The organism is Thiomonas sp. X19, assembly GCF_900089495.1.
In the GTDB taxonomy this organism is placed as follows: domain Bacteria; phylum Pseudomonadota; class Gammaproteobacteria; order Burkholderiales; family Burkholderiaceae_C; genus Thiomonas_A.
The window spans coordinates 992,187-1,048,183 of the sequence record NZ_LT605203.1 but is presented as its reverse complement, the minus strand read 5'-3'; the positions used below and the strand labels follow the sequence as shown (position 1 = coordinate 1,048,183).

General features: G+C 64.3%; 55 protein-coding genes, 2 tRNA genes, 1 other RNA gene, 1 pseudogene and 2 riboswitches (2 of these 61 cut by a window edge). Of the genes and pseudogenes, 18 read left to right on the top strand and 41 right to left on the bottom strand.

The window, feature by feature from the left end; translation table 11 throughout:
- The 8 genes in view from ftsW to mraZ are tightly spaced (at most 12 nt apart) and all read right to left on the bottom strand, a layout consistent with a single transcriptional unit that may run on beyond the window.
- Positions 1-386 carry the beginning of a putative lipid II flippase FtsW gene (ftsW, locus tag THIX_RS04895; protein ID WP_112485304.1) on the bottom strand. 853 nt of this gene lie to the left of the window's left edge, so the window shows 386 of its 1,239 coding nt (coding positions 1-386); its start codon is at positions 384-386; the stop codon falls past the left edge of the window.
- Positions 383-1,915, bottom strand: coding sequence for a UDP-N-acetylmuramoyl-L-alanine--D-glutamate ligase (gene murD / locus THIX_RS04890; RefSeq protein ID WP_112485303.1), 1,533 nt, complete (start codon positions 1,913-1,915; stop codon positions 383-385). Before murD ends, ftsW begins: the two co-directional genes overlap by 4 nt.
- Before the next feature lie 7 nt (positions 1,916-1,922).
- Complete coding sequence (gene mraY, locus THIX_RS04885; protein WP_112485302.1) at positions 1,923-3,101, bottom strand: phospho-N-acetylmuramoyl-pentapeptide-transferase; 1,179 nt, start codon at positions 3,099-3,101, stop codon at positions 1,923-1,925.
- Positions 3,091-6,021, bottom strand: a complete 2,931-nt coding sequence (murF, locus tag THIX_RS04880) for a bifunctional UDP-N-acetylmuramoyl-L-alanyl-D-glutamate--2,6-diaminopimelate ligase MurE/UDP-N-acetylmuramoyl-tripeptide--D-alanyl-D-alanine ligase MurF (RefSeq protein ID WP_112485301.1) — start codon at positions 6,019-6,021, stop codon at positions 3,091-3,093. The genes mraY and murF overlap by 11 nt, the downstream gene beginning before the upstream one ends.
- Entirely contained in the window at positions 6,018-7,883 is a 1,866-nt protein-coding gene (locus THIX_RS04875) for a penicillin-binding protein 2 (protein WP_112488180.1), read from the bottom strand. The genes murF and THIX_RS04875 overlap by 4 nt, the downstream gene beginning before the upstream one ends.
- A gap of 5 nt (positions 7,884-7,888) precedes the next feature.
- Positions 7,889-8,188 carry a cell division protein FtsL gene (gene ftsL, locus THIX_RS04870; protein WP_112485300.1) on the bottom strand — a complete coding sequence of 100 codons (300 nt, stop codon included), beginning with the start codon at positions 8,186-8,188 and terminating at the stop codon, positions 7,889-7,891.
- Complete coding sequence (gene rsmH / locus THIX_RS04865) at positions 8,185-9,186, bottom strand: 16S rRNA (cytosine(1402)-N(4))-methyltransferase RsmH (RefSeq protein WP_112485299.1); 1,002 nt, start codon at positions 9,184-9,186, stop codon at positions 8,185-8,187. Before rsmH ends, ftsL begins: the two co-directional genes overlap by 4 nt.
- 12 nt (positions 9,187-9,198) lie before the next feature.
- Positions 9,199-9,627, bottom strand: coding sequence for a division/cell wall cluster transcriptional repressor MraZ (gene mraZ, locus THIX_RS04860; protein ID WP_112485298.1), 429 nt, complete (start codon positions 9,625-9,627; stop codon positions 9,199-9,201).
- Between the two features lie 563 nt (positions 9,628-10,190).
- A riboswitch (Fluoride riboswitch) is annotated at positions 10,191-10,262 on the top strand.
- A 38-nt stretch (positions 10,263-10,300) separates the two neighbouring features.
- On the opposite strand from mraZ, the gene THIX_RS04855 reads away from it, so the two are divergent.
- From THIX_RS04855 to THIX_RS04815, 9 genes are all read left to right on the top strand, one after another.
- Positions 10,301-11,245: a respiratory chain complex I subunit 1 family protein gene (locus tag THIX_RS04855; RefSeq protein WP_112485297.1), complete on the top strand. Its 945-nt coding sequence runs from the start codon at positions 10,301-10,303 to the stop codon at positions 11,243-11,245.
- Between the two features lie 10 nt (positions 11,246-11,255).
- The gene (locus THIX_RS04850; protein WP_112485296.1) at positions 11,256-11,936 is read left to right on the top strand and encodes a hydrogenase; all 681 of its coding nucleotides are present in this window, start codon (positions 11,256-11,258) and stop codon (positions 11,934-11,936) included.
- 36 nt (positions 11,937-11,972) lie between these two features.
- Positions 11,973-13,430, top strand: coding sequence for a proton-conducting transporter membrane subunit (locus THIX_RS04845; protein WP_112488179.1), 1,458 nt, complete (start codon positions 11,973-11,975; stop codon positions 13,428-13,430).
- A 1-nt stretch (position 13,431) separates the two neighbouring features.
- On the top strand, positions 13,432-15,099 hold the full coding sequence (locus THIX_RS04840) for an NADH-quinone oxidoreductase subunit C (RefSeq protein ID WP_112485295.1): 1,668 nt from the start codon (positions 13,432-13,434) through the stop codon (positions 15,097-15,099).
- Positions 15,100-15,109: 10 nt separating this feature from the next.
- Complete coding sequence (gene nuoB / locus THIX_RS04835; RefSeq protein WP_112488178.1) at positions 15,110-15,985, top strand: NADH-quinone oxidoreductase subunit NuoB; 876 nt, start codon at positions 15,110-15,112, stop codon at positions 15,983-15,985.
- Complete coding sequence (locus tag THIX_RS04830) at positions 15,972-17,978, top strand: proton-conducting transporter membrane subunit (RefSeq protein ID WP_112485294.1); 2,007 nt, start codon at positions 15,972-15,974, stop codon at positions 17,976-17,978. The genes nuoB and THIX_RS04830 overlap by 14 nt, the downstream gene beginning before the upstream one ends.
- A 138-nt stretch (positions 17,979-18,116) precedes the next feature.
- Positions 18,117-18,503, top strand: a complete 387-nt coding sequence (locus tag THIX_RS04825) for a CrcB family protein (protein WP_112485293.1) — start codon at positions 18,117-18,119, stop codon at positions 18,501-18,503.
- A 16-nt stretch (positions 18,504-18,519) separates the two neighbouring features.
- A complete protein-coding gene (crcB, locus tag THIX_RS04820; protein ID WP_112485292.1) occupies positions 18,520-18,897 on the top strand; it encodes a fluoride efflux transporter CrcB in 378 nt (125 codons plus the stop codon).
- A gap of 3 nt (positions 18,898-18,900) precedes the next feature.
- Positions 18,901-19,212, top strand: coding sequence for a DUF190 domain-containing protein (locus THIX_RS04815; protein WP_112485291.1), 312 nt, complete (start codon positions 18,901-18,903; stop codon positions 19,210-19,212).
- On the opposite strand, the gene THIX_RS23685 is transcribed toward THIX_RS04815, so the two are convergent.
- From THIX_RS23685 to rnpB, 6 genes and pseudogenes are all read right to left on the bottom strand, one after another.
- Complete coding sequence (locus THIX_RS23685; RefSeq protein ID WP_162497974.1) at positions 19,209-19,376, bottom strand: hypothetical protein; 168 nt, start codon at positions 19,374-19,376, stop codon at positions 19,209-19,211. The genes THIX_RS04815 and THIX_RS23685 overlap by 4 nt on opposite strands.
- A 79-nt stretch (positions 19,377-19,455) precedes the next feature.
- Positions 19,456-19,788 (bottom strand): annotated as a pseudogene (locus THIX_RS23980) (DNA mismatch repair protein MutS); the annotation flags it as partial.
- A gap of 368 nt (positions 19,789-20,156) precedes the next feature.
- Positions 20,157-20,561, bottom strand: coding sequence for a hypothetical protein (locus tag THIX_RS22875; RefSeq protein WP_158540801.1), 405 nt, complete (start codon positions 20,559-20,561; stop codon positions 20,157-20,159).
- A gap of 70 nt (positions 20,562-20,631) precedes the next feature.
- Positions 20,632-21,006 carry an HIT family protein gene (locus THIX_RS04805; protein WP_112488177.1) on the bottom strand — a complete coding sequence of 125 codons (375 nt, stop codon included), beginning with the start codon at positions 21,004-21,006 and terminating at the stop codon, positions 20,632-20,634.
- A gap of 46 nt (positions 21,007-21,052) precedes the next feature.
- A riboswitch (Fluoride riboswitch) is annotated at positions 21,053-21,117 on the bottom strand.
- Positions 21,118-21,188: 71 nt separating this feature from the next.
- The gene (locus tag THIX_RS04800) at positions 21,189-21,872 is read right to left on the bottom strand and encodes a histidine phosphatase family protein (RefSeq protein ID WP_233224403.1); all 684 of its coding nucleotides are present in this window, start codon (positions 21,870-21,872) and stop codon (positions 21,189-21,191) included.
- A 108-nt stretch (positions 21,873-21,980) separates the two neighbouring features.
- Positions 21,981-22,329, bottom strand: an RNA gene (rnpB, locus tag THIX_RS04795) — RNase P RNA component class A.
- A gap of 100 nt (positions 22,330-22,429) precedes the next feature.
- On the opposite strand from rnpB, the gene THIX_RS04790 reads away from it, so the two are divergent.
- Positions 22,430-23,212 (top strand): MBL fold metallo-hydrolase, encoded by a 783-nt coding sequence (locus tag THIX_RS04790; RefSeq protein ID WP_112485290.1) that lies wholly within the window; start codon positions 22,430-22,432, stop codon positions 23,210-23,212.
- A gap of 10 nt (positions 23,213-23,222) precedes the next feature.
- Here THIX_RS04790 and pyrC read toward each other — a convergent pair whose 3' ends face one another.
- From pyrC to THIX_RS04760, 6 genes are all read right to left on the bottom strand, one after another.
- Positions 23,223-24,293 carry a dihydroorotase gene (gene pyrC, locus THIX_RS04785; protein ID WP_112488176.1) on the bottom strand — a complete coding sequence of 357 codons (1,071 nt, stop codon included), beginning with the start codon at positions 24,291-24,293 and terminating at the stop codon, positions 23,223-23,225.
- Between the two features lie 82 nt (positions 24,294-24,375).
- Complete coding sequence (locus THIX_RS04780; RefSeq protein ID WP_112488175.1) at positions 24,376-25,110, bottom strand: amino acid ABC transporter ATP-binding protein; 735 nt, start codon at positions 25,108-25,110, stop codon at positions 24,376-24,378.
- 31 nt (positions 25,111-25,141) lie between these two features.
- The gene (locus THIX_RS04775; RefSeq protein WP_112485289.1) at positions 25,142-25,828 is read right to left on the bottom strand and encodes an amino acid ABC transporter permease; all 687 of its coding nucleotides are present in this window, start codon (positions 25,826-25,828) and stop codon (positions 25,142-25,144) included.
- A gap of 1 nt (position 25,829) precedes the next feature.
- Positions 25,830-26,558 (bottom strand): amino acid ABC transporter permease, encoded by a 729-nt coding sequence (locus tag THIX_RS04770; protein WP_112485288.1) that lies wholly within the window; start codon positions 26,556-26,558, stop codon positions 25,830-25,832.
- Positions 26,559-26,675: 117 nt separating this feature from the next.
- Positions 26,676-27,566 (bottom strand): transporter substrate-binding domain-containing protein, encoded by an 891-nt coding sequence (locus THIX_RS04765; protein ID WP_371412990.1) that lies wholly within the window; start codon positions 27,564-27,566, stop codon positions 26,676-26,678.
- A gap of 140 nt (positions 27,567-27,706) precedes the next feature.
- The gene (locus THIX_RS04760; protein WP_112485286.1) at positions 27,707-29,551 is read right to left on the bottom strand and encodes an ABC transporter ATP-binding protein/permease; all 1,845 of its coding nucleotides are present in this window, start codon (positions 29,549-29,551) and stop codon (positions 27,707-27,709) included.
- 105 nt (positions 29,552-29,656) lie between these two features.
- Between THIX_RS04760 and THIX_RS04755 the strand changes: the two genes are divergently transcribed.
- On the top strand, positions 29,657-30,052 hold the full coding sequence (locus THIX_RS04755) for an acyl-CoA thioesterase (RefSeq protein WP_112485285.1): 396 nt from the start codon (positions 29,657-29,659) through the stop codon (positions 30,050-30,052).
- A gap of 142 nt (positions 30,053-30,194) precedes the next feature.
- Here the strand turns inward: THIX_RS04755 and THIX_RS04750 are convergent, their stop codons facing one another.
- The 6 genes from THIX_RS04750 to THIX_RS04725 form a co-directional block, all read right to left on the bottom strand.
- Positions 30,195-30,845, bottom strand: a complete 651-nt coding sequence (locus THIX_RS04750; protein WP_112485284.1) for a 50S ribosomal protein L25/general stress protein Ctc — start codon at positions 30,843-30,845, stop codon at positions 30,195-30,197.
- 148 nt (positions 30,846-30,993) lie between these two features.
- Positions 30,994-31,965, bottom strand: coding sequence for a ribose-phosphate pyrophosphokinase (locus tag THIX_RS04745; protein WP_112485283.1), 972 nt, complete (start codon positions 31,963-31,965; stop codon positions 30,994-30,996).
- 117 nt (positions 31,966-32,082) lie between these two features.
- A tRNA-Gln gene (locus THIX_RS04740) sits at positions 32,083-32,156 on the bottom strand.
- 149 nt (positions 32,157-32,305) lie between these two features.
- Positions 32,306-33,337 carry a 4-(cytidine 5'-diphospho)-2-C-methyl-D-erythritol kinase gene (gene ispE, locus THIX_RS04735; RefSeq protein WP_233224402.1) on the bottom strand — a complete coding sequence of 344 codons (1,032 nt, stop codon included), beginning with the start codon at positions 33,335-33,337 and terminating at the stop codon, positions 32,306-32,308.
- On the bottom strand, positions 33,334-34,011 hold the full coding sequence (locus THIX_RS04730) for a lipoprotein insertase outer membrane protein LolB (RefSeq protein ID WP_112485282.1): 678 nt from the start codon (positions 34,009-34,011) through the stop codon (positions 33,334-33,336). The genes ispE and THIX_RS04730 overlap by 4 nt, the downstream gene beginning before the upstream one ends.
- A gap of 14 nt (positions 34,012-34,025) precedes the next feature.
- Positions 34,026-35,771 carry a tetratricopeptide repeat protein gene (locus tag THIX_RS04725; protein ID WP_112485281.1) on the bottom strand — a complete coding sequence of 582 codons (1,746 nt, stop codon included), beginning with the start codon at positions 35,769-35,771 and terminating at the stop codon, positions 34,026-34,028.
- Between the two features lie 140 nt (positions 35,772-35,911).
- Between THIX_RS04725 and mutM the strand changes: the two genes are divergently transcribed.
- The 3 genes from mutM (at position 35,912) to mutY (ending at position 40,175) form a co-directional block, all read left to right on the top strand.
- Positions 35,912-36,730, top strand: coding sequence for a bifunctional DNA-formamidopyrimidine glycosylase/DNA-(apurinic or apyrimidinic site) lyase (mutM, locus tag THIX_RS04720; RefSeq protein ID WP_112485280.1), 819 nt, complete (start codon positions 35,912-35,914; stop codon positions 36,728-36,730).
- A 167-nt stretch (positions 36,731-36,897) separates the two neighbouring features.
- Positions 36,898-38,982 (top strand): dynamin family protein, encoded by a 2,085-nt coding sequence (locus THIX_RS04715; RefSeq protein WP_158540800.1) that lies wholly within the window; start codon positions 36,898-36,900, stop codon positions 38,980-38,982.
- A gap of 59 nt (positions 38,983-39,041) precedes the next feature.
- The gene (gene mutY / locus THIX_RS04710) at positions 39,042-40,175 is read left to right on the top strand and encodes an A/G-specific adenine glycosylase (protein ID WP_233224401.1); all 1,134 of its coding nucleotides are present in this window, start codon (positions 39,042-39,044) and stop codon (positions 40,173-40,175) included.
- Between the two features lie 62 nt (positions 40,176-40,237).
- Here mutY and THIX_RS04705 read toward each other — a convergent pair whose 3' ends face one another.
- From THIX_RS04705 to THIX_RS04690, 4 genes are all read right to left on the bottom strand, one after another.
- Positions 40,238-40,867 (bottom strand): LON peptidase substrate-binding domain-containing protein, encoded by a 630-nt coding sequence (locus tag THIX_RS04705; RefSeq protein ID WP_158540799.1) that lies wholly within the window; start codon positions 40,865-40,867, stop codon positions 40,238-40,240.
- Between the two features lie 8 nt (positions 40,868-40,875).
- Positions 40,876-41,850: an RNase adapter RapZ gene (rapZ, locus tag THIX_RS04700; protein WP_112485277.1), complete on the bottom strand. Its 975-nt coding sequence runs from the start codon at positions 41,848-41,850 to the stop codon at positions 40,876-40,878.
- Positions 41,847-43,520 (bottom strand): DNA repair protein RecN, encoded by a 1,674-nt coding sequence (gene recN, locus THIX_RS04695; RefSeq protein WP_112485276.1) that lies wholly within the window; start codon positions 43,518-43,520, stop codon positions 41,847-41,849. Before recN ends, rapZ begins: the two co-directional genes overlap by 4 nt.
- An 84-nt stretch (positions 43,521-43,604) precedes the next feature.
- Positions 43,605-44,504, bottom strand: a complete 900-nt coding sequence (locus THIX_RS04690; protein ID WP_112485275.1) for an NAD kinase — start codon at positions 44,502-44,504, stop codon at positions 43,605-43,607.
- A gap of 157 nt (positions 44,505-44,661) precedes the next feature.
- On the opposite strand from THIX_RS04690, the gene hrcA reads away from it, so the two are divergent.
- Positions 44,662-45,681, top strand: a complete 1,020-nt coding sequence (gene hrcA, locus THIX_RS04685) for a heat-inducible transcriptional repressor HrcA (RefSeq protein WP_112488172.1) — start codon at positions 44,662-44,664, stop codon at positions 45,679-45,681.
- A gap of 28 nt (positions 45,682-45,709) precedes the next feature.
- Here hrcA and THIX_RS04680 read toward each other — a convergent pair whose 3' ends face one another.
- On the bottom strand, positions 45,710-46,240 hold the full coding sequence (locus tag THIX_RS04680; RefSeq protein WP_112488171.1) for a GspH/FimT family pseudopilin: 531 nt from the start codon (positions 46,238-46,240) through the stop codon (positions 45,710-45,712).
- 12 nt (positions 46,241-46,252) lie between these two features.
- A complete protein-coding gene (locus THIX_RS04675) occupies positions 46,253-46,690 on the bottom strand; it encodes a universal stress protein (protein WP_158540798.1) in 438 nt (145 codons plus the stop codon).
- A 123-nt stretch (positions 46,691-46,813) separates the two neighbouring features.
- On the opposite strand from THIX_RS04675, the gene THIX_RS04670 reads away from it, so the two are divergent.
- Both THIX_RS04670 and THIX_RS04665 read left to right on the top strand, forming a co-directional pair.
- Positions 46,814-46,890 (top strand) — tRNA-Ile (locus THIX_RS04670).
- A 79-nt stretch (positions 46,891-46,969) separates the two neighbouring features.
- The gene (locus THIX_RS04665) at positions 46,970-48,403 is read left to right on the top strand and encodes a DEAD/DEAH box helicase (protein ID WP_112485273.1); all 1,434 of its coding nucleotides are present in this window, start codon (positions 46,970-46,972) and stop codon (positions 48,401-48,403) included.
- Between the two features lie 78 nt (positions 48,404-48,481).
- Here the strand turns inward: THIX_RS04665 and gluQRS are convergent, their stop codons facing one another.
- The 5 genes from gluQRS to THIX_RS04640 form a co-directional block, all read right to left on the bottom strand.
- A complete protein-coding gene (gene gluQRS / locus THIX_RS04660) occupies positions 48,482-49,390 on the bottom strand; it encodes a tRNA glutamyl-Q(34) synthetase GluQRS (RefSeq protein WP_112485272.1) in 909 nt (302 codons plus the stop codon).
- 130 nt (positions 49,391-49,520) lie between these two features.
- Positions 49,521-50,420: a heme o synthase gene (cyoE, locus tag THIX_RS04655; protein ID WP_112485271.1), complete on the bottom strand. Its 900-nt coding sequence runs from the start codon at positions 50,418-50,420 to the stop codon at positions 49,521-49,523.
- Entirely contained in the window at positions 50,417-51,472 is a 1,056-nt protein-coding gene (locus THIX_RS04650; protein ID WP_256359999.1) for a heme A synthase, read from the bottom strand. Before THIX_RS04650 ends, cyoE begins: the two co-directional genes overlap by 4 nt.
- Before the next feature lie 128 nt (positions 51,473-51,600).
- The gene (locus tag THIX_RS04645; RefSeq protein WP_112488170.1) at positions 51,601-52,185 is read right to left on the bottom strand and encodes a hypothetical protein; all 585 of its coding nucleotides are present in this window, start codon (positions 52,183-52,185) and stop codon (positions 51,601-51,603) included.
- Between the two features lie 62 nt (positions 52,186-52,247).
- Positions 52,248-53,033, bottom strand: coding sequence for an SURF1 family protein (locus tag THIX_RS04640; protein ID WP_233224400.1), 786 nt, complete (start codon positions 53,031-53,033; stop codon positions 52,248-52,250).
- A gap of 23 nt (positions 53,034-53,056) precedes the next feature.
- Here THIX_RS04640 and THIX_RS04635 point away from each other — a divergent pair, with 23 nt between their 5' ends.
- Positions 53,057-53,269, top strand: coding sequence for a twin transmembrane helix small protein (locus THIX_RS04635; protein ID WP_112488168.1), 213 nt, complete (start codon positions 53,057-53,059; stop codon positions 53,267-53,269).
- Positions 53,270-53,337: 68 nt separating this feature from the next.
- Here the strand turns inward: THIX_RS04635 and THIX_RS04630 are convergent, their stop codons facing one another.
- The 4 genes from THIX_RS04630 to ctaD form a co-directional block, all read right to left on the bottom strand.
- Positions 53,338-54,198, bottom strand: coding sequence for a cytochrome c oxidase subunit 3 (locus THIX_RS04630; protein ID WP_112485269.1), 861 nt, complete (start codon positions 54,196-54,198; stop codon positions 53,338-53,340).
- Between the two features lie 16 nt (positions 54,199-54,214).
- Positions 54,215-54,409 carry a DUF2970 domain-containing protein gene (locus THIX_RS04625; RefSeq protein WP_112488167.1) on the bottom strand — a complete coding sequence of 65 codons (195 nt, stop codon included), beginning with the start codon at positions 54,407-54,409 and terminating at the stop codon, positions 54,215-54,217.
- 67 nt (positions 54,410-54,476) lie between these two features.
- Positions 54,477-54,581 carry a cytochrome oxidase small assembly protein gene (locus THIX_RS23975; RefSeq protein ID WP_233224399.1) on the bottom strand — a complete coding sequence of 35 codons (105 nt, stop codon included), beginning with the start codon at positions 54,579-54,581 and terminating at the stop codon, positions 54,477-54,479.
- Between the two features lie 23 nt (positions 54,582-54,604).
- Positions 54,605-55,997, bottom strand: partial view of a cytochrome c oxidase subunit I gene (gene ctaD, locus THIX_RS04620; protein ID WP_112485268.1) — the 3' portion only. The gene runs 236 nt beyond the window's last position; 1,393 of the gene's 1,629 nt are visible here — the last part of the coding sequence; the start codon falls outside the window, past its right edge; the stop codon is at positions 54,605-54,607.

Sequence of the window (55,997 nt, the reverse complement as noted above, 5' to 3'; positions counted from 1 at the left end):
CCGAGAAACGGCACGAGCACGGCCGCCAGCATGGCCAGAGAGGCCAGGAAAATCAGCGGCGCCCAGCGTTCCCAGAACTTCATCGGGAACTGAAACACGACCCAGCCGCCGATGAGGCCGAGCGACACCGCCGCCAGATCGCGCCAGAAGAAATGGAACTGGGTCCAGCGGGCGAAACGCGGGTCTTCGGGAATGGCGATGGTGGCCGAATACACCATGACCAGGCCAAAAGCCAGCAGCAGCACGATGACCCACAGCAGGTTCTGGTCGAAGTCCAGCATGCGCGAGGCGGACGGGCCGACATAGCCGATGCGCACCGGCATGGGTGCGGGCTTGGGCAGGGCTTGGCCACGCTTGCGGTCGAACGCTGGCAAGGCGAGCTTCATGGCGCGGCCTCCAGCATCACGCCACGCGCGTGCGCCAACTCGGCCACGCAGGCGGTGAACACCTCGGCGCGGTGGGCGTAGTTGCGGAACATGTCGAGGCTGGCGCAGGCGGGTGAGAGCAGCGCCACATCGCCCGCGCCGGCCAGTTCTGCGACACGCTGCGTCGCCAGTTCCAGACTCGCCATCTGCTCGGTGGGGCAGACGCCTTCGAGCGCCTGGGCGATGCGGCCGGCGTCACGCCCGATCAGCACGGCGGCACGCACGCGGCCCCGCGCCGCCGCCGCCAGCGGGGCGAAGTCTTGACCCTTGCCATCGCCGCCGGCGATCAGCACCACCGGGCGGTCCAGCCCGGTGAGCGCAGCAACGGTGGCGCCGACATTGGTGCCCTTGCTGTCTTCGATCCACTCCACGCCCTCGATCACCCCCAGCGACTGCATGCGATGCGGCTCGCCGCGGTAGCTGCGCAGCGCGTGCAGCATGGGCGCGAGCGCGGTGCCGGTACTGCAGGCCAGCGCCAGCGCCGCCAGGGCGTTGGCCCAGTTGTGCCGCCCCTGGATGCGCAAGGCGTCGGCAGGCATGAGCATTTGCAGGCTCACAGGCAAGTCGATGGCAGGCGGCCGCGCCTTGCCGCGGCGCTTGGACATCCTCGCCTGCGTCTCTTCCGTCTCCACGTCTTGGGCACGCGCCAGCCAGGCCACGCCATGCTCGACGGCGATGCCCCAGTCACCCGCGCGCGCCGGCGCATCGAGCCCGAAGGTCTGCAGCTTGCGGCCTTCGCGGCCCATGCCGAGAACCCGCGGGTCGTCGCGGTTGAGCAGCATCAGCCCCGGAGGCTGGGTCAGCGTCCAGGGCAGCGGGCCGAAGATGCGCGCCTTGTCGGCGGCGTAGGCGCGCATGTCGCCATGCCAGTCGAGATGGTCTTGCGTGACATTGAGCACGGTGGCGGCGGCGGCGGCGAAGTCGTCCGCACCATGCAACTGGAAGCTGGAGAGTTCCAGCACCCAGGCTGCGGGCAGGCGGCCGGCGTCAAGCCGCTCGGCCAGCATATCCAGCATGGCCGGGCCGATATTGCCGGCCGCCACCGCATCCACCCCCGCGCCATGCAGCAGATGCGCAGTGAGCGCGGTGACCGTGGTCTTGCCATTGGTGCCGGTGATGGCCAGCAGCGACGGCGCATAACCTTGCGCCTGCTGCAACTCGCGCAGCGCGGCGCTGAACAGCCCGAGTTCGGTGACGGCATCGACCCCGTTGGCACGGGCGGCGGCGAGCAGCGGGCCGAAAGCAGCGTCGCTCGGGGCGATGCCAGGGCTGACGCAGAGCAGCTCGACCCCGTCCAGCAAGCCGGCGTCGATGCCACCCGCATGCACCATGGCCTGCGGCAACTCGGCGCACAGCGCCTCCAATTGCGGCGGCTGGCGGCGGCTGTCGGCCACGCGCACGACGGCTCCCTGGCGCGCGCACCAGCGCGCCATCGCCAGGCCGGAAATGCCCAGGCCGAGGACGAGGACGGTGCGCTCGCGCAGGTTCACCTGGCCCTCACCGCAGCTTCAGGCTGGCGAGGCCAGCGAGACACAACATCATGGTGACGATCCAGAAGCGGATCACCACCTGCGATTCCTTCACCCCGAGTTGCTCGAAGTGGTGGTGCAGCGGCGCCATCTTGAAAATGCGCCGGCCTTGCCCGTATTTCTTTTTGGTGTACTTGAAATACGTCACCTGGATCATCACCGACACGGTTTCGGCGACGAACACCCCGCCCATGATGAACAGCACGATCTCTTGCCGCACGATCACGGCAATGGTGCCCAAAGCGGCGCCCAGCGCCAGCGCACCAACGTCACCCATGAACACCTGCGCCGGGTAGGCGTTGTACCAGAGGAAGGCCAGCCCGGCGCCGACCATGGCGCCGATGAAAATGAGCAACTCGCCCGTGCCCGGGATGTAGGGGAACAGCAGGTATTTGGAGAACACCGCGTTGCCCGTGACGTAGGCGAACACGCCCAGCGAGCCGCCCACCATGACCGTGGGCATGATGGCCAGGCCGTCGGCGCCGTCGGTGAGATTCACCGCGTTGCTGGAGCCGACGATGACGAAGTAGGTCAGCAGGATGAAGCCCAGCATGCCCAGCGGATAACTCACCGATTTGAAGAAGGGCACGATGAGGTCGGCCGCGGGCGGCAGCGGCATGGACAGGCCGCTCTTGAGCCATTCGACGAACAGGTGCAGCACCTGGGCATTGCCCCTGCCCGACACCGCGAACGCCAGATAGAACGCCGCCAGCAGGCCGATCAGCGACTGCCAGAAATACTTGTCGCGCGAGCGCATGCCGTTGGGGTCGCGGTAGACCACCTTGCGGTAATCGTCGGCCCAGCCGATGGCGCCGAAACCCAGCATGACGATGAGCACGAGCCAGACGAAGCGGTTGGACAAGTCCATCCACAGCAGCGTGGAGGCGGTGATGGCGATGAGGATGAGCACCCCGCCCATGGTGGGGGTGCCGGTCTTGATCAGATGGGTCTGCGGCCCGTCCTGCCGCACCGCCTGGCCCACCTTCATCGCGGTGAGCTTGCGGATCACCGCAGGCCCGGCGGCCAGGCCGATGAACAGCGCCGTGAGCGTGCTCATCACGGCACGGAAGGTGATGTAGTTGAACACCCGGAAAAACCGCAGCTCGGGCGAAACGCTCATCAACCACATGGCCAGGCTATGCAGCATGACTGGCCTCCTTCGCGCCGGCGCTCGGCAGCGTGCCCAAGCCCTGCAGCGCGCGCACCACCCGCTCCATGCGCATGAAGCGCGAGCCCTTCACCAACACCGCGTCGAAACCCTGCAGCGCGGCGACATCGACCGCCAAGGCCTCGACATTTGCCGCGTGGCGCACCGCGACACCACCCTGCCCCGCGGCATCGGCCACATGACGCGCGAGACCGCCAACGGCCCAGACGGCGTCGATGCGGCGTGCGGCGGCATGGCTGCCGGCCTCGGCGTGAAACGCCGGACCTTGCGTGCCGACCTCACCCATATCGCCCAGCACCAGCAGGCGGCGCCCGGGCAGTGCGGCGAGGGCGTCGATCGCGGCGCGCACCGAATCCGGGTTGGCGTTGTAGCTGTCGTCGATCAAGCTGATGACATGTCCGCCGGGCAGCTCGAGCCGGCTGCGCTGCATGCGCCCAGCCACCGGGCGGAACGTCTCCAGCCCGGCCACCACCGCGTCGAGCGGGGCGCCGCAAGCCAGCGCCGCGGCCGCTGCGGCCAGGGCGTTGTGCGCGTTGTGCGCGCCCATCACCTGCAACTGCACGCGGGCTTCGCCTGCAGGTGAGCGCAGGTGCAAGCGCATGCCCGGCTCGGCGTTCGCGGCTGCCTGATAGGCCATCTCGGCCCAGCCACTGACCTCGGCGGCGGGCGGCGCCTCGGTCACCTCGTGCAGCGCGAAGCGCATGAGGCGGCGCCCTGCGGCCAGCGACTGCCATAGCGGCGCATAGCCGTCGCTGGCGGGGTAGACGGCGACGCCGCTCGGCGCGAGCGCGGCGAGCACGCTGCCGTTCTCGCGTGCCACGGCTTCCACCGTGTGCATGAATTCCTGGTGCTCGCGCTGCGCGTTGTTGACCAGCGCGACGGTCGGCTCGGCGATGGCCGCCAGCCGCGCCACTTCGCCCGGGTGGTTCATGCCCAGCTCCACCACCCCGGCCAGGTGCTGCGGCTGCAGGCGCAGCAAGGTGAGCGGCAGGCCGACCTCGTTGTTGAAGTTGCCTTGCGTCGCCAAGCGCCCGTCCTCGCCCAGCCAGGCGGCGAGGATGGCGGCGATCATTTGCGTCACCGTGGTCTTGCCGTTGCTGCCGGTGACGGCGGCGAGCGCCATGGCGCCTTGCTGGCGGCGCCAGGCTTGGCTAAGCCGGCCCAGTGCCTGCAGGCTGCCGGCCACTTCCACGCCGGGCAAGCCGCATGGCGCCACGCCGCGTTCGGCCAGCACGGCAGCAGCGCCGGCTGCCGCCGCCTGGGGCAGGAAGTCGTGGGCGTCGAAGCGTTCGCCGCGCAGCGCGACGAATAGGTCGCCAGGGCGCAGGCTGCGGGTGTCGGTGCAAACGCGGGTGATCGGCGTGAGCGCATCGCCATGCAATCGGCCACCGACCCAGGCCTGCAGTTCGCGCAGGGCGAACAACCCGCCGCCGCGCTGCGCCAGGGCGAGGCGGGCATGGAACACATCCGAGAACGGCGCCTTGCGTCCGTCTTGTTCCTGCGTCGTCTCATGCCCCTTGCCGGCCAGCAGCACGACATCCGCAGCAGCGGCATGGGCCACGGTTTCGGCGATGGCCTGGGCGCGGTCGGCCACGACCAGGCCCTGCACCGGCGCGACCAAGCCTTGCAGCAGGTCGTCGAGGATGGCTTGCGGCGCTTCGCTGCGCGGGTTGTCGCTGGTCAGCACGACACGGTCGGCCAAGCCTTCGGCAGCGGCGGCCATCGGCGCGCGTTTGCTGCGGTCGCGGTCACCACCGGCACCCAGCAGGCACCACAGTTTGCCGCCACGCGCCTGCGCTGCGGGGCGCAAGGCCTGCAGCGCCTGGGCGATGGCATCGGGGGTGTGGGCGTAGTCCACCACCACCAGCGGCGCGTCGCGTCCACCCATCAACTGCATGCGCCCGGGTGGCGGGGCGATGGCGCCAAGCGCCTGCACGATGACCTCGAAGCCCAGACCGCAGCTTTGCAGCAGGCCGCACACGACCAGCACATTGGCGGCGTTGAAGCGCCCGACCAACGGCAGCGCAACCTGCGCCCGCTGCGCGGCGTGGCACAACTCGACGGCCATGCCAGTGGGCGTGTCGGCAAGCTCGGCCCGCCAGTCGGCAGGCTGGTCCAGCGCGGTGGTGATGACGCGCATGCCACGCTGCGCCGTGTGTTGCGCCAGGGCTGCGCCCATGGCGTCGTCGATGTTGAGCACCGCGGCTTGCAGCGCGTGGGCGTCGAACAAGCGGCGCTTGGCGACGGCATAGGCGGCCATATCGCCGTGGTAGTCGAGATGGTCTTGCGTCAGATTGGTGAAGCCGGCGGTGTGAACCTGCAGGCCAGCGAGGCGCCCTTCCTCGATGCCGATGGACGAGGCTTCGAGGGCGACATGGCGCACCCCCTGCGCCAGCATCGCCGCCAGTTCGCGCTGCAGGCGCACCGGGTCGGGTGTGGTCAGGCCGGTGGCTTGCAGCGCGCCGGGCAGGCCCACGCCCAGGGTGCCGACCACGCCGCAAGGCTTGCCGGCGGCGGCCAGCGCCTGCGCCGCCCAGAGTGCGCAGGAAGTCTTGCCATTGGTGCCGGTGATGGCCAGCACGGTCATGTGGCGCGAGGGCTGGCCGTACCAGGCGGCGGCAAGTTCGCCGGCCAGCGCTTTCAGGCCGCGCACGCGCAGCGTGGCGGGCGGCAGATCGAAGCCATCGGCACCGTCGTCCTCCACCAGGGCGGCCACGGCGCCACGGGCGAAGGCCTCGGGCAGATGGCGCCGTCCATCGCTGGCGGCGCCGGGCCAGGCGATGAACAGATCGCCGGCTTGCACCTGGCGCGAGTCGCAAGTCCAGGCTGCCCCGGCTGGAACCGCGGCGGCACGCACGGCATGCAGCACGGCGCCGACGGAGCCGGGCGCGGCGCTCACGCACCCTCCTTGTGGAGTGCGCTTGCGGGCTTGGAGGGCTGGGCGGCGGCGGTGATGGCCGGGGCCACATCGGGCTTGACCGGCAGGTCCGGCGGCACGCCGAGGATGCGCAGCGCCTGCGGCGCCACGCTGGCGAACACCGGAGCCGAGACGTCGCCGCCGAAATGCTTGCCGCCGCTGGGCTGGTCGACCGAGATGGCCATGACGATGCGTGGATGGCCGATGGGTGCCATGCCGACGAACTGGGCGCGGAACAGGTGCTTGTCGTAGCCCTTGCCCTTCCAGATCCAGGCGGTGCCGGTCTTGCCCCCGGTGGTGTAACCCGGCACGGCGGCGCCGGGTGCGGTACCGCCTTGCTGCGTGACCAAGGCCAGCATGCTGCGCATCTCACGCGCCACCAGCGGCGACACCACTTGCACGCCTTGCGGTGTGGCGGTGCTTTTCAACAGGGTTGCCGGAATGATGCGGCCATGGTTGGCGAACAACAGATAGGCATGCGCCAACTGGAAGGTGGAGACCGAGATGCCGTAGCCGAAGCCCTGGGTCACGGCGTCGATCGGACGCCATTTCTCCCACGGCCGCACCAGACCGCTGGCCGCGCCCGGAAACGGCACCTGCGGACGCTGGCCGAGGCCGACCGCGGTGTACATATCCCACTGGATGCGCGGATTCATGCGCATGACGATCTTGCTCGTCGCCACGTTGCTGGAATACTGGATGACCTGGGGCAGCGCGATGGTGCCGTTGTCCAAGTCGTCGCAGATGTTGTTGCCGTAGACGTTGAGGCAGCCGGGCGCCGTGTGGAACTCGGTCTGCGGCGTCACCACGCCCGCCTGCAGCGCGGCGGCAATGGTGATGGGCTTCATCACCGAGCCGGGCTCGAAGGTGTCGGTCAGCGCGTAGTTGCGCATGTCCGACTGGGTCATGTTGCGGCGATGGTTGGGATCGAAGCTGGGGTAGTTGGCCATGGCCAGCACCTGGCCGTTGGTGGCGTCGAGCACCACGGCGCTGCCGTTCTTGGCCTTGTTGTTCACCACCGCATCTTTCAAGGCCTGGTAGGTGAGGTACTGGATCTTGCTGTCGATCGACAGTTGCACGTCGTCGCCGTTCACCGGGGGCACGCCGCCACCGACGTCCTCGATCACATTGCCGAGGCGGTCGCGCATGACCTTGCGCGTACCCGAATGGCCGGCCAGGTCTTTCTGGAACGTGAGTTCGACGCCGGCCTGGCCCTGGTTCTCCAGGTCGGTAAAGCCCACCAGCTGCGCCGCGGCCGAACCTTCGGGGTAGTAGCGCTTGTAGCTGGGAGAGAAATAGATGCCCTTGATGCCCAGCGCCTGCACCTTGCGCGCGGTGTCGATGTCGACCTGGCGCTTCACATACACGAACTGCCTGTCCAGGCTCAGGCGACGCTGCAGTTCGGCCGCGTTGAGCTCGAGCAGTTGCGCCAGCTCGGCCACCTTGCGCGGATCGGCCTCCAGGGTTTCGGGGTCGGCCCAGATGGTTTTGACGGGGATGCTGGAGGCCAGAATATTGCCGTGGCGATCGAGAATGCGCCCGCGCATCGCGGGCAGCTCGATGGTGCGGATGAAGCGCAGATCACCCTGCTGCTGGTAGAAGTTGGTGGTGATGACCTGCACCCACAGCGCCCGCCCGATCAGGGCGATGAAGGCGAGGTAGAGCAGGCCCTTGACCAGCCAGGCGCGCCCGGGCGGCAGGCGCAGGCGCAACAGCGGACTGCTGTGCGTCTGGCGCGGAGCCGGACCGAGGTTGCGCGATGAAAACGCCCCCAGGCCGCTGCCTTGCAGCAACCTCCCACCGAGAGGAATGCGAAAACTTGAGGCGGCCGCGCGTTTTTTCATGAGCTTCATCGCGTGGGAATGGATGCCGGCAGGCTGGGCAGCCGCGCGGCGCTGATGTAGTCGGTCCGCGCCGGCGTGACCGGCACCAGCCCCAGGGTGTTGCGCGCCAGCTCCTCGATGCGCCCGGGCACGGAGAGTGCGCGCACTTCCACCTGCAGGCGGTCGTGGTCGAGTTGCAGTTGCATCGCCCGCTGCTGCGCCGCGTCGAGCGCGGCAAAGGTGCGCCGCGCCTCGTACTGCGCCCGCACCACGAGCATGGCGCTGGCCATGGCGATGAGCAGCAGCAGCAGGTTCAGCCGCGTCATGCGCCCACCTCCGGCGCCACTGCCGCGGCCACCACGCCAGGCAGGCGTTCGGCGGCGCGCAGCATGGCCGAGCGCGAACGCGGATTGGCCTTCACTTCGGCCGCAGCGGGGCGTTGCTTGGTCAACAGCTTCAAGCCCGGATGAAACGCCGCCGGCGCCACCGGCAGGCGCAGTTGCTCGCGCGTCTGTTCGGGCGCACGCGACTGCCGCGCCATGAACTGCTTCACCACGCGGTCTTCGAGTGAGTGAAAGCTGATGACCACGAGGCGTCCTCCATCAGCCAGCCTGGCCATCACCTGCGCGAGTGCCGCTTCGAGTTCGGCAAGCTCGGCATTGACGTGAATCCGAAGAGCTTGAAAGGTGCGCGTGGCCGGATCTTGCCCCGGTTCGCGACTGCGCACCGCTTGCGCCACGAGGCCGGCAAGCTCTGCGGTACGAGTGACGGGCTCGCCCCGTTCGCGGCGAGCCACAACCGCCTTTGCAATCGGGAAAGCAGCCCGTTCGTCGCCATAATCTCTCAGCACCCGGGTGATGTCATCGACGCTGGCCTCGGCCAGGAATTGCGCTGCGGTCAGGCCGCGCGTGGTGTCCATGCGCATGTCCAGCGGGGCGTCGCCGCGAAAGCTGAAACCGCGCCGGGTCTCGTCGAGTTGTGGCGACGACACGCCCAGATCGAACAGCATGCCCTGCACCTTGGGCAAGCCCAGCCCATCCAGCACCGCGCCAAAGTCGGAGAACGCGGCGTGCACCAGCGTCAGCCGCGCATCGGCCCGCGCCAAATCCTGGCCGGCGGCAATGGCCTGGGGGTCGCGGTCCAGCGCCACCACGCGCGCCTGCGGCCCCAGGCGCGCCAGCAACTCCCGCGTGTGGCCACCGCGACCGAAGGTTGCGTCCAGGTAGATGCCGGCCGGGTCGGTCATCAGCAGCTCGACGGCTTCGTGCAGCAAAACGGTGCGGTGCTGCAGAGGCGCTGCAGCGGTGGGGGCGGGGTTTGGCATCTGGGGTCACCTTCACACCACGATGTTGCGTACCGCTTCAGGCATGCCGGCCTCGATCACCGCCGCCTCGCGCGACTGGTGGGTGGCGCGGTCCCAGATCTCGAAATGCGAACCCATGCCGATCAAGTCGATCTCGCGCTCGATGCGCGCCGCCGCACGCAGTTCAGGCGAGATGAGCACACGCCCGGTGGCGTCGATCTCGGTCTCGGTGGCGTGGCCCAGATAGATGCGCTTCCAGCCCTGCGCCTCCATGGGCAGCTGGCTGATCTTGGCGCGAAATTCCTGCCATTGCGCGTCGCCGAACAACATCAGGCAGCCCTCGGGGCTTTTGGTCAGGGTCAACCGACCGGCAGCCTGCGCCAGCAGCATGTCGCGGTGGCGCGCAGGCACGGTCATGCGACCCTTGCCGTCCAGCGTCAACGCCGATATGCCAATGAACACGCGCTTCTCCGATTGCCTTCAGCGCAGAGCCCGGCCTCTGCACTTTTACCCACTTTTTTGCACTTGGCTGCACTGTAGGGGGCAAAAAGACCATCGTCAATAGGGCAAATTGAAAAATTGGCTTATCAAACAAGCACTTAGCGCCGTCATCAAAGCTGTGTTTTTGGACAGATAAAGTCAAAAAAATGCCCTTAAATGAAGTACTTGAATCCATAAGTGCAAGCGATACATTCGGGTCGAGGCCGCCGCAAGGAGCGAAGCTGGCGATCGCCCTGCGCGGGGCAGGGCGCAGGGCGCAAGAAGGCAGAACCCTGCGGCCGTCGTCTTCCGCACTCATCCAGCATGCCGATGCTGGGGGCCGAAGCGGCCCTGGCTTGGCTGGGCTCGGCCGCCAGGACCGCCTCCCTGGGTCACGGGAGGAACCCGCCTTTTGTCGTACCGCTGGCAAGTCCATGCCATGCTCTGCAGCCGGACGGCCATGGGTGGGCAGGTCGGCCAGGTTCGTTGCATTTGGGCACGAATGTCGCCTTGACCTGGGACTTTCGACGCTTTAAAATGATTGCAAACGAGACGGCGATGGAGTTCGCCGCAACCGCCACCGGCGCCAGCCGGTGGCTGATGACTCCTACCCAGTGCCGCTGCGTGCGGCGGGTGATCTGCATGGGAGGAGTCAATGCAAGCACAAGCCGTATGGCCACAGATCGCCCAGGTGCTGGCGATTGTGTTGCTCTCTCCGCTGCTGCACGGCTTCATCGCCATGATGGAAGAGAAGGTGCAGCGCGGCGCAGGCCCCAGCCTGTTTCAGCCCTACCGCGATCTGGCCAAGTGGTTCCGCAAAGAGCTCGTGGTGCCGCAAACCGCGTCGTGGATTTTCTGGGCCGCGCCGGTGGTGGCGTTCTCGGCCATGCTCACGGTGCCCATCCTCATCCCGGTGCTGACCAACTACCCGCTGCCGCTCTCGGACATGGGCGACATCCTGGGCGGCGGCCTCATGCTGACCCTGGCCGGCTTCGCCATCCTGCTCGCGGGTCTCGATAGCGGTCATCCCTATGGCGGGCTGGGGTCGAGCCGCGAGGCCATGCTGGCCATCCTGGCCGAGCCGACGCTGATCATGGTGTTCGTCGGCATCACCCTGCTGGCGCAGGCCATGCTGCCCTTCGTCGTCAATCACCTGCTGGTGGCGCAGCCGGCGGTGTTCTGGGGCCCGGCGCATCTGTTCCTGGTGGCGGCGTTTTTCATTCTGCTCACGGTGGAAACCGAGCGCCTGCCGATCCATTCGAGCATCCACGATGAGATCTACATGATCGGCGAGGCGCGCATTCTCGAATACTCCGGCCCGCTGCTGGCGCTGCTGAAGTGGGCGTCGTGGATGAAGCAGGCCATTCTCTACACCATCTTCCTCAATGTGCTGACCATCCCCTGGGGCTTGTCCATCCAGGGCGCGGCGCTGGGCATCGCCGGCGCCACCGCGGCGCTGCTGGCGAAGTGGGCGCTGCTGGGGCTCATCATGGTGTTCGTCGATACCGCGCAATCGCGCCTGCGCTTTTACCGTTATCAGGAGCCGCTGGCGCTGTCCTTCCTGATGGCCATCCTCGCCATCGTCGCGCGGCAGGTGTGAGGAGCATGCCATGTTGATCTTCCACCTCGGCGGCGTGCAGGCATCCATCTTCAGCCTGCTGATCATCATCGCGCTCATCCTGGCCTTCGTCATGCTGGGCTCGCACTGGATCAAGAACCACATCCTGGCCTTCGCCGCCGAGTCATGGGTGATTGCGGCGCTGTCGCTGGCCGTCGGCATCACCGGGCATTACCCGGAGCTGATTTTCATCGCCGCGCTGACCGCGCTGTTTCGCGGCACCCTGCTGCCGTACCTGCTGGTGCGCATCGTCAACGACCTGGGGCAGAACCGGGAATTCACGCCCTTGTTGCAACCGGCGTCGAGCATCGTGCTCGGCGGTTTTCTGGTGCTGTTTTCCTATGCGGTGGCGGAGAAGCTGGGGGCGCGCATGAACCTGGTGGACAACATCGCCGTGCTGGCGCTGACCGCCATGTTCGCGCTCAAGCTCATCGGCTTTCTGATGCTGGTGCTGCGCGCGGAGGCGGTGAGTTCCATCCTCGGCCTGCTGGTGATCGAGAACGGCATTTTTCTCGGCTCGCAAATCCTGGTGCCGGGCATGCCGCTGTTGCTGGAAATGGTGATCCTCTTCGACCTGCTGATCATCGTCTCCACCTTCGGCATGCTGATCCGCTTCCTGCACAAGGCAGTGGGCACGACCAGCAGCCGCGAACTCACGCGCTTGGTGGGGTGAGGCGATGACCAGCGAACGACGCGATTGGAGCAAGACGTGATCTGGAATGTCTTGTATGCCATCTGGGCCGTCACTGCGCTGGCGGCGGTGGGCAGTTGGGTGTCACGGCACTCGCGGCTGGCCGAGGCTCTGAATCTCGCCGCGGCGATCATCGACCTCATCCTGGTGATCGTGCTGCTCATCGCCACGCCCGACACGGCGGTCACCGCGCTGAACCATGGCCTGCTGCTCGACGATTTCGGCGTGTGGGTGATGCTGTGCCTGGCCATCGTCTATCTGCTGGCCAGCGTCTACGCCATTGGCTACATGCGCTGGATGCATGGGGAGCTGGCGCGGCTGCACCGCTTCTACAGCCTGTTCGCCGCGTTCGCGCTCACCATGTTCCTGGCACCGGTGCAGAACAACCCCGGGCTGTACTGGATCGCCATTGACCTCACCACCATCGTCAGCGCGTTTCTGGTGGGCTTTCAGCGCGCGCCGGAAAGCATCGAAGCGGCGTGGAAGTACATCGTCATCGTCTCCGCAGGTCTTGGTCTGGCGCTGCTGGGCACGGTGCTGTTTTACTGGGCCGGCACGTTCATCCTCGGCCCGGAGTACGACATGACTTGGGCCAACCTCGCCGGCATCGCCCCCAAGGCCGAGCCGGTGTTGCTGCTGCTCTCCTTCCTGCTGGTCTTGGTGGGCTTCGGCACCAAGGTCGGCCTGGCGCCGATGCACACCTGGCTGCCGGATGCGCACAGCGAGGGCCCGGCGCCGGTGTCGGCCATGCTGTCGGGCGCGCTGCTCAACTGCGCCATGCTGGGCATCGTGCGCTATTTGCACATCCTGCAGCACACCCGCATCGAGGCCGCGGCGCGCACCGCACTCGTGGTGCTGGGCGCGTTCAGCCTGCTGGTGGCAGCGCTGTTCATCAGCCACCAGACCGTCATCAAGCGCCTCGCCGCCTATTCCAGCGTGGAGCACATGGGCGTGGTCGCGCTGGGCTTCGGTTTCGGCGGGCCGCTGGGGGTGATCGGCGCGCTGTATCACATGCTCAATCACTCGCTCACCAAGTCGCTGGTGTTCTTCGGCGCGGGCAACATGATGCACGCTTACGAGAGCAAGGAGATTGCCAATATCCGCCGTGTGCTGCACTTTTTTCCTCGCTCGGGCGCCATCTGGCTGGCCGGTGCCGTGGCTATTACCGGGGCGCCGCCGTTCGGCCTTTTTCTCTCGGAACTCACCATCCTGCGCGGCGGCATGGTGAGTACAAATCCGTGGGCGGTATGGTGGATGGCCGTGCTGCTCATCGTCATTTTCATCGGCTTTCTCAACCACTTCCGCGCCATGTATTTTGGCTCGCGTCCGAAGCATGCGCCGCATCTGAAATTGCGCTTCGTGCATGTCGCGCCGATGGCCGTGGCACTGGTCGCCATCCTGCTGCTCGGACTGTGGTGGCTGCCGCCGATCTGGAACCATCTGGCCAGCATCGCCACGCAACTGGGAGGGGTGTGAGATGCGCCACTGCGACACCATCCGCCTGAGACCTGGGGAGTTGCCTGCCGCCGCCGACGCCCTGCTCACCGCGCTGGGCGACACCCCCAGCGCCCATGGCCGCATGCAGATGGCCTACGCCTGCGGCTGCAGCGACGGCGGGCTGGACGTGATCTATGTCGTGAGCGCCCCCAGGTCGCCGCAAGCGGCTCCCGCCCCCCATGGGGGTGAGGCAGCCTTGGGGCGGCCCGGCGGCTTCCTCGGGAGCCTGGGCGCGAACCAGCCCTACAAAGTCTGGCGCGTGCGACCGGACAACCACACCCTGCCCTCGCTGGCCGACAAGCTGCCGTTGCTGGGCTGGTATGAGCGCGAGATGATGGACCTTGACGGCCTGCGCTTCACCGGCCACCCCGAGCCCAACCCGCTGGTGCTGCACGAAGGCATGCCGCGCCAACCTGCACCGCTTGCGCATGGTTTCGACATCCATGCCGCGGCTCTCGACTTCACCCCGCAACCGCCCATCGTGCCGCTGGTCTTGGGGCCGGACATCCAGCGCCTGCCCTTCGGCCCGGTGCGTGCGGACATCGTGGAGTCCGCCCAATTCCTGTTCTTCTACATCGGCGAAGGCATCCTGCACTATCACCCGCGGCTGTTTTACAAACACCGCGCGATGGAAGCGCGTTTTCAAGTGCCCCCAGGAAATGACGCTGCCATCTCCTGGGGGCACTTGGGGCGGCCCGGCGTTGCCTTGCGCGCTCCCGACCTCCGTGCGGGCGCGGTGCTCGCCGAGCGGGTCAGCGGCATCGACTCGGTGGCGCATGCGCTGGCGTTTGCGCAGGCGGTGGAAGGCGCGTTGGGCTGGCGTGCGCCGTCGCGCTCGCGCTATCTGCGCGTCATCCTCGCGGAACTGGAGCGGCTCTACAACCACCTGCACTACCTCGGCCATCTGTCGAAGACCACCACGCTGAAAGTGGGCGAGGCGCAAGGGCTGTTGCTCGAAGAACGGCTCAAGCAGATCAACGCCAAACTCACTGGCAGCCGGTTTCTGCGCGGCCTCATCACCCCCGGCGGGTTGCGCCGCGACCTCGATGTGAGCGGCCTGGACGCCGCGCTCGACACCGTCACCGACGACATCGGCAGCTATCTGCAGCGCCTTGAAAACACCCGCAGCCATCTCGACCGCCTGATGACGACCGGCCATCTCGACCGCCAGGTTGCGTTCGACCAGGGCGCTTGCGGACCGATCGAGCGCGCCAGCGGCCTCGACCGCGATCTGCGCCGCGACCACCCTTACGCCAACTACGACAAGGTGCGCTTTTCCGTGCCCGTGCAAAAAACAGGTGACGCCCACGCCCGCTCGCTGGTGCGCATGGAGGAGATCCGCGAATCGCTGGCGCTGATCCGTCAGGCCATCGGCCGCGTCAAGCCCGGTCCGGTGCTGCGGCACGAGGTGTTGGAACCAGCCGATCCCCATGGTGAAGGCCTGGGCTGGGTGGAAACCACGCGCGGCGGCCTGCTGTATGCGGTGCATCTCGATGCCACGCGCACCCGGCTGCAGCGCGTCAAGATCAAGGACCCGTCGTTTTCCAACTGGCGGGTGTTCCCCTTCACCGTGGAGGACAGCAACATGATGGACTACGCCATCAACGAGGCCAGCTTCGGCCTGTCCGTCGCCGGTGCGGATCGGTAAGGAGACGACCATGCCGGTATGGACCTGGTTCGGATGGCACAAGGGCCGCGCCACCACGCCCTGGCCGCAGCGCCCCGGCCCCGACGGGCAGGATGGCGTGCTCGGCCTGCCTCGCTTCGACGCTACGCGCTGCAGCGCGGCGCAGAGCGGCTGCAACGATTGCGTCGCTGCATGCCCAGCGTCCGCAATTGGCGTCGACACTGGCCAACATGTGCAACTCGACTACGCCCGCTGCGTCGGCTGCCAGCTTTGCACCGAGGTCTGCCCCGAGGGCGCGCTCAGCGCCAGCCACGATTGGGCGTTCGGCGTGCGCGACAAGGCGGATTTGTTGAACCATGGTTCGGTAAAAACCTCCCCCCAGCTTGAGGAGGAGGCGGATCACGCATCCCCCACCGCGTGGGGAAGGTCGGGAGGGGGAGACTCGAACGAACAAGCGCTCACTCGGGAACTCAAAATCTTCGGCAAAAGCCTGCACGTCCGCCACGTCGATGCCGGTTCGTGCAACGGCTGCGAGAGCGAGCTGCAAGCCTTGCTCAACCCCTTCTACAACCTGCACCGGCTGGGTGTGTTCTTCACCCCGTCGCCGCGTTTCGCCGATCTGCTGCTGGTCACCGGCCCCGTCACTGCCGCGATGCGCGAGCCGCTGCTGCGCACCTATGACGCCATGCCGCAGCCGCGCTGGGTGATGGCTGCGGGCACCTGCGCCACCGGCAGCGGCACCAATGGTGGCGGTTACGCCTGCCATCAGGGGCTGGAGGGCATCCTGCCGGTGGATGTGTGGCTGCCCGGCTGCCCGCCCAACCCGGCCGCGCTGATCGAAGCCCTGCTGATGCTGCTGAAACGCCGACCGCAGCGCGTCCATCGAGGCCGGCATGAACACGCCTGATGCCATCGCGCTGGCCGCCTTCGGCCTGGCCGCGCTGGCCTGGGTGCTGGCGCTGCTGGCGGATTTGTTCATGGGTACGGCCCTGCCCCGCTTGCTTCTCGCGCTGGGCTGCGTGCTCGCCGCCGTCGGCGCGCTGTGGGGCCTGCCCGGCGGCAGCGCGGGGCAGGCCGTGCTGCGACTCGGCGATGCCCCCGTCATCTTCCACCCCGACGCCGCCGCGCTGTGGCTGATGCTGCCCGCGCTGCTGCCCGCCTTCTTTGCAACCCTGCGCGGCGGCGCCAAGCACACACGCGGCTGGGCCGCAGGCGCGGCGCTGTCGCTGCTCGGCGCTTTAGGCGTGTACGGCCTGCAAGACGGCGCGAGTTTTCTCATCGCCTGGGAGGTGATGGGGTTCGGCGGCGCGCTCATGCTGCTGGCCGACCATCGCAGCGTGCAGGCCGGGCACGACAACCTGTTCATGCTCGCGCTGCTGGAGGTGGGTGGCGTGGCCTTGCTGCTGGCGGTGTTGATGCTGGGGCAGAGTCTGGCTTTCGGCACCTACGCCCTGCAGTGGACCGGATGGGGCGTGGCCCCGGCCTTCTTCCTCGGCCTGCTGTGGCTGGTGGGCTTTGGCGCCAAGCTCGGACTGCTGCCGTTTTACGAGTGGTATCCGGGGGCTTACGGCAGCGGCAGCGGCTCCACCGGCGCGCTCATGTCGGGCATCGTCCTGAACGCCGCCTACTTCGCCCTGGGCCGTGCACTGCTGCAATGGATGGGCAACCCGCCCTGGCTGGCGGGCTTTGGTGTGGTGGTGCTGGCGGCGGGCATGTTCACCGCCATCCTCGCCATCCTCTACGCCTTCCAGCAAAGCGACTGGCGGCGGCTGCTGGCGTTTTCCTCCGCCGAGAACGCCGGGGTTGCCGTGACCGCGCTGGGCGCGGCGCTGATTTTCCGCGCCGGTGGCCAGGACATGCTGTCGGCGCTGGCCTGGACGGTGGGCATGCTTCACCTCATGGGCCACAGCCTGGCCAAGGGCAGCCTGTTTCTCACGGCCGATTCAGCCGCCGCGCTGCAGGGCAACCATCATCTGCGGCAAAACGCCATCCTGCGCCATGCGCCGCTCACCCTCGGCCTGGGTGCGGTGTTCGCCGCCATGAGCCTGGCCGCCATGCCGCCCACCGCCGGGTTTGTGAGCGAGTGGTATTTGTTCCAGGCCCTGTTCCACGACTTCACCTTGAAGGGCGACGGCTCGCGCATCGCCCTGGCGCTGGCCGGGGCGGGCTTGGCGCTGACCACCGCCATCGCCCTGGCGACCATGGTCAAGCTGTTCGGCGTCGGCCTGCTGGGGCAGAACGAGGAGCACTCCGCGCAACATCGCAAACACCAGACGGAACTGACGGCATTGCAAAGGTTCTCCGTGCTCATCACCGGCCTGGCCGCGCCGGTGTTCGCCGTGACCCTGGTGTGGTGGCTGCCGCTGATGCAACAAGCCGCCTGGCCCGCCGTGAATGCCGCACGGCAAATGACCCATGGCTGGCTGCTGGTGCCGCTGTCGGCCGGGTTTGCCTTCATCTCCCCGGCCATGCTGGTGATGGCCGTGCCGCTGTTGGCGCTGTTGCCGCTCTGGCTGGTCTGGGGCCGCAGGCGCTTTGCGGTACGCCGCGCGCCGCTGTGGTGCGGCGGCGAAGACTACGCCGCCCACGCCGGAGCGACCACCGCGCTGTCGTTCTCCAACGCGATGCGGGTGTTCTACAACTTTGTTTATCGCCCGCACAACGCCGTGGCGCGGCAGTTCGAAGGCAAGCCCTACTTTCTCAAGGAACTGCAGTTCAGCTATTCGCAAGCCCCCGTGTTCGGCGCGCTGCTGTTCACCCCGGCAGTGCGCACGGTGCATGGGCTGGCGCGCAAGTTGCGTTTTCTGCAGAACGGCCTGATGAACGCGTATCTCGCCTACATCGGCATCCTGCTGGTGCTGGTGTTCGGGCTGGTTCTGGTGTGGGCGCCGCCGACCTGATGCGCGCACAACCGCCGCCGCGAGCCACCCGCTCTGGAGAAAACAACAACAATCCCGGTTGCTTTCATGACGCTTTGGGCAGCGCGCCGGGCACGCATCGCGGCACTGGCCGCCCTCTCTTGATTTTCAGGACGTTTGATGGTTTCCGTTTACATCTCCGTTTTCGCCATCCTGGGCGCGTTTGCCCGGTATGGGCAGTCTCTCGTGGTGCAGGGCGTGCTCGGCGACGCCTTCCCGTTCGCCACCCTGTCGATCAATGTGCTGGGGTCGTTCCTGATGGGCTTCCTGTTCTTCGAAACGCTGGAGCGCATCAACGTCAGCCCGGATCTGCGCACAGGCATTCTCACCGGCGGCCTCGGCACGTACACCACGTTTTCCACCTTCTCCATCGAGGCCATCCATCTGCTCGAACATGGGCACTTCATCCTGGCAGCACTCTATATCGGCGCGTCCGTGGTGTTCTCGGTCGCCGCCGCGTTCTTCGGCGCCTATCTGTCGCGCCATCTGCAATTCACCGACTCCTGAGCGACGAGCAACTTCGATGACATTCCTCTACATCGCGATCTTCGCGCTCATCGGCGCCTTCAGCCGCTACGGACACACCCTCGTCGTGCAACGCTCGCTGGGGAGGTCGTTCCCCTTCGCCACCCTGTCGATCAATGCGCTGGGGTCGTTCCTGATGGGCTTCCTGTTTTATGAAACCCTGAAGTACGCCGCCATCAGCCCGGCCATGCGTACCGGCATCCTCACGGGTGGTGTCGGCACCTACACCACGTTTTCCACCTTTTCGTTGGAAACACTGACCCTGATTGAAAACGGCGAGGCGGCCAAGGCCGGGCTCTACGTGGTTCTGTCCGTTGTCTTGTCCATGCTGGGCACGGCGCTCGGCGCCTATCTTTCACACAACCTGGGAGTCTGACCCATGAAAACCGTCACGATGGCGCGCATCTACATCAAGGAAGGCGACAAGGTGCAGGGCCACAACCTGATGCATGAAATCTTCAAGCTGCTGCACGAACAGCACAAGGTCCACGGCGTCACCGTGTTTCGTGGCGTGGCCGGTTTCGGCAGCAAAGGGGAGGTGCATGCCGACGATCTGCTGCGCCTGAACGTGCATCTGCCGCTGGTGCTGGAGTTCTACGACGACCCCGAGGTGGTGGCCTCCGTGCTGCCCCGCATCCAACAGATGGTGCCCGCCGGGCATATCGTCTCCTGGCAGGCGCAGTGCGGCTAGGCCCGAGCATGCTGCCCGCGCAGCTCCGGCGCATGTTCGAGCGCGTCGCGCGACGCGGCTTGCCGCCAGGCAATGATGCGGGCGTCGCCCTCGCCTGTGGCGGCCAGCAGCACGCGGGAGGCAACATCGTGCAGAAAAGCGTCGCCAGGGCCATCGCCGCGCATCGACCATGCCGGCCATGCTCACGGTCTGCGCGTCGAACGCGGCGAACTCATCGAGGAAGGTGACGAACACACACATCGCACCGATTGCGCAAAGGCGCGTCATGATGCGGTGCGCCAGTTCCAGCGCGTCGTCCAGGATGGTCGAGGAAAACATTGCGTTCATCAACACGATGCTGCGCGGGCTGGCGGCGGCCGGAATGCGGTGCATCCGCACCAGGTCGTCCTGCAGTTTGCCGCGCTGGCTGCCAATGTCCTCCACGCGCTCGAAATGGGTCAACATGCCGTCGAACAGCAACAGCGTGGCGCTGCTGGCCGCCACCGGCAGACCCGGGTTGGCGATGTGGGACAGTTGCCCGAAGGTACGCGCCAGCGTGGTCTTGCCGCCATGGTTGGGACCGGTGACGACGATCATGCGCTCTTCCCCGCGTAAGGCAAAGCCGTTGCTGACCACCGCTTGTCCCGCCTCCACAAAATTGCGCGCCAGGGCGACGTCGAAGGCGTCGTCCGCTTCGATCTTCCCGCGTTGCGTGGTGAGTTCGGCAAGGCACACGCGCAGACGCAGCGCGGGAAGCGTTGCGTGAAGTCGTGCCATGACAGATACCAGGCAAGTTCGCGGTCGAGACGCGGCAGGCGCGCGCCGGCAAAAGCCTCATGCTCGGCGCGAAACCGCGCCAGCCAGCGCCTTGGCCTGGGCAATGAGCTCGGCATGGCCGGGCGAAGCCCGCAGGGCAGCCAGATGCTGCCGCAAGGCGCGCAACAAGGCACTGGCCGACGGATGGATCAATCGGCGACAGGCATGAATGTGCTGTGGCTGCTTGCATGGCTCCTCCCTGAACCCGTGACGACAGGATGCGCGGCTGGGGCGCGCATTGGGTAGGAGTCATCAGCCCTGTGAAGCTTGGCGGGCAAAGTGTCGGCGAATCCATCGCCTTGTGCCCTCAGTCCAGGTCTGGCTTTCCCTGAGATCAGCAACCAAACCGCATGCAGTTGTAAACGGTGGTTAGGGGTAGGACGCGGTTTTGCATGCGTCGCAGCCAAGCTGGCGAACAGCGGCAAAGCGGCCAACTGCATGACCAGACAGAACGCCACCCGCCAGTCCGGCGACGCCTGATAGAGCAGGCCGAGGACACTGCGCGAAGCTTCGTAGGTGCAATCGGCGCACTGGCTGGGCACGCCGATCGTCAACACGAAGGCCAGCGCCTGGCGCTTGCGCGCGGGGCTTAGCCAGCAGCGGCGTCGAAGTTCGGCGCCCGTATCAGTATTTCTGCCGCGCCGGGATCACGCCGCGTACACCGCCCAGCGGGTCGTCCATGTCACCGTGGTAGCGGGGGATGAGATGCAGATGAACGTGGAGAATGCTCTGGCCGGCGGCCAGTCCGCAGTTCACGCCGAGGTTGAAGCCGTCGGCGTCGTGCTCGCGCTTGAGCAGGGTGCGGGCGTCGTCGGCCAGCGCGAGCAGGCTGCGCTTCTCGTCCCAGGTGGTGTCGAACCAGTCTGCCACATGGCGATAGGGAATGATGAGCATGTGCCCCGGAGTCACCGGGTCGCGATCGAAAATCGCATAGGCCAGATTGTTGCGCAGTACCGGTTCTGTGATCTGGCAGAACGGGCAGGGCTTGGTGGCGGACATCGTCGTCTCCTCGGCATGGTCCGACGCGCAGCGTGGCGACACGGAGCGCAGAACAGACATCATCAGCCGGGAGGCGGTTGGGGTCAGGAGGATGTCATCTCCTGGGATGCATTACAACAAAGTTGGGATCGGTGGCGTGTTTCGAATTGTCAGCTCTTATCAACTCGCCGTCAGCGAAAAACTCACGCCACGCCGCGCAGATGGCTGGTGTCGTTGACGCGTGCAATGCCGACATGGCCGCCGGCGCTCAACTCCAGTTCGTTGATGCAGCAAGGGCTTTGCTCGATGCGCCAGTAGGCCGACAGCGGCAGGTCGAGCGCTGGCAACAGGATGACGCGATTGACGCTGTCGTGCGCCACCAGCACCACGGTGTCATGGGCATGGCGCGTGAGCAGTTGGCGCAAGGCATCGGCGGTGCGCAGCGCCACCGCCTGCAAAGACTCCCCGCCGGGGAATCGCATCCACTGCGGAGTTTGCTTCCACAGCGCGAAGTCGCGCGGAAATTGGGTGCGGGCTTCTTCGTGGGTCTTCCACTGCCATTCGCCGTAGTCGAAATCGTCGATGCCCGCTTGCACCTGGGCGCTCAAGCCGCAGGCCGTGGCAATGGCAGCGCCGGTATCGCGGCAGCGCTGCATCGGGCTGGTGTCGATGGCGGCAGGTTTGCACTGCTCCGCAAGCGCCAAGCCAAGCGCGCCGGCCTGGCGCTGGCCGCGTTCGGTCAGGGCCAACTCCATCCGGCCGCGAAAGCGTGGCGGGCTGATGCCCTCGACCTCGCCTGACGGGTGAGCATGATCTGCATGGGATGCTCCTGCGCTGGACTGCACGCCGGCTGCGTGCTGCCTGCCGTGGTGCGGCTGGCCTCCCATGATGCATCCGCTCGCTGCTTTTGCGCCATTTCGGCGCATCCAACCGCAGCGCCCGAAGTGTTGCGACACCTCTCGGCTGGCGCAGCCGAAACGCCGGAACTGAAAACAGTGCGAAGCGGGCCTGTAGGCCGGATTCTGTGCATCGGTTGCCCGACGTGGCAGCCATTCCTCTGGGCCGTGCGTTACCGCAGCGGCTCGTTGCCACCTACCCGCAGGCTCGCGCGGGCCGCGCTTTCACAAGGCCCGAAAGCCCTGCTTCGCCTGCCTATTTGGTGTTGCTCCGGGTGGAGGTTGCCGCGTTTCACGTCCACGCGGCTTGCGCCGCGCTTGCTCGTCTCTGTGGTCCTGTTCGTCGCGTCGCCGCGCACGGCCGTTAGCCGTCACCCCGCCCTGTGGAGTCCGGACCTTCCTCACCGCGCGGGTCGCCCCGCGCCAGCGCGGCTGCCCGGCCCGCTTCGCAACGTGCATTATCCGCGAACCATGCACCGGCAGGTATTTGATCTGGCTCAAGCCGCCGCCCGGCACTGCTCTCTATCCTGTAAATTTGCGCGCCCTCCATGCCCATCGAACTCTACAAAGACCCGCAGCACGCCTGCGTGATGTTCACCGACCTCGTGCCCGAAGAGGCCGAGGCGGTGCAGGCCAACCAGTTCCTCATCGTCGATCACGGCGGAGGGGTCATCCTCGACCCCGGCGGCAACATGACCTACAACGAGTTGAGCCTGAGCATACGCAAGCACATCGCACCCCAGGGTCTGGACTACATCCTGGCCTCGCACGCCGACCCGGACATCATCGCCTCGCTGGACCGCTGGATGACATCCAGCCAGGCCAAGCTCGTGATCTCCAAGCTGTGGGCACGCTTCGCCCCGCACTTTTGCAAGTTCGGCAAGACCGACGACCGCATCGTTGCCGTACCCGACGAGGGCGGCAGGCTGCGCTTCGGCCAGACCGAGTTGTGGCTGCTGCCGGCGCACGTCATGCACTCGGAAGGCAATTTCCAGTTCTACGACCCGGTGAGCCGGATCCTGTTCTCGGGCGATCTGGGCGTATCGCTGGTCAGCGGGGAGAGGGCCTCGCACTTTCTCACCAATCTGAACCCGATGCCGCCAGGCATGGAGGCGTTTCACAAGCGCTATATGGTGAGCAACAAGATTCTGAAGCTGTGGGTACGCATGGTGCGCGAGTTGGACATCGCGATGATCGCGCCCCAGCATGGCGCGCCGCTCGAGGGTGCGGCCATCGGCCAGTTGCTGGACTGGCTGGACAACCTGGATTGCGGCATCGACCTGATGGGGGCCGCGCAGTACCAGGTGCCAACGGCGGCGATGCGGATCTGATCGCGGGGGCTCAGAATGCGGATGCCAGGCGCCACGGCAGGATCTGCCCGGCGCCCAGCGGAACGACGTCGCCCCCGGCATAGGGCAAGCACTCGGGGACTGCCATGGGCACACGCTCCAGTGCGAGGGTGCCGGTGTTGCGCGGCAAACAGTAGAAGTCCGCGCCGAAATGGCTGGCGAAAGCCTCGAGCCTGTGCAGCGCGCCGCGCTGCTCGAAAGCCTGGGCGTAGAGTTCCAGCGCATGGGGCGCCGTGAGGCATCCGGCGCAGCCGCAGGCCGCCTCCTTCAGGGCGCGTGCGTGCGGTGCCGAATCGGTGCCAAGGAAGAAACGCGCGTCGCCGCCGGTTGCGGCATCCAGCAAGGCCTGGCGGTGGCGCTCGCGCTTGAGCACGGGCAGGCAGTAGTAATGCGGGCGAACGCCCCCGGCGAACATGGCGTTGCGGCTGTAGAGCAGATGGTGGGCGGTGATGGTGGCGGCCAGCAGCGGCGCGCCACGCGCATCCACCGCAGCCTGCTCGCGCACGAAGCTTGCAGCCTGCGCGGTGGTGATGTGCTCCAGCACGATCTTGAGCGCCGGGAAGTCGCGCCGGATGCGCAGCAGATGGCGCTCGATGAACACCGCCTCGCGGTCGAATACGTCGACCTCGGGGTCGGTGACTTCGCCGTGAATCAGGAGCGGCATGCCTTGCTGCTGCATGGCCTCGAACACCGGGTAGACCCGGGCCAGGTCGGTCACGCCGCTGTCGGAATTCGTGGTGGCACCCGATGGATAGAGCTTGACCGCGTGCACCGCGCCACTGGCCCTGGCGCGCTCGATTTCGGCCGGGGGCGTGGTGTCGGTGAGATACAGCGTCATCAGCGGCTCGAACGCCGAACCCGCTGGCCGGGCCGCGAGGATGCGCTCGCGGTATGCCAGCGCCTGCGCGGTGCTCGCCACCGGCGGCCTGAGGTTGGGCATGACGATGGCGCGGGAGAATTGCGCCGCGGTCCACGCCACGGTGTCAGTCAGCGCGTCGCCGTCGCGCAGGTGCAAATGCCAGTCGTCGGGGCGGGTGATGGTGAGAGTTTGCAGCTGGGACATGAGCAGGGCGGGCGGCACGGGATGACCGCGAAATGGTACTGCTGCGGCCATCCCGCTCCAGGCGCATGCGGGCCCGCACGGGTCAATGCGCCAGGATCTTGCCCAGGAATTGCTGCGCGCGCTCGCTGCGCGCCTGGGTGTTGCCGAAGAACTCGCCGGTGGCACAGTCCTCGACGATGCGTCCTGCATCCATGAACACCACGCGGCTGGACACGCTGCGGGCAAAGCCCATCTCGTGCGTCACCACCATCATGGTCATGCCATCCTTGGCCAGACCCACCATGACCTCCAGCACCTCGCCCACCATCTCGGGGTCGAGCGCGGAGGTCGGTTCGTCGAACAGCATGGCGATCGGGTCCATGCACAGCGCACGGGCGATCGCGACGCGCTGCTGCTGGCCGCCCGAGAGCTGGCCGGGGAATTTGTCGCGCTGCGAGGCCAGGCCCACACGCTCAAGGTAATGCTCACCCTTGGCGATGGCCTCCGCCTTGTTGCGGCCCAACACCTTGAGTTGTGCGAGCGTCAGGTTCTGCATCACCGACAGATGCGGGAACAGCTCGAAATGCTGAAACACCATGCCGACGCGGGCGCGCAGCTTGGGCAGATCGGTCTTGGAGGCGGCCACGGAAATGCCGTCGACGATCACGTCGCCCTTCTGGAACGGTTCGAGCGCGTTGACGCACTTGATCAGCGTGGACTTGCCCGAGCCCGACGGCCCGCACACCACGACGACCTCTGCCTTGTCGACATGGGTGGAGCAGTCGGTGAGCACCTGGAAACTGCCATACCACTTGCTGATGGCCTGGATGTCGATCATGGACATGATGGGTCGGTTCGGTTCAAGGTGTTCAACGAATGATGGCAACGCGCTTGTTCAACAGCTTCACGCCCAGTGAGAGGCAGTAGCTGAGGACGAAATACACCACGGCGACGAAGGTGTACATCTCGACGATGCGGCTGTCGCGCTGGGCGATTTTGACTGCGGCGCCGACGAAGTCGGTGACGTTGAGCAGCGCCACCAGCGAGACGTCCTGGAACAGCACGATGATCTGCGTCAGCAGCACCGGCAGCATGTTGCGCAGCGCCTGCGGCAGGATGACCAGGCGCATGGCCTGCGCATAAGTCAACCCCGTGGCATAGGCCGCGCCGAGCTGGCCCTTCGGAATGCTTTGGATTCCGGCGCGCACGATCTCGCAGAAATAGGCGCCTTCGAATAGGATGAAGGTGACGTAAGCCGAACGCTCGGCGCCGATGCGGGGCGGGTACTCCGCGCCCATCATCCACTGCAGCATGATGGGCACGAGAAAGTAGAACCAGAAAATCACCAGCAACAGCGGGATGGAACGCATCAGGTTCACATAGGCCGCAGCCGCCCAAGCCAGCGACTTGATGCTGGACAATCGCGCCAGCGCCAACAGAACTCCCCACAACGTGCCGCCGATGGCGGCCACCACGGTGAGTTGCACGGTGTAGGCCAGGCCCTTCATCAGGAAGGGCAGCGATTGAACGACGGATGACCAGTCGAACGCACCCATCTCAGCTCTTCCCGCCAAGGTAGCCCGGCACCGCCACCGCGCGCTCGACCCAGGCGAACACGCGATTGATGGAAAACGCCACGGTCATGTACAGCAAGGTTGCGGCGCCGAAAGCGGCGAAGTACTGGAAGGTCATCTCGCCCATCTCACGCGTGCGAAAGAACAGCTCCGTCAGTCCGATGGAATAGGCCACCGCCGAGTTCTTCACCAGATTCATCGACTCGGACGTGAGCGGCGGAATGACGATGCGAAACGCCATCGGCAGCAACACGTAGCGGTAGGTCTGCGTCTGCGTCAGCCCCATGGCGTAACCCGCCATGCGCTGGCCCCGCGGCAGCGACAGGATGCCCGACTTGACTTGCTCGGCGATGCGCGCCGAGGTGAACAGCCCGAGGCAGATGACCGACTCCAGCAGCTGGAAGCTGGTTGGGTCCATGGCGATGGCCAGGCGCTTGAGTGGCGGAATGAACTCCGGAATGACGAAATACCAGAGAAAGAACTGCACCAGCAGCGGGATATTGCGAAACAGCTCGACATAAACGTCGCCCAGCCGCACGGCCCAGCGCTTGTCGGTGGTGCGCACGATGCCGAGCAAGGTGCCGAGCACCATGGCGACGACCCAAGCCAGGGCGACGAGGATCAGGGTGTATTCGAGACCGGAAAGCAGCGACATGCCCCAGGTGGTGTCGCCATCCGGGGTGTCTTGCGAAAAGATGCCGAGGTCGAGCATGACGAGCTTTCAGCCCGTGGTCGTTTGGACCCGGGGGTCAGATCCGGCGCCACCGGGTCGCGGCGGCGGGCACAGGATTGGGCGGGCCAGCCTGCGGCTGGCCCGCCCCCCAGCAGCTTATTCGACGCCCTTGTCGTTAGGGTGGGCAAAGGCTTCCTTGATCGCCGGGGTTTCCGGGAAGTTCAGGTTGATGCCCTTGGGCGGAATCGCGCTGGTGAACCATTTGGCGTAGATCTTGTTGATCTCCCCCGATTTCATCACCCCGTCGATGGTCCTGTCCACCAGGGCCTTGAACTGCGGATCGTCCTTGCGCAGCATCATGCTGTAGGGTTCCTGGCGCAGCGAGCCGGGAAGAATCTTGTAGGCGGCCGGATCCTTGGAGTTGGCGATCTGGCCGGCCAGCAGGATGTCGTCCATGACGAAAGCCACGGCACGGCCGTCGGCCATCAGCAGGAAGCTCTCGGCATGGTCCTTGCCGTAGATTTCCTTGAAGTCCAGGTCCTTGGTCTTCTCATACTTCTTCAGCAAGGGCACGGAGGTGGTGCCCGAGGTGGTGACGATGGTCTTGCCACCCAGTTGGGCGAAGTCGTTGATGCCCGAATCTTTCTTCACCGCGGCGGAGACGTTGATGATGAAGTAGGTCGGCCCGAACGCCACCTGCTTTTGCCGCGCCACCGAGTTGGTGGTGGAGCCGCATTCCAGATCGATGGTGCCGTTTTCCAGCAGCGGGATGCGGTTGCTCGACGTGACGGGGGCGTAGTTCACCTTGAGGTTGGGCATCTTCAGGTCGGCCTTCACGGCGTCGACCACTTTGCCGCACAACTCCATGGCATAGCCAATGGGCCTGCCGTTGCCGTCCAGGTAGGAGAAGGGAATCGACGACTCGCGGTAGCCGACGGTGATGCTGTCGGTGTCTTTGATTTTCTTCAAAGTGCCGGTGAGCGCCTCGGCTTGTACTGCGGTGAAAGCCAACGCCATTGCCGCGCCAAGGACAAGCTGTTTGCACATGGTCATGTGTATCTCCGTCAACAAGTTGAAATAATGATCGACGAAGTGTAACAACACGATTCAGCCGCGCAAGCGACATTTTCCAGGCTTAGTCGTTCACGCAGCGGGCTTTCGACAATCCACCGCAAAAATCGAAAAAACTAGGCAACCTGCAACAACTCGGGTGATTGCGACTGGCGCGACTGCTCCTGCTGCAGCGCCCACATCCGGGCGTAGACGCCGCTCAGATCCAGCAACTGCGCATGCGTGCCGCGTTCGACGATGCGCCCGGCGGCGAGCACCAGGATCTGGTGCGCATCCACCACGGTGGACAGCCGGTGGGCAATGATCAGCGTGGTGCGATTACGCGAGGCCATGCGAATTTCAGCCTGAATGGCCTTTTCATTGGCCGAGTCGAGTTGCGAGGTGGCCTCGTCGAAGATCAGAATGGGCGGGTTCTTCAACAAAGCGCGGGCAATGGCCACGCGCTGCTTCTCGCCGCCCGAAAGTTTGAGCCCGCGCTCGCCCACCTGCGTGTTCCAGCCCAGGGGCTGGCGCGTGATGAAGTCGTGAATCTGTGCGGCGCGCGCAACCGCCTCCACCTCCTCGTGGCTGGCACCAGGCCGACCGTAGGCGATGTTGTAGCCGATGGTGTCGTTGAACAGCACGGTGTCTTGCGGCACGATGCCCAGCGCCGCCCGCAGGCTGGCCTGTGTGACTTGGGCGATGTCCTGGCCGTCAATCGTGATGCGGCCCGAGTCCACCTCGTAGAAGCGGAACATGAGGCGCGAGAGCGTGGATTTGCCCGCGCCCGACGGCCCGACGATGGCCACCGTTTCGCCACCGGGCACTTCAAAGCTCAGGCCTTGCAGCACTTGGCGCGCGGGCGAGTAGCCGAACTGCACATCCTCGAAGCGCAACGTGCCCTGGCTCACAGCCAATGGCCGGGCGTCCGGCGCATCGGCAACGTCGCGGTTCTGCTCCAGGATGGAGAACATGCGCTCGATGTCGGTCAGGGCCTGGCGGATTTCGCGGTAGATCACGCCAAGAAAGCTCAGTGGCGCATAAAGCTGGATCATGAAGGCGTTGACCAGCACCAGATCGCCCAGGTTCATGCTGCCATTGACCACGCCAACGGTCGCGCGCCACACCAGCAGCGTCACGGCGGTGGCGATGATGAAGCTCTGCCCCAGGTTGAGCAGCGACAGCGAGTTCTGCGACTTCACCGCTGCGACCATCCAGCGGTGCAGGTTGTCGTCGTAGCGCCTGGCCTCGTGCGCCTCGTTGCCGAAAATCTTCACCGTCTCGTAGTTCAGCAATGCGTCCACCGCGCGCTGGTTGGCGCGCGAATCCTGCTCGTTCATGGTGCGGCGCAGACTGGTCCGCCATTCGGTGACGACAACCGTGAACATGATGTACGCGGCCAGCGCCACCAGGGCGATGCCGGCGAACCACCAGTCGTACTTCACCATCAGAATGCCGATCACCAGAGCCATCTCCACGAGCGTCGGCAGGATGCTGTAGAGCGTGTATGACACCAGGCTGGAAATGGCACGCGTGCCGCGCTCGATGTCGCGCGACATGCCGCCGGTCTGGCGCTCCAGGTGGTAGCGCAGCGACAGCGAGAACAGATGATCGAACACCTGCAGCGCGACGTTGCGCACCGCGCCCTGGGTCACGCGCGAAAACACGATTTCGCGCAACTCGGTGAACAGCGAAACCCCAAGGCGCAAGGCGCCGTAAGCCAACAGCAACGCCACCGGCACCACCAGCACGGCTCGCGGATCGCCGGACTTCAGGTTGAGTGCATCGACGATGTCCTTGAGCACCAGCGGCACGCCGACATTCGCCACCTTGGCCGCCACCAGCATGAGCAAAGCCGCAACGACGCGCAGGCGGTACTCCCACAAATACGGCGCGAGCTTGCGCACCGCAGCCCAGTTGGACTTGGGCGCCGAAGCGGTCGGAGGGGGCAAAGGAACGTCGGATGAACCTTGGTGTCGCATGGGATTGAAAGACAATGGCTGCCTGCTTTCACGGCAGCAAACAGCAAATCCATGCATTATTCATCAATGCCTACGGCCAACCATTGCTCACAGCGAGTCTTTCCCATGAATGAAACCCAGCAACTGCCCTTGTGCCGCGAACCGGTTCTGCGTATCCAGCCCCGCCCGGCGGACGTGAACATGCATGGCGATATTTTCGGCGGCTGGATCATGGCCCAGGTCGACATGGCGGGCGGCATTGCCGCTGCCAAGCGCGCCCGGGGTCGGGTGGCCACGGTTGCGGTGAAGGAGTTCGTGTTCAAGCACCCAGTGTTCGTCGGCGATGTACTGTCGTTCTACGCCGAAGTGGTGCGGGTGGGCAACACCTCCATCACCGTGCAGGTCGAGGTATTCGCTGAACGCGGCATCCCAGACACCCAGGTCTACCGCGTGACCGAAGCCACGCTCACCTTCGTCGCCGTGGGCGAGAACCGCAAGCCACGCCCAGTGCCAGCGGTCTGAGAGACGGGACTCGAAGCGCGAAGAGCCGCTCCCGAGCCCCTCTTCCCTGCGAGGATGCAACTCTCCAAAGCAAACGCCACCCCAAGGTGGCGTTTGCACAACAGGCCCGGCGACAAACCGAACCGCCGCAATGACCGAGAAATTACTTCTTCTCGGGAGCTTTTTTCTCGCCTTCTTTGACGTCCTTGACGTCCTTGGCGTCCGGTTCGGCCGCAGCCTCAGCCGCCTCGGCAGCAGCCTGATTCAGCACCGTGGCGATGACTGGGTTCTCGGCGCCGTGGGTCACGATCGTGACCGAACCGGGCAGCTTCAGGTCATTGGCGTGCAGCGAATGGCCCTTCTGCATCTGGCTCAGGTCCACTTCGATGAACTCGGGCAGATCGGCCGGCAGGCAGCTGATTTCCAGTTCGCTCAGCACATGACTGATCATGCCGCCTTCGAGCTTGACGGCCGGCGACTCTTCGGCGCGCACGAAATGCAGCGGCACCTTCATCGTGATCTTGCGATCGGCTGCCACGCGCATGAAATCGATGTGCAGCACGAGGGGGCGGAAGGGGTGAACCTGAAACGCCTTGAGCAGCACCTTGGTCTGCTGCTCGCCCACCGCCAGATCCAGAATGGACGAATGGAATTGCTCTTTCTTCAGGGCGTGGTAGAGGGCATTGTGATCAAGCTCGATCATCTGCGCCTTTTGCTCACCACCGTAGACGATGCCGGGAACCTTGCCGGCGTTGCGCATGCGGCGGCTCGCACCAGTACCTTGCGCTGTGCGTTCATATGCGACGACTTTCATGTCGACTCCTCAAATGGGGCCTTGGGCCCCGGTTGCAAATCGGGATGCTCGCGACCAGCATCCCGCTGGGTTCGCACGCCAAATTCTGGCGGCGCGAATTCGAAAGAAGACTCCAAAACAAGACGCCCGGCACCGTGCCGGGCGTCCTTCAGAACAGGGTTTCCTGTTCGTTGAACAGTTGCAGCACCGAGCCGCCCTGGGCAATGCGCAGCATGGTCTGGGCGATCAGCTGGGCCGCTGAAAGCTGGCGGATTTTCGGGCATTCGAGCGCATTGCCGCGCAAAGGAATGGTGTTGGTGACGACCACTTCATCCAGCGCGCTGGCGTTGATGCGCTCGATCGCCGGGCCGGAAAAAACCGGATGCGTGCAGTAGGCCACAACCCGCTTGGCGCCGCGCGCCTTGAGGACCTCGGCGGCCTTGGTCAATGTGCCGGCGGTGTCCACCATATCGTCCATGATGATGCAGTTGCGACCATCGATCTCGCCGATCACATTCATCACTTCGGACACATTCGGCTTGGGCCGGCGCTTGTCGATGATGGCCAGATCGCAGTCCATGAGCTTCGCCAGGGCGCGCGCGCGCACCACGCCGCCGATATCGGGCGAGACCACGATGAGATCGCAATAAGTCTTCGCCCTGAGGTCGCCAAGCAGGATGGGCGAGGCGTAGATGTTGTCGACCGGAATGTCAAAAAAACCCTGGATCTGGTCGGCATGCAGGTCCATGGTGACCACGCGCGCCACACCCACGGCCTGCAGCATGTTGGCCACGACCTTGGCGGTGATGGGTACGCGCGAGGAACGCGGCCGGCGGTCCTGCCGCGCATAGCCGAAATAGGGAATGACTGCGGTGATGCGTTCGGCCGAGGCGCGCTTGAGCGCGTCTGCCATGATCATCAACTCCATCAGGCTGTCGTTCGTCGGCGCGCAGGTGGACTGGATGATGAACACCTCGCGGGCGCGCACGTTCTGCTGAATCTCGACCGTGACCTCTCCATCCGAGAAGCGGCCGACGAAAGCGTGGCCGAGCCCGATGCCCAATTGCTCGACCACCTGCTGCGCCAGCGCCGGATTGGCATTACCGGTGAAAACGACAAAGTCAGCCGAGTTCTGATTCATGGTTTGGAGAGGAAAATCCGCTTGCACTGCCAGCCCTGGCGGGCAACAAGCAATATCAGACTGGCTCATTGAACTGGATAACCCTGCCGGCAAAGCAAAAAAACCGCCGGTGCCGGGCTGGGGAGGAAGGACTCGAACCCTCGAATGCCGGAATCAAAATCCGGTGCCTTAACCAACTTGGCGACTCCCCAACGGTACAACCTTCAACGGCGCGCCTTGGCTGCGCAAAACCCCAAAGCAAATGACCTCAATCCGCGACGCCGAAAAACAGAATCGGAAATTGTACGAAATTTTCATTCCGGCCTACGCCAGCAAGCGTTCCGCAGCGCCTACCCCGGCGTCAATCCTCTGCCGCCCAGCCAGCCAGCGGATGCCGCGACAAGGCCCGGCATTGCCGAATCCGCCAACCCTCAGGAGCAGGTGGCAAGCCTTCCTGCAAACCTGGCCTGCAAGGCGAAAAGAGCGCCGAGCCTGAACCGCTCATGGCAACCAAACCACTGCCAGTCTGCCCGAGCAGCCAGGCTCCGGCCTGAGCCATCCGCGGCAAGGCGACCTGCGCCGCAGCCTGCAAATCGTTCCGGCCAAAATCCAAACCCGGAACCAGGCTCTGGACCTGCCGCAAAGCTGGTGTGCCTGCTTTAGTTGCTTTAGTTGCTTTAGCTGCCTTGGACATCTCAGCTTCCGCCTTGGATACCTTGCCCGCTTCCGCCTTCGCCGCTCGCGCAAGCCGTACAAATGCTGAAAAACCAGAAATTGTCACGGCCGGCGTGTCTCTTGTCAAGACACTGGAGGTGAAGATGGCTGCGGTGGACACTCCTTGACCAGGCCAGGCCACGAGCATGGGCCAGGTGGGCAAGTCCACGGCTGTCAGTTCCTCGCCCACGCCTTGGGCGAAGGCGTTTCGGCCGAAGATGAAGACGGGAACGTCGGCGCCGAGTTGAAGCGCCAGACGCTGCAACGCGGAGCGCGCCAGGCCAAGACCCCAAAGCCGGTTGAGCGCCAACAAGGTGCTGGCGGCGTCCGAACTGCCGCCGCCCAGGCCAGCCTGCATGGGGATGGATTTGCGCAGATGGATCTGTACGCCAAAGTGGCAACCGGCATGCCGTTGCAAGAGTTGCGCGGCACGTACGGTAAGGTCATCGCCAGGCAGGCCGTCGCCGCCCTCGCGCGTGATGGCGCCGGTGTCGTTGCGCTCGAAGTCCAGCCAGTCGCACCAGTCGATGAACTGGAACACGGTCTGGAGTTCGTGATAGCCATCGGCGCGGCGGCCCAGGATATGCAAAAACCAGTTGATCTTGGCTGGCGCGGGGACGTTGTAGAGCGCGGTCACGCCCCTGCCTGGTGCAGCGATGCGATCGACTGCTGGCTTCACGACCTTGCCGACTCGGAAGTCGCCGAGGCCGAGCCCGACGCTTGTGGTGCCGGGGACGATGCCGCCGGGATTGCCCGCTGTGCCGATGTCTCGTCCACGACCAGACTGAGCTGCGCCGCGGGCCCTTGCATTCGCTGGGCGCGCAGCACATGCAGCCTGCCGCACTCGAAACGTGGCTGCACCCGCCAGCCGAGTTGCTCGAAGGCACCGTCGCCAAGCCGGGTGAAGGGCAGCGTGGTTGCCGGTTCTCCGCGCACCCAGTCTTGCAGCGCGGCGCGCGGCAGGGCCACACCGAGCGCCGCTTCGGTCATGTCTTCGAAAGAGGCGTAGTCCTGCGTCTGCCGGCCATTGTTCAGACTTGCGGACTCGGACGTCCAACGGGCTTGGGCCAACATCTGGCCCAGCGGGGAAAACACGTCGAAATGGCCTGCACCTCCGGCCAGCAATTCGAGCCTGAATCCACCATAGAGGTTTTTCTGCTCAGGCGGCTCGCCCGTGAGCACCGAAATGCGTCCACTGATGTTCAGCCGTAACTGGCTGGCCTGGGCCGGTGTGGGTTTTGGCGCGGGAGGAATGGCGCAGGCTGCGAGGAACAGCGAAAGCCCCAACGCAATGGGCAGGGTCCAGTTGCGCCCGCGCGCAAGTCGCAGCGGAACCGACTCGCGCGCGGGCATGCGAACGCGGCCGCTCAAAACCGCACATCCATGCGCTGCATCGCCGCCTTCACCACATCATCCAGTGGTGCGCGGTCAAAGGCTTCATGCAGGATTTTACGGGCGCGCGCCTTGTCACCCTGGTGCCACAGCACCTCGGCCAGGTGGGCTGCGATTTCCGGATCCTGCCTTGCCGCGTAAGCCTGTTCGAGCGCAGTTCGCGCCGCCTTCAAGTCGCCCATGCGGAATTGCACCCAGCCCATGCTGTCGAGCACGAAGGGGTTGCCGGGGGAGAGCTTGAGCGCATGGGCCACGAGCTTCAGAGCTTGCGGCAATTGCTTGCCCTGATCGGCCAGGGTGTAGCCCAAGGCGTTGTAGGCCGGCTGGTAGCGGGTGTTCGCAGCGATGATCCTGCGCAACAGTGTTTCCATTTCCGCGGTGTCGCCGGCCTTCTCCGCCATCATGGCGGTTTCGTAGACGTAATCCGCGTCTTTGCCGAACTGCGCAAGCCCCGGCTTGAGCACGCCGTAGGCCTGGGAATATTGCTTGGCCGTGCGGTAGAGCTGGGCCCGGGCGAACAGGCGCTCGCGCTGCTGTTCAGGTGTGGCGTTGGGCAGCTTGTCAAGCAACTCGAGCCCAGCATTGAGCTTGTTCTGCTCGGCCAGGATGGTGGCCTTTTGCAGGGCCACGGCCAAGGACTCCTGACCTGCCGGGATTTGCGCCAGCCAGTGTTCGGCCTGCGGATAGTCGTGCTGCTTGCGGGCGGCGTCGGCCAGTGCCAGATAGGCGCGGGCGCTGCCGGCATGCGCCGCGGAAACCCCGGACTTGCCGACCAGGCTGAGGTAGGTCAGCAACGACTTCTGCGCCAGCGGAACCTGCTCCTGCTGAAGTTGCAATGACCCGAGGATGAGCCAGCCCTCCGGCAGATCGGGTTTGGTGGCGCTCAACGCCTGCGCCTGGGTCAGCGCAATGCCGTCGCGCTGCTGCCCGAGCGCCGCCTGAATCCAGGCCAGGCGCAAATTGGCATCGTCCGGCTTGGCAACGAAATACTGCTGCAACAGCGCGTCGGCCTGTTGCGGGTTCACGGTGTAGGTCTGCAGCAGCAAGGCCGCTGCGGCTTGCATGCCGTGGTCGGCGGCCAAAGCCTTGGATGCGGCGGCGAAGGCCAGCTTGGCATCGCCGGCACGCGCCTGCAGCAGGCCGGTGACCAAGCTGGACTGCGGCATGGCCTGATAGGGAGCCAACGACTTCTTCGCCAGATTGATGGCGGCACGCGGGTCATTGGCGTGAGCGAACAACGGCGCCAGCGAAAGAATGGCTTTCGGCCGCTGCGGCTGGGGCGTGATGGCGATGATGCGGGAGATGGCCGACACCGCGTCGGCGTTGCGCCCCAGCGCGACCAGCAATTGCGCTGCCCAAGTCTGCGCCTTGAGCGATTCGGGCTGGGCGCTGCGCCAGGCGTTCACGGCCGCAAGCGCCTGTTCAGGCGCGCCCGCTGCGACCGCCACCTCGGTGGCGCGTTCGAACAGCGGCTCGGAGTTCATGTCGCGCGCCGCCTTGAGCAGCTCGGTGTAGGCCACGGCCGGATGGCCGGTATTGGCTGCGATTTCGCCGGTGAGCACGGCGTAGAACCACCGCGCCAGATCCTGCGCCCCAGGCTGGTCGTCCTGCATGGCCGCAGCGACCGATCTGCCGGATTGAGCCTCGGGCGCGGCGGCTTGCGCCGGGTGAAGCCAGGATGAAGCAGCCAACAGGGCTGCGGCAAGAACGGCAAGGCGCATGAACGAATCCTCGTGATGCGTTGATTTTAGAGTCGGTCCCCGCGATTGGAACTGCCGCCACGGATGGCCCCAAGGGACGGTCTACCCCTTGGGGGCGCCGCAAGGCTGCAACCCGTGGGTTACTCAAGCACAATGCCCACATGCCTGAACTCCCCGAAGTCGAGGTCACCCGCCTGGGTCTCGAGCGTGCGCTGGTCGGAACCCGCATCGTCTCCATCATCCAGGGCAAGCCCCTGCGCTGGCCTCTGGGTTGCGCTGCGCAACAGCTGCAGGGACAGCGCATCGAGCGACTGGATCGGCGCGGCAAATACCTGCTGCTGCGGATGCGGGCCGGGGAGCTCATCGTGCATCTCGGCATGTCCGGCTCGCTGCGCTGGACGGCCGCGGACCAACCCGCTGAAGCGCTGACGGTCCACGATCACTTCGTCTGGATCATGGACCGTGGCCAACTGCGCCTGCGTGACCCACGCCGCTTCGGCGCCGTGGTCTGGCACGCAGCCGGCAGTCCCACGCATGCCCTGCTCGACAAACTCGGCCCCGAGCCGCTGGGTGCGGGCTTCAATGGCAGCGTGTTGCACCAGGCGTTACGGGGAAGAAAGGCCGCCATCAAACCTTTGCTGCTGAACCAGTCCATCATCACCGGGGTCGGCAATATCTACGCCTGCGAAGCGCTGTTTCACGCCGCCATTCACCCGCTGACTCCTGCAGGCCAGCTCTCGCGCCCACGCTGCGAGCGCCTGGCGCAAGCGATACGCAACACCCTGGGCGCGGCCGTGGCTGCCGGCGGCAGCTCCCTGCGCAATTTCGCCCATGCCGACGGCGAACTCGGCTACTTCCAGCTCAACACCCGGGTCTACGATCGCGCCGGCCTGCCCTGCCATGCGTGCGGAACCCGCATCAGCCGGATCACCCAAGGGCAACGCAGCACCTATTTTTGTCTTCATTGCCAGCAACGGTAGCCGTAGAGGCAACTGCGCCTTGCCTGAATCACAGCGCATCCATCCGCCCGAAGTTGGCTCTGACATGGCAGCCTTGCAACACCTGGATGCCCATCCGGCCGGATATCCTTACGGCGAGATACGCTATGGCTCTGCCCTCAACTTGCAGCCGTGCTCGCCCTCCGCCCATGAATGACCAGGCCTTTCCTGTTAACGACCCCCAGGCCGCTGCCCCGCAGCAGCCACCCCCCGAGGGGGATGAGGAAGCTTCGGGCGGCCGTTCGCTTCCTCATCATCGCCCCCAGGCCGCTGCTTCGCAGCAGCCGCCCCCCGAGGGGGATGAGGAAGCTTCGGGCGGCCGTTCGCTTCCTCATGACCTGCAAGCCGAATGGACTCGCTTCGGCGCCTGGCGCGAGCAGCGTCTGGGGCGATTGGCGACCCTGTCGAAGTGGCTGCGGCAATCGGATTTCGATCCGGCGCTGTGGCAGGACAGTCTGAACGGGCTGGAGCAGCGCCTGCGGCAAGACCTGGTGCAGTTGGCCTTCGTGGCGGAATTCTCTCGCGGCAAGTCCGAGCTCATCAACGCCATTTTCTTTTCCGACCATGGCCAGCGCATCCTGCCGGCAGGTGCCGGGCGCACCACCATGTGCCCGATGGAGCTGGCCTCCGACCCGCGCCTGCCCACCGGCCTGCGCCTGTTGCCGATCGAGACCCGGCTCGACGCCGCAACCCTGGCGCAATGGAAAACGCGGCACGACGCCTGGAATGATTTGCCCTTTGCGGCCGACGACGCGCAGGGCATGAGCACGGCGCTGGCGCATTTGTCGGACACGCTCGCCATTTCGCTCGAACGCGCCCGGGAGCTGGGCTTCCACCTGGAAGATGCCGCTCGCGCAGCGATCGTGCGGACCAGCGAAGGCTTGGTGGAAGTGCCGCGCTGGCGCCACGCCCTGCTCAACGTCGATCACCCGCTGCTGGCGCAGGGGCTGACCATACTCGATACACCGGGCCTGAATGCGCTGGGCGCCGAGCCGGAACTCACGCTCTCGCTCATCCCTGCGGCACATGCCGTGGTGTTCCTGCTGGGTGCCGACACCGGCGTCACGCGCAGCGACCTGGAACTCTGGACCCAGCATGTGGGCGAGGCCGGGCGCTTGCGCAGCTTCGTCGTGCTCAACAAGATCGACACCCTCTGGGACCCCTTGCTGGGGCCTGCAGCAGTGCAGGCCCAGATCGAGCGCCAGCGCGAGTCGGTGGCTTCCATCCTGCAAATTCCAGTCGAGCGCGTGTTCACCATCAGCGCCCACAAAGCCCTGCTCGCCCGCATCCAGCAAGACCCGGAACTGCTCGAGCGCTCGGGCGTGCCGGCACTGGAAGCCGCGCTCAGCCAGGTTGCTGACCGCGAACGGCGCGAGCTCATCGACAGCGGCTGGCGCGCCACCCTGCTCGACACGCTCATGCTGCTCGAGCGCCAGTTCCAGCAGCGAATCCGGCAGGCCGACGAACAACGTCTGGAACTGGCCGGACTGGAAGGCAAGAACAAGCATGTGGTGCGCAACTTGGTGATGCGCATCGGCATGGAGCGCAAGGAGTTCGACGCCGGCCTGTCCAAGGTCCAGGCGCTGCATGTGGTCAACGCCCGCCAGCTGGGCAAGGTGGCCGAATTGCTCGACGTGCAGGCGGCGCTCGGCCAGCTCGCCGAGCTGCGCCAGCGCATCAGGACGGCGGTGTTGAAAACCGGTGTGCGCGGTGCGCTTGAAGCCACTTTCGCCGACGTGCGCCGCCGCATCGGCGAGGTTGAAGCCGCGCTGGAAGAAAACCGCGCCATGCTGACAGGAGCCTGTGAGCAGCTCAACACCGAGTTCGCATTTTCAGTTCCCAGCCCCAAGGCGCTCAAGCTCGAAGGCATACGCCTGGAACTCGACAGCACCCAGCAGGATTACCTGCGCTACCTCACCCCGGCGCGCTGGCTGCGGCTGCAGAACACCGCCCACGCCGAGCGCCTGGTGCTGTCGGCGCTGGCACGGCTGCGCAGCCTGCTGGAGCGCGGCGTGCGCGACGCACAGCACTGGAACCGCGCCTCATTGGCGCAGCTCGACGTGCAGGTACGCGAACGCAAGCGCAACTTGGGCCGGCGCATGCAAAGCCTCGAGCAGGTGGAAAACGCCGAGGGCGAGCTCGGCCAGCGCATTGCCCAGTTGCGCAAGCAAGCCAGCGAAATGCGCCACCAGCGCGCCCAGTTGCGCCAGTATTTCGAGGGGGCCATGAAGTGAGTGGCCAGCACGTTGCAGCGTCCGCTGCCGCGGAGCCGCAACGCCTGCATCCGCTCCAATTGGAACCGCAACATTTCGCCGCGCGGCTGGTTGCCTGGCAACGCCGCCACGGCCGCCACGACCTGCCGTGGCAGGCCAGCACCGACCCCTACCGCGTGTGGCTGTCGGAGATCATGTTGCAGCAAACCCAGGTCTCGGTGGTGCTCGCCTATTACCCGCGTTTCCTGCAGCGCTTTCCGACCGTGCAGGCGCTGGCCGAAGCCAGCGAAGACGAGGTTCTGGCGCAATGGGACGGCCTGGGCTATTACCGCCGCGCGCGCAATCTGCACCGCTGCGCGCAGCAAATTTGCCATGCGCATGGCGGCGTCTTTCCGCGCACGGCGCAAGGGCTGCAGCAACTCGCGGGAATCGGTCGCTCGACGGCTGCGGCCATCGCCGCTTTCTGCTTCGGCGAGCGCGCCGCCATTCTGGATGGCAACGTCAAACGCGTGCTGGGCCGCTCCCATGCCCTGCCCGCCCCGGTCAGCGCCGCGGCCGAATTGCGCGCACTTTGGAATCTGGCCGAGCGCCTGCTTCCCGAGCACGACATCCAGGCCTACACCCAGGGCTTGATGGACCTGGGTGCGACGGTGTGCAAACCCCGCAACCCCTCCTGCCTGCAATGCCCGTTCGAGGGCGATTGCCGCGCGCGCCAATCCGGCTCGGGCGCAACGCCGCTGTTTGATGCAGCGGATGGCTCGAGCGCCCAGCAACAAGCCAGGGACGCACCCGTCAAACCCGCCAAAACGCGACGTACGCAGACCTGGGTCTTGCTCTGGGCGGAGAACGCTCAGGCCGACACCGCCTCGATCTGGCTGGAGCGGCGCGGCGCGACCGGCATCTGGCCCGGCCTGTGGTGCCTGCCCCAGTTCGACAGCCGCGAGCAAGCGCTGCGGCATGCGGCGCAATTGGGCGCGCTGACCGAGCACAGCCCTCGGCCCATCACCCGGCATGCACTGACCCATCTGGACTTGCAACTCGAACCCTTGCAGGTGCGCATCACGCCGACGCCTGGCGCGCGTGATGCCGGCGGCAACTGGTTCACGCTGCCTGCAGCCCTGGCCCTGGGCTTGCCGGCCCCGGTACGCAAACTCCTGCAGACCGCCGCAAACCTGGCCAAGCTGCAAGACGCGCAGGCCGTCGCACCAACTTGAACCGCCCTGCGGTGGCCCTGCAAGCGCACTCACGACCCACTCGGGACGCACACAGGCCCCCACTACTGCAAAGGCGGCGATTCAGCGACGATGCCATGCTGGCGCAAGTAGCGGTCGACCACGTCCAGGCGCTGCGTGCCGTCGGGCAGTTCCATCAGGCGCTGCCTGGCTTCGGTGGCGATGGGCAGGATTTCGGCCCAGCGGTTGGCCACCCAGCCCGGCGTGTCCAGTCGGTAAGGCGGCAAAAATGGCTTTTGCCGCTGCAGATCGAGCGCCGCAATGGCACGGCCGAGAGCGAAGGCCGCGCCGGTGTGACGCGCTCCGAGCGTGGCGTTCGGGTCATCGTCCATGGCTTGCACCCGGCCCATTTCCAGGCCGAGCGCCACCGTCTCGTGGCTGCGCAGCACGAAGCGGCTGCCACCTTTGCAGCGCACATGCAGCAGTCCCGCCTCGTGCATGTCACAGTCCAGCACCTTGGCGCGGCAACCCACGGCGGCGAGGTCGGCATCGGCTGCCGGTTGACCGATCTCACTGCCGGAGAGCATGAGCACCACGCCGAATTCGTCGCCAGTTTTCAGGCAATGGGTGATCAGGTCCATATAGCGCGCCTCGAACACCCGAAGCCCGAGCAGGCCTCCGGGGAACAACACGCTTTGCAGAGGAAAGAGCGGCAAGTCTTGCGTTGTGGGCACGGCCATCATCAAGCCCCGCCTGGCTGACGAGCTGCCGTGCCGACGCTGTCCGCGGCGTCGAGCTCGCGGTGGCGCACCAGTACGCTGTACTCGGCGGCGAAGTGCTTGCCGAGTTGCTCGGCGAGAAACACCGAACGGTGCTGGCCGCCGGTGCAACCCACGGCAACGACCACATAGCTGCGCTGGTCCTCGGCCATTGCGGGCAGCCAGTGTTGCAGGAAGCCGGTGATGTCGTCGAGCATGCGCATGACGGCGGGCTGGCTGCGCAGGTAGTCGGCCACCGGGGCGTCGCGCCCGGTGAGGCCGCGCAGGGATGGGTCGTAGTGCGGGTTGGGCAGCATGCGCACGTCGAACACATAATCCGCATCCAGGGCTACGCCGCGCTTGAAGGCAAAAGACTCGAACAGCAGCGTGAGCCGGGAGGCGCCAACGCCTACGGCCTGGCGCACCCAGGAACGCAGCTGCGCAGGGCGCAGGCCGCTGGTGTCGATGTGCAGGCCCAATGAGGCCACGGGCGCCAGCAGCTCGCGCTCGAGTTCAATGGCCTCGATCAGCGATGGCGCCGAAAACGGCAAGGGCTGGTCGGGCGCCACCGGGGCCAGCCCGCGCGCTGTCAGCGGGTGGGCGCGGCGCGTTTCGGAAAAGCGCTGCACCAGCATGTCGGTGGTGCTGTCGAGATAGATGAAGTGCAGGTCGCAGCGCTGGCGCAGGCGGCGCGCCAGCGCTGGCAGCAGGCCCAGGCTGTCGGCGCTGCGCACATCCATGGCGATGCCCAGATGGGTGTGGCCGGACTCGGTGGCCACGGCCAGAAGCTGGTCCACCAGTTGCGGCGGCAGATTGTCGACACAGTAGTAGCCGGCGTCTTCCAGGGCATTCAGGGCGATGGATTTACCCGAGCCGGACACGCCGGAGAGGAGCACAAGCTGGATGCGCTGCGACTGGGTGGCTGTTTCGTCGATGCCGCGGCTGGTGGTGTCGTTCATGTTTGCAACTGACTCGGGTTCGAAGCGGATTGCAGCAGTTCGCGCGCATGCGCCTGGGCGACGGCGGACGCTGCGTCGCCGCCCAGCATGCGCGCAATCTCGCCAACGCGCTGCGGCATATCCAGGCGCTGCATACGGCTTTGCGTCGCCTCACCCGCGCTCTGCTTGCTGACCTGCAGATGCCCACCCGCGCAGGCTGCGACCTGCGCCAGATGGGTCACGGCCAGCACCTGCCGGCTCTCACCCAGGGTGGCAAGCAAACGGCCAACGGTGTGGGCGACGGCGCCGCCGATGCCGGCGTCCACCTCATCGAAGATCAGGGTGCCCACGGGTTGCTGTGCCGACGTGGTTGCGGCCACCGCCAGGGCAATGCGCGAGAGTTCGCCGCCCGACGCAACCCGCGCCATGGGCCGCAACACAGCTCCGGGATGGCCCGCCACGAGCAGTTCCACATCCTCGGCGCCTTGGGCTTGAATCGTCTCCAGCGGCTGCAGCGCAATCTCGAAGCGGCCGCCTTTCATGCCCAGGCTTTGCATCTGCTGTTGCACGCCTTGAGCCAGCTTGGGGGCAACGGCGGCGCGCAGAGCGCTGAGTTGCGCTGCGGCCTGGCGCAGGGTCTTGTCGGCCGCCTCGACTTGGCGTTCCAGCGCGGGTAGATCGATGCCCTGCTCCAGTTCGGCGAGTTTGGCCTGCAGACTTTGCCACAACGAAGGCAATTCCTCTGGCGGCACGCGATGCCGCCGCGCCAGCCCCAGCCAGGCGGACAGCCGCGCATCCACCTCCTCCAGCCGGCGGGGGTCGAGTTCAGTCTGCCGAAGCTTTGCCGCCAACTCGTGTGCCAGGTCTTGCACCAAGGACTGGGCCGATTCGAGCTGTTCGATCAGCCCGGCCAGATTGGCGTCGATCTGGCCCGCCGCATGCAACTCCTGATGAGCGCGGGCCAGTTGACGCGACGTGCCGGTCTCGTCATCGTCCAGCAGTTGCTCGGCGGCCTGCAGGTGCTCGATGAGTTCAGCCGCATGCGCCAGGCGGTGGTGCTCGGCATTCAGCGGCTCCCACTCCTGCGGCTGGGGCGCCAGGCGCGCAAGCTCGGCGAGTTGCGCGGCCAGTTGCTCGCGCTCGTCTTGCAGGCGGCCGGCATCCGAGCGGGCCGCGTCAAGCCGCTCACTCAGATTCTTCCACTGGCGCCACGCTGTCGCACAAGCTTGGGCCGCTTCGGCGGCCTGGGCATGGGCGTCGAGCAGCTCGCGCGCAGCGCCACTGCGGGCCAGGCTTTGCCAGGCATGTTGGCCGTGAATGTCGACCAACATCGCCCCGGCGGCGCGCAACTGCGTGAGCGTGGCGGGGCTGCCGTTGATGTAGCCGCGCGACCGGCCCTGGGCGTCGATCACGCGGCGCAGCAGCACGCCGTCCTGCGGTTCGAAGCCCTGCTCATGCATCCAGTCGGTCAGCTCCGGGGTGGCGTCGAATTCGGCGCTGATCTCGGCGCGGCTGCTGCCGGGGTGCAACACCGTGGCATCGCCCCGCTCGCCCAGAGCCAGTTTGAGCGCGTCGATCAGAATGGACTTGCCGGCACCGGTCTCGCCGGTGAGCACGGTGAAGCCGGCGCCGAGTTCGAGTTCCAGTTCGGCGACGAGCACGAAATCGCGGATATGCAGGCGGCGCAGCATGGGAATGGTCAGTCAGCCTCGGGCGCAGCCATGCAGTGGGGCACGGCAAAGGCCGCGCAAGGTCGTGAGGGACGGCGATGCATACTAGCCTTCGGCGCCGAGAATTTCATGCCAGTGCAGCTTCTTGCGCAACGTGGCGAAATAGCTCCAGCCCGGCGGGTGCAGGAACACGGCGTGATGCGGCGCGGTGCGCAGGCTGATGCGGTCGCCGCCGAGCAGGTCGGCGAAATGCTGCATGTCGAAGTTCACGCCCACGTCCTTCGGCGACACCACCTCGATGTCGATGCGCACGTGCTCCGGCAGCACGATGGGCCGGTTCGACAAGGTGTGCGCGGCAATGGGTACGAGCACCAGCCCGGGAAGGCTGGGATGCAGGATGGGGCCGCCGGCCGACATGGCGTAGGCGGTGGAGCCGGTGGGCGTGGCGACGATGAGCCCGTCGGCGCGCTGCACATACATGAAGCGCCCGTCCACGTCCACGCGCAACTCGACCAGGCCGGTGGCGCCGCTGCGGTTGACCACCACGTCGTTGATGGCGATGCCGTCGAAGATGCGCTGGCCGCCGCGCATGATCTCGCCGGTGAGCATGGCGCGATATTCGCGCTCGAAATGCCCTGCCAGCATCGACGTAAGCGCCTGGCGCCAATCGGGCTCGGCGATATCGGTGATGAAGCCGAGGCGGCCGGAATTGATGCCCATGAGCGGTACGCCGAACGGCGCGAGCTGGCGCGCAGCGCCCAGCATGGTTCCGTCGCCGCCCACCACCACCGCGACCCAGTCACCAGTAGTAGCGCGTCGGCCGACTTCCGCCAGGCTGAGTTCGGCATAACCGGGAAGATCGCCGTGCTGCGCCGTTTGCTGCTCGACCATGACCTCGACCCCGTTCTCTGCCAGCCAGGCACCAATTTCCGCCAAAGTTCGGCTGACGCCAACGGCCTGATACTTGCCGATCAGAATGGCCTGTTGGAATGCGGAAATGGGCATGAGTGCTGTGTTGAACCGTGTGGGCCGATGGGTGCCGATCGTGCAAAGACAGCGAATGCCGGGGCGGCGTCTTGAATTACAGCACAGCCCCGCGCCACCAAGCGCCGGGAGGGCATGTCTGCCGCGCGCCTGGCTGCGCTCCTAAAATCGGATGGTCATGGATCAACGCGCCCAAGTCCTGCTCAAGACCCTGATCGAACGCTATATCGCCGACGGTCAGCCGGTGGGGTCGCGCACCTTGTCGCGCGCCTCGGGGCTGGAGTTGTCGGCAGCCACCATCCGCAATGTGATGTCCGACCTGGAAGACCTGGGCCTGATCACCAGCCCGCATACCTCGGCCGGGCGCGTGCCCACGCCGCGCGGCTACCGCCTGTTCGTCGACACCATGCTCACGGCCCGCCCCATGTCGGCGGCCGACGAGCTGGAGCAGAGTTTCAAGACGCAATTGGCCACGGTGGAGCCGCAGAAGGTGATCGTGCAAGCGGCGCAGTTGCTCTCGAATCTGTCGCATTTCGTCGGCGTGGTGATGAGCCCGCGGCGCAGCGCCGCCTTCCGCCACATCGAGTTCCTGCGCCTGTCGGAGCAGCGCATCCTGGTCATCCTGGTGGACTCGGGCGGCGATGTGCAGAACCGCATCATCCTGTCCGACCAGCCCTACGCCCAGAGCCAGCTCGTGGAAGCGGCGAATTATCTGAATGCCAATTACAGCGGCCTGAGTTTCGAGCAGATGGGCGCGCAACTGCGTGGCGAGGTGGAGCATCTGCGGAGTGAAATCGTCACGCTGATGCAGGCCGCCGTGGCTGTGGGCAGCCAGGCTGCGGCCGAGCAGCAAGACCAGGTGGTCATCTCCGGGCAGCAGCAATTGCTGAAAGTTGACGACCTGTCGAACGACCTCGCCAGCCTGCGTCGGCTGTTCGACTTGTTCGAGCAAAAATCACATCTGCTCAAGCTGCTGGACGTTTCGGCGCGGGCCGAGGGCGTGCGCATCTACATTGGCGGCGAGAACGACGTGGTGCCGTTCGAGGAGCTTTCCATCATTACCTCGCCTTACGAAGTCGATGGCCAGGTGGTGGGAACCCTGGGCGTGATTGGCCCGACCCGCATGGCCTACGACCGCATGATTCAGATCGTGGACATCACCGCCAAGCTGGTGGGCAATGCACTGAGCCAGCGCTGAGGCGCTGACACTCGAACTGTCGAGCGTCTCAGCAAACCGCGTCGCTCAATCTGGCCCGCCCCGCGCTCGACAGGATCAGGCTGTGGCCCGCTATCCCGGGCAGGCAGAACGTGAGAGTTCCCATCTGCAAAGCACCCGTCGTCAGTCTCGGCCAGCCATGCTCGGTGTAAGAAACATAGCGTGCAACAGGCTGATTGCCACGGATGGAAAGAAACTGCCGGGCTGCCTGTGCCTGAATCAAGGCCTCGCTGGGATCGCGTTGGGCATTGCCGTCGGCATCATGGAACACGATCCAGCCCCGATGCCAACCACCCGTTGAACTGCAGCTCTTGCCATCATCGCTCACGCACAGCGTGACCCTCTGCCCTCGCCGCACGGCCTCGGACCTGGCCAGTTGCAAGCTACCCGAGAAGGCGTTGACACCTGCACTCAGGCGGTTGGTGTCGATCATGGCGCGATACCCCGGCATGGCGACCGCCAGCAAGACCGCCAAAAGCGCCGCCGCAACCAGTGACTCGACCAGCGTGATGCCGAACTGTGCTTGCCTGATCGAGCCCATGCGTGCAACCGTTCAGCGCACGATCAGCACGGGAATGCTGGAAGACGCAATGACCTTGGTCGTGACCGATCCCAGCGCCATGCCGCTGAGCGCCGTATGGCCGTGCGAACCCATCATGACCAAATCGATCTCGTGCTCGCGGACGAACTTCACGATCTGCGCTGCCGCATCTCCGTGACGATGGCGCGCCTCCAACTGCAACCCAGCGGCCTGCAGGCTTGCACGCGCAGGCGCTAGCACCGCCTCGCTCTGCTCGGCGTAGTAACTGTCGAGCATGTCTCGCGACAGATAAGACCTGGCAAGCGCCGTACCCACAGGCGACTCGACATGCAACAAAACGCAAAACGGCGGTTCACGCCACCACTCTTGGCGGCTCAGAACAAAATCTAGCGCCCGCCTTGTATAGACAGAGCCATCGACAGGCAGTAAGAGGCGGATGGGCTGCTTCATGTATCCAATTATGACAAACAGCCCCTTCGCCGACAACGTTTTTCTTCGCCTGCGCCAACAAAATCCAGTTGAACCCATCGGCCCCTTAGAATCAAAACGTTGCGGCCCTGGGCGGCACAATTCGGGCCGTTAGCTCAGTTGGTTAGAGCAGAGGACTCATAATCCTTTGGTCGTTGGTTCAAGTCCAACACGGCCTACCACGATTCAAGGCCCGCATGTTTGGAAGTCGTTGTTCAGGCGCATAATTCGGGTTTTCCCCCCAGACAACTCCCCGCCTTGATGAACGACCAGTCCACTGCCTTGGAAGCCAATCCCCAGCCCGCTCAACGCTACAGCGACCTCGGGCTCGATGCGCGCTTGCTGAAGGCTGTGACTGATATGGGGTACGAGAGTCTGACGCCCATTCAGGAGCGTGCCATTCCCATCGTGCTGTCGGGACGCGACGTGATGGGAGCGGCACAGACCGGCACGGGCAAAACGGCAGCGTTCTCACTGCCCATCCTCCAGAAATTGCTGCCGCTGGCAACAAGCAGTGTGTCGCCCGCAAGACATCCGGTGCGGGCACTGGTCCTGGCGCCAACCCGCGAACTGGCGGATCAGGTCTTCAGCAATATTCAGTCTTATGCGCGCCACACGCCGCTGCGTTGCGCCTGCGTATTCGGTGGCATGGACATGGCCCCGCAGAAGGCTGCGCTTCGACTGGGCGTGGAAATGCTGGTGGCGACCCCGGGGCGACTGCTTGATCACCTCGAAGCCAAGACCGTCAGCCTGGCTCAGGTGCAGTTCGTCGTGCTTGACGAAGCTGACCGCATGCTCGATATCGGCTTCTTGCCGGACTTGCAGCGCATCCTGGCATTCCTGCCCAAAGCGCGTACCACCTTGCTGTTTTCGGCGACCTTCTCGACTGAAATCAGGCACCTGGCGCAGAGTTATTTGCAAGATCCGGTGCTCGTGGAGGTGGCGCGCCCCAATGCCACGGCCACGAATGTGGAACAACTGGTCTACAAGGTGAGCGAAGACAGCAAACACCCGGCTCTGCTCCAGTTGTTGCGCGAACATGATTTGAAGCAAACCATTGTGTTCGTCAACAGCCGCCTGGGTGCCAGCCGGCTGGCCCGCATCCTCGAACGCGACGGCCTGAAAGCGCAAGCGATGCATGGCGACAAGTCGCAAGCCGAACGCCTGGCGACGCTGGACGCCTTCAAGCGCAATGAGGTTTCCGTACTCGTGGCGACCGACGTTGCGGCGCGAGGATTGGACATTGTCGAATTGCCGGGCGTGATCAACTACGACGTGCCTTTCAGCGCGGAAGATTATGTGCACCGCATTGGCCGCACCGGCCGCGCCGGAGCTTCGGGCTTGGCGATCACCTTGGCGACCGAGCGCGACAGCCGCTCGCTGAGTGATATCGAAAAACTGATCAAGCGCGGCATTGAAGTTCGCAGTCTCGCGGTGGAGCCTCGCCCCAGCCGCCGGCCGGTTCATCCGGAAAAATCAGCTGAGTCGTCCACCCCTGCTCTGGCCCGCGCGGCCAGCAGCCATCGGTCTGGACCACGCGATGCCTGGTTCGATAAACCCTATGAAGCCGACCCCAACGCGCAGCCCATTTGGGAAGACAACCTGGCCGTGCCGACTCGTGGTGCCATGTCCCCCAACATTCGCCCACGTCGCGCACTTGCTGCGTTGCTGGGGGGCAAGCCCTCAGCCAAGTAGAGGCACACCGCCCCGACACATTTGCCAACCGTGCAGCCCAGACCTCGTCTTTTCTGGATGCCCGCAGGGGAACAGGCCTTAGCGTCGCTCGCGCCGCGCTGACAGGCTGGATGTGGCCTGGTGCTGGCGCGCAAGCCATTGACGCTTGGCGTGCTCCAGCAACTCCCCGAGCGTTGTTCCAGCAGGCGTCAGCCCCAGCGTTCGGATTGCATCCCGGACCGCGGCATAGCCAGGCATGAGGCTTTCTGCGCCGTTTTGCTTCGACAGCTTGCGGCCTTGGGCATCGTGCAACAAGGCGATGTGGTGATAGATCGGCGTGGGTAGCTCCAATGCGCGCTGCAGAAGGATTTGCCTCGCGGTGGAAGCTGCCATGTCTTCGCCGCGCACCACATGACTAACCCCCTGGGCGGCATCGTCCACCACCACGGCCAATTGGTAAGCCCACGGCCCGTCGGCGCGCTTGAGCACGAAATCACCCACGGTCTGATCGACCTGTTCGGTTTGAGCCCCAAGACGTCCGTCTTCCCAATGCACCCGCGCCCCAGCTGGCTCAGGCAAGCGCAATCGCCAAGCCCTGGGTTGACGCCCTCCAAGCCCCACGCTGCAAGTGCCTGGATACACGCGCTCCTCGCCGCGTCGAAGCATCAGCCCTCGAGACCGTAAAACCTGGTCGATCTCGCTTTTCGAACAAGCGCAGGCATAGGCTCTGTTGTTCACCAGCAAGCTATCGAGCGCCGATTGATACGCCGGCCCTCGCTGCGATTGCCACAGCACTGGCGCATCGGGGATCAACCCGCACTCGGCAAGCTGCCGCAAGATCTCACGATCTGCACCTGGTTTGCAACGTGGCTTGTCGACATCTTCGATGCGTACCAGCCACTGGCCGCCATGCGCGCGCGCATCGAGCCAGGACGCCAGCGCAGCCAGCAAGGAGCCGGCATGCAACGGGCCCGTTGGCGAGGGCGCAAAACGGCCGATATAGCTCATCGCAGTCTGAGATTCGGCCGAGTCATGTGGTGGGCATGATGGCGCGGCGTCGGCACTCGAACCCACCCGAGTCCCCAGAAAAAAACCGCCGAAGTACGGCGGCTAACCAGACGGCACGGCATTCCCAGAATTAAATTTTGGTGTAGTGGTCCAGCAGCATCGCTGCAAACAACAAGGACAGATAGACGATGGAATAGCGAAACGTCTTGCGTGCGAGCCAGTCGCTATAGCGTTGCTTGAGCTCCCAGGCGTAGGCGATGAAAATGGCGTCGAGTACCACGGCGGCAATGGCATAGACCAGCCCGCTCATATGCATGGCAAACGGCATGAGCGACACGGCCGTGAGCACCAGGGTGTAGAGCAAGACTTGAAGCCGGGTGTATTCGGATCCATGCGTCACCGGCAACATCGGAAGTCCGGATTTTTTATAGTCGTCGGTTCGGTACAAAGCCAAAGCCCAGAAATGTGGCGGCGTCCACAGAAAAATGATGAGGAACAGAATGAGCGCCTGCGCCGAGACGTGATTGGTCATGGCGGCCCAACCCAGCACAGGCGGCATGGCTCCCGAGGCTCCACCGATGACGATGTTCTGCGGTGTCGCTGGTTTGAGCAGCACCGTGTAGACAATGGCGTAACCGATGAAAGTGCCCAAGGTGAGCCACATCGTCAAGGCGTTCACCTGGGTGTAGAGCAGCAGCATCCCAGCCGCGCACAAAACGCCAGAAAAGGCAATGATGGACGATGTGCCCAATTCACCTGTCGCCGAAGGGCGCCAGGATGTTCTGCGCATCACCGCGTCGATCTTCTGTTCCACCAGGCAATTGAATGCAGCCGCTGCACTGGCGACCAGCCAGATACCCAGGGTGCCGAAGACCAGCGGCCTCCACTCGGGCAAGCCCGGCACGGCAAGAAACATGCCGATCACGGCGCAGAAGACGATGAGTTGCACCACGCGCGGCTTGGTCAGGGCATAGAGCTGCTTGATGGAATGGAGCAGCCCGGGAGGGCGAGGCAGGGTGGAGGTCTTCATGGCTTGACGTGTGCGCGTTGAAGCGTGACGGGAGCAAGCGCTGCATCGTCAATGACGAGCCTGCGCGATTCGGGACGGCTGACCCGATAAACAGCGATAGTCAACAAAAGCATCATCAAGGCTGCGACACCATTATGAGCGACGGCCAACTCCAAGGGGTGGGCAAAAATCACCACACTGGCGCCCAGGGCGATCTGCACGAACAGCAGGCCAGAAATCCACAGAGCCAGTTTGCGCAATTCGCGATAGCGGCTCATGCGCCAGGTGGCGGCAAGCACGATGATGGACGTCAAAACTGCGAATAAACGATGTCCCCACTGAATGGCAACCAGCGCCTGCAAGGAGATGGCCGAGCCATTGGGGTTCTCTCCCAGGTTGCGCCAGAAGGTGAAGCCCTGCGCCCAATTGGCATCGGGCTGGAAACTGCCGTTGCAGGTCGGAAAACCAGTGCAGGCCAAAGCCGCGTAATTGGTGCTGACCCATCCACCCAGGAAAATTTGCCACAGCATCGTCAGCATGGCGGCCCACACCAAGGTCTGCGTGAGCACAGTTGTGGAAACCTTCGGCAGATCGGACCGATTTTGCATCCAGAACCAGACCGCAAGCATCAGCAGGATGATGCCTCCCATCAGGTGCAGAGTCACGATCAGAGGCGTGAGAAGCAGCGTGACGGTCCAGGCGCCGAACAACCCCTGCAAGATGACCCAGCCCAGCAATAAAAATGGCAATCCCAAAGCAATCTGCTTGCCATGCTTGCGAGCCCAGCTTGCGCGAATGGCCATGGCCAGGATGAGCGTGCCGATGATGGTGGCCACGTAGCGGTGGATCATCTCGACCCAAGCCTTGAATGGACTGACATTGCCTTGCGTGCCGCCCTGCTCGGCCACGGCTTCATTGATTTGGTGATGCGCCTGCGCTGGCGTGAAATGGGCATAGCAGCCAGGCCAGTCTGGGCAGCCGAGGCCTGAGTCGGTCAGGCGCACGAAAGCGCCGAACATCACGAGATCCATGGTGAGGAATACCAGCAGCGCGACCAGCTTGGGCCAGCGCATGCGGAAAGCTGCCCACAAGATCAGCACCAGCCCGCCCACCCACATACCAGCCTGCAACCAGTGCAGTGAGAAGGACCATACGGTAGGAACTGCAGTGGACAGATTGGTCATGGTGTTCAGGGTTGCGCTCATGGCAAAGGCTCCAGATGCTTGGCTTTCCACCCTGCGGTGTTATAGAGCAGTTTCTTGAACACGGACAAGGTTTTCAGCGGGTCCGGATTGGAGGGAAAACGCATCATCAAGTTTCCGAGCGGATCGACCAGCCAGATCGGCCCTTCAAGATGCTCCCCGGGCGCAAGTGGCAACCACTGCTTGAGTTGATCGGGCTGAGCACGCAGGATGACGGTGCCCTCAGCGGGCTCGAATACTCCAGGGTTGACGGGGCCGGAATCCGTCACCAGCCAGATGCGTGCGACACGATAACGGTCATCTCCGGCTGCAATGAAGAATTGCCGAATGTCGTAGAGCAGTGACTGGCAGGATTTGCCGCAGGCCGCTGGTCCTGCGACGATCATCAACCAATAGCCGTTGTATTTGCGCAGGTCGACCGATTTACCGGTCAGGGTCGTCAGTTGAAGTTGCGGGACCTGTCGCTGCGGCTGGATCAGTTCGCCATATGGCGGCTTACCTTGAGGTTTGAGGACGAAGAAAAAAAAAGTACTCACAACGAATGGCGCGGCCGTGACCAATACGACCATCCAGAACGTGAACATGCTCCGCTTGTGTGGCTTCTCTCCCTGAGGGCCGATTTGGCCGGCTGTGGTCGAGTTTTCACTCACGAATGCAACTCCTTACGGGTTAAAGATCTGGATCGGTCGCGCACGCGCTTTCCCAGAAAATAAATGGTGAGGCCCAAGCCAAGCGCGGTCATTGCATACCACTGAAAGGCATAACCATAATTGGTGTACATGCCGACATCGGGCTGTGGCCAATTACGCACAAGACCATCCTTTTCGCCCCCCATTTCCTGAATGACATAGGGCAGCATCTTGATATTGTGATATTTCGCAAATTGAGCGAGCTCAACATTTTGACGGATCACTGCCCCAGGCGGGTCGGGCGCGAAAGAAAACCACTGCGAGGGTGCCGGTGCTATGCGCCCATCAACTTGCGTCATCCCCTGTGGCGTCTTCACTTTCGGCAATAAATTGATGGCGTCGAAGTTACGCGGCACCCAGCCACGCATCACCATGACATAAATCTGACTTCCCGTGATATGCAACGGCGTCAGCACCCAAAATCCAGGCTGATCATTGTGTTGACGATTTTGCAAATAAATGGTCCAGCCGGTGGCATATTCGCCACGAGCGATGACGTGACGCCATTCATTGGGCTTAAAATCAAGCGCATGTCCGGTCTGGATGATCGGCGTCGCTTGCATTCGCTCGGCGATGCGCGCCGTCAAGGCCTTCTTGTACTCGGCCCGATGGAGTTGCCACCGCCCCAGCAAAGCCGTCGCCACGATCAGAGCCAGTGCCAGAATCAACGTCACGATTTCCCGCGTCTTGAGCAGGGGCTCTGGCGCAGGCGACTTCAATGGCGGGAGCATCGACGTAGACATCAAATTAGATGAAGGAGTTCAACTTGCAAATCGTCATCGTCATCGCCTTCATTCTGATCCTGGCCAGTCTATTCTCTGGTTTGTATTTCGTCATGAAGGACAAGGGCAAAACTAACCGCGCCGTCAATGCACTCACATTCCGGATCGGCTTTTCCATTTTGTTATTCCTCTTCATCATTATTAGTTACAAAATGGGCTGGATTCATCCAGCAGATTTTCCAGTTTCGGGTCAGTAAGCCTGTACCGTTAAACTTGACGAAAAAACGCCGCTTGCTGCGGCGTTTTTTCATGGTGGCGAATCGATTCAGAGCCAATAGACTAAGACGTAGAGCAGCAACCAGACCACGTCGACAAAGTGCCAATACCACGCCGCTGCCTCGAATCCGAAGTGATGTTCGGCTGTGAAGTCACCGCGGATGAGTCGAAACAGAACGACCGACAGCATGGTTCCACCCAAAAACACATGGAATCCGTGGAAGCCGGTCAGCATGAAAAAGGTCGAACCATAAATACCCGATGACAGCTTGATGCCTAAAACTTCATAGGCATGATGATATTCATAGGCTTGGCATAATAAAAATGTGAAGCCCAGTATCAGGGTCAGCACCATCCAGAAAATTGCATTTTTCCGGTGACTTGCGCGAAGAGCGTGGTGAGAAATCGTTAACGTCAGGCCCGAGGACAGCAGCAAAGCCGTATTGATTGTCGGGATGGGCCAAGGATCCATGGCCTCTTTGATGCTTGGAATCAGACCTGCGGGGCCCACGCTGGGCCAAGCCCCCGTGAAAACTGGCCAGAGAATTTTGCTGTGTAAAGCCGAAAGATCCGGCAGCGAATAGACTCGGGAATAATAGAGCGCGCCAAAAAATGACGCGAAAAACATGACCTCGGAAAAAATAAACCAGCTCATACTCCAACGAAAGGACGTATCAACTGCGAGATTATGTTTGCCAGCCTCGCTTTCTGAAATTGTTTTCCCGAACCAGCGGAATTTGGTAAATATGAAAAAGAAAAGGCCAAGAAAAAATAACAGATCGCCGTGGGGGATGCCGTTGAACCAGAATGTCAATCCGAACGCCATCGTAAGCGCGCCAGTTGCTGCCATGGCAGGATATGCCGATGGACCTGGCAAAAAATAGCCTTTTGGCTGTGCGTGTGTGGACATATTGCCTTCCTCTTCCTTATGGATTCGATTTGAGTACGACCCAATGTACGATGCTGATGAGTATGCCGATAAATACTGCCGCCGAGATCAAGCCTGCAATGATTATATGAAGGATATTAAGTTGCGCAAAATCATTCTCACGATCTTTGGATTTGCGGATGCCTAGAAACGCCCAGGCAATAGCCTTGAATGCCGAGAGGAATTTACGCAATTCAGCGACCCTGAATTCGCTTTTATGCAAGCACGGATGGCGAGATACCAATATTATTCAAATATCATCACAAAAATGACCACTTGAAAACAAAACCGAGGAAAAGCGCGCCCACGATACTAAGGAGCACGAGTGCCAATCTCAGGTTTTGGCGGCGCTTTTCGGGAGACATGTCATGATTGCCCACAAACAATCTCAATAACCGAGAATTTTAGTTGCAGTGGCATCGAGCTTGGGTGGTGTTTCAAAAGTGTGGAAGGGGGCTGGTGAAGGAATTTCCCATTCCAGGCCATGAGCTCCATCCCAAGGGCGTTGTGGCGCTTTCTCGCCTTGGCCGCGGAACATCGGAATCACAACGGCAAACAGGAAGTATGCCTGTGACAGACCGAAGCCGAAAGCGCCGATCGAGGAAATCATGTTGAAGTCGGTGAACTGCACCGGGTAGTCAGCGTAGCGACGCACCATGCCAGCCAGGCCCAGCAAATGCTGCGGGAAGAAGGTCACGTTGAAAGTGATCATCGAAGCCCAGAAATGGATCTTGCCCGCTGTTTCGTTGTACATCAATCCCGTCCACTTGGGCGACCAGTAGTAGTAGCCCATGAAAATGGCGAACAGCGAGCCTGCAACCAAGACGTAGTGAAAGTGAGCGACCACGTAGTAGGTGTTATGCACATAGGTATCGATCGGTGCCAGCGCCAGCACAAGCCCGGAGAAACCACCAAAGGTAAAGACGAAGATGAACCCAATGGCCCAGAGCATGGGCGTTTCGTAAGTCATCGAACCGCGCCACATGGTGGCAACCCAGTTGAACACCTTAACGCCCGTGGGCACAGCGATCAGCATCGTGGCGTACATGAAGAACAACTGGCCAGTGACAGGCATGCCAGCAGTGAACATGTGATGTGCCCACACGATGAACGAGAGAATGGCAATCGAAGCCGATGCATAGACCATCGAGCTGTAGCCAAACAGTGGTTTGCGGGCGAAGGTCGGCACCACAGCGCTAACGATGCCGAAAGCGGGCAAAATCATCACGTAAACCTCGGGATGCCCGAAGAACCAGAACAGATGCTGGTAGAGCACGGGGTCGCCGCCGCCGGCAGCGCTGAAGAAACTGGTTCCGAAGTGGCGGTCGGTCAGTGTCATGGTCACCGCGCCGGCCAGTACCGGCATGATGGCAATCAGCAGATAAGCCGTGATCAGCCAGGTCCATGAAAAAAGCGGCATCTTCATCAAGGTCATGCCGGGAGCGCGCATGTTCAGGATGGTGACGATGATGTTGATGGAACCCATGATGGATGAGGCACCCATGATGTGAATCGCAAAAATCACGAGGTCCATGCCCATCCCTTGCTGAATGGTCAGCGGCGCATAGAGCGTCCAGCCGACATCAGGTGCTCCGCCGGGGACGAAGAATGATGATGTGAGCAAAATGGCCGCAGGGATCAGCATCCAAAAGCTCAGGTTATTGAGCCGCGGAAAAGCCATGTCGGGCGCGCCGACCTGCAGCGGAATCATCCAGTTGGCGAAGCCCACCATGGCGGGCATCACGGCACCGAAAATCATCATGATGCCGTGCATCGTCGAG

Coding starts and splice junctions, on each gene's coding strand:
- THIX_RS04640 (WP_233224400.1), bottom strand. CDS start 53,033: ATGTCTACGTCGATGCTCCCGCCATTGAAGTCGCCTGCGCCAGAGCCC.
- THIX_RS04825 (WP_112485293.1), top strand. CDS start 18,117: ATGGTTTCCGTTTACATCTCCGTTTTCGCCATCCTGGGCGCGTTTGCC.
- THIX_RS04855 (WP_112485297.1), top strand. CDS start 10,301: ATGCAAGCACAAGCCGTATGGCCACAGATCGCCCAGGTGCTGGCGATT.
- THIX_RS04750 (WP_112485284.1), bottom strand. CDS start 30,845: ATGAAAGTCGTCGCATATGAACGCACAGCGCAAGGTACTGGTGCGAGC.
- THIX_RS04770 (WP_112485288.1), bottom strand. CDS start 26,558: ATGCTCGACCTCGGCATCTTTTCGCAAGACACCCCGGATGGCGACACC.
- nuoB (WP_112488178.1), top strand. CDS start 15,110: ATGCCGGTATGGACCTGGTTCGGATGGCACAAGGGCCGCGCCACCACG.
- THIX_RS04665 (WP_112485273.1), top strand. CDS start 46,970: ATGAACGACCAGTCCACTGCCTTGGAAGCCAATCCCCAGCCCGCTCAA.
- THIX_RS04755 (WP_112485285.1), top strand. CDS start 29,657: ATGAATGAAACCCAGCAACTGCCCTTGTGCCGCGAACCGGTTCTGCGT.
- THIX_RS04815 (WP_112485291.1), top strand. CDS start 18,901: ATGAAAACCGTCACGATGGCGCGCATCTACATCAAGGAAGGCGACAAG.
- crcB (WP_112485292.1), top strand. CDS start 18,520: ATGACATTCCTCTACATCGCGATCTTCGCGCTCATCGGCGCCTTCAGC.
- THIX_RS04675 (WP_158540798.1), bottom strand. CDS start 46,690: ATGAAGCAGCCCATCCGCCTCTTACTGCCTGTCGATGGCTCTGTCTAT.
- THIX_RS04800 (WP_233224403.1), bottom strand. CDS start 21,872: ATGGGAGGCCAGCCGCACCACGGCAGGCAGCACGCAGCCGGCGTGCAG.
- mraY (WP_112485302.1), bottom strand. CDS start 3,101: ATGCTGCATAGCCTGGCCATGTGGTTGATGAGCGTTTCGCCCGAGCTG.
- recN (WP_112485276.1), bottom strand. CDS start 43,520: ATGCTGCGCCGCCTGCATATCCGCGATTTCGTGCTCGTCGCCGAACTG.
- hrcA (WP_112488172.1), top strand. CDS start 44,662: ATGGATCAACGCGCCCAAGTCCTGCTCAAGACCCTGATCGAACGCTAT.
- THIX_RS23975 (WP_233224399.1), bottom strand. CDS start 54,581: ATGTCTCCCGAAAAGCGCCGCCAAAACCTGAGATTGGCACTCGTGCTC.
- rapZ (WP_112485277.1), bottom strand. CDS start 41,850: ATGAACGACACCACCAGCCGCGGCATCGACGAAACAGCCACCCAGTCG.
- THIX_RS04850 (WP_112485296.1), top strand. CDS start 11,256: ATGTTGATCTTCCACCTCGGCGGCGTGCAGGCATCCATCTTCAGCCTG.
- rsmH (WP_112485299.1), bottom strand. CDS start 9,186: ATGCCAAACCCCGCCCCCACCGCTGCAGCGCCTCTGCAGCACCGCACC.
- THIX_RS04790 (WP_112485290.1), top strand. CDS start 22,430: ATGCCCATCGAACTCTACAAAGACCCGCAGCACGCCTGCGTGATGTTC.
- THIX_RS04690 (WP_112485275.1), bottom strand. CDS start 44,504: ATGCCCATTTCCGCATTCCAACAGGCCATTCTGATCGGCAAGTATCAG.
- THIX_RS04645 (WP_112488170.1), bottom strand. CDS start 52,185: ATGTTCACGTTCTGGATGGTCGTATTGGTCACGGCCGCGCCATTCGTT.
- THIX_RS04650 (WP_256359999.1), bottom strand. CDS start 51,472: ATGCGCTGGCCCAAGCTGGTCGCGCTGCTGGTATTCCTCACCATGGAT.
- THIX_RS23685 (WP_162497974.1), bottom strand. CDS start 19,376: ATGCGCGGCGATGGCCCTGGCGACGCTTTTCTGCACGATGTTGCCTCC.
- THIX_RS04775 (WP_112485289.1), bottom strand. CDS start 25,828: ATGGGTGCGTTCGACTGGTCATCCGTCGTTCAATCGCTGCCCTTCCTG.
- THIX_RS04680 (WP_112488171.1), bottom strand. CDS start 46,240: ATGGGCTCGATCAGGCAAGCACAGTTCGGCATCACGCTGGTCGAGTCA.
- THIX_RS04765 (WP_371412990.1), bottom strand. CDS start 27,566: ATGTGCAAACAGCTTGTCCTTGGCGCGGCAATGGCGTTGGCTTTCACC.
- THIX_RS04830 (WP_112485294.1), top strand. CDS start 15,972: ATGAACACGCCTGATGCCATCGCGCTGGCCGCCTTCGGCCTGGCCGCG.
- THIX_RS04760 (WP_112485286.1), bottom strand. CDS start 29,551: ATGCGACACCAAGGTTCATCCGACGTTCCTTTGCCCCCTCCGACCGCT.
- gluQRS (WP_112485272.1), bottom strand. CDS start 49,390: ATGAGCTATATCGGCCGTTTTGCGCCCTCGCCAACGGGCCCGTTGCAT.
- THIX_RS04805 (WP_112488177.1), bottom strand. CDS start 21,006: ATGTCCGCCACCAAGCCCTGCCCGTTCTGCCAGATCACAGAACCGGTA.
- ftsL (WP_112485300.1), bottom strand. CDS start 8,188: ATGACGCGGCTGAACCTGCTGCTGCTGCTCATCGCCATGGCCAGCGCC.
- pyrC (WP_112488176.1), bottom strand. CDS start 24,293: ATGTCCCAGCTGCAAACTCTCACCATCACCCGCCCCGACGACTGGCAT.
- THIX_RS04730 (WP_112485282.1), bottom strand. CDS start 34,011: ATGCCCGCGCGCGAGTCGGTTCCGCTGCGACTTGCGCGCGGGCGCAAC.
- THIX_RS04840 (WP_112485295.1), top strand. CDS start 13,432: ATGCGCCACTGCGACACCATCCGCCTGAGACCTGGGGAGTTGCCTGCC.
- THIX_RS04630 (WP_112485269.1), bottom strand. CDS start 54,198: ATGTCCACACACGCACAGCCAAAAGGCTATTTTTTGCCAGGTCCATCG.
- THIX_RS04725 (WP_112485281.1), bottom strand. CDS start 35,771: ATGCGCCTTGCCGTTCTTGCCGCAGCCCTGTTGGCTGCTTCATCCTGG.
- THIX_RS04780 (WP_112488175.1), bottom strand. CDS start 25,110: ATGATCGACATCCAGGCCATCAGCAAGTGGTATGGCAGTTTCCAGGTG.
- THIX_RS04875 (WP_112488180.1), bottom strand. CDS start 7,883: ATGAAAAAACGCGCGGCCGCCTCAAGTTTTCGCATTCCTCTCGGTGGG.
- THIX_RS04745 (WP_112485283.1), bottom strand. CDS start 31,965: ATGAATCAGAACTCGGCTGACTTTGTCGTTTTCACCGGTAATGCCAAT.
- THIX_RS04715 (WP_158540800.1), top strand. CDS start 36,898: ATGAATGACCAGGCCTTTCCTGTTAACGACCCCCAGGCCGCTGCCCCG.
- cyoE (WP_112485271.1), bottom strand. CDS start 50,420: ATGAAGACCTCCACCCTGCCTCGCCCTCCCGGGCTGCTCCATTCCATC.
- mutM (WP_112485280.1), top strand. CDS start 35,912: ATGCCTGAACTCCCCGAAGTCGAGGTCACCCGCCTGGGTCTCGAGCGT.